Origin of the sequence: Paenibacillus sp. Pae15 (assembly GCF_024519685.1) — a bacterium.
In the GTDB taxonomy this organism is placed as follows: Bacteria; Bacillota; Bacilli; order Paenibacillales; family NBRC-103111; genus Paenibacillus_G; species Paenibacillus_G naphthalenovorans.
In genome coordinates, this window is record NZ_JALJRM010000034.1 from 1 (window position 1) to 54,641 (window position 54,641).

A 54,641-nucleotide genomic window follows, 5' to 3' on the forward strand; every position below is an offset into this window, starting at 1 on the left:
GTGGGCGGCGATGAACCAAAAAGTTCGAGTAAGAGAGTACGTATAGCCCCCTACTCGACCTTTTTTTCTGTATGGAAACGAGAAGTTAAGAAAACAGGGCCGTCCCTGCGTAGCTAAAAGCTACTTATGGGACGGCCCCTTTTATGCCATACCTTCTATTTATTTGCCTATCTTCTTTCTCATCAGATCCAGCGGTTGAACCGGCCGGTCCACCTTCATTCGAATAAGCTGCAGCGGGTGGCGTGCCGCATCAATCGGTTGACCGTCCTCCGTACGCAGCTCGGGAACGATCTGCTTAAAGAACGTTCCCTTGGGTCCGAAAAACTCCACCTCTTGACCCGGTTTAAAATGGTTGCGCTGCTGTATGAGCGCCGTTTGCGTATTGGCATCGTAATCCGTAACTACGCCAACAAAATCGTACGGCGCAGCCTTGTCCTCCGGCTCAAAGATATGGTCTTCGTGGTCCGGCTCGCCATAGAAGAAGCCTGTGTTCAGCGGCCGGTTAGCCGCTTTTTGAATCTCGTAAAGCCATTCCGGTTTCATCTCGTAATGCTCCGGATCGGCAAAATACGCATCAATCGCCTGTCGATAAGCGTTCACTACCGTTGCCACATAGTGTACGCTCTTCATCCGTCCTTCGATCTTGAAGCTGTCGACGCCCGCACGAATCAGTTCCGGCACATGCTCGATCATACACAAATCCTTGGAGCTCATGGAGAACGGGTTGTCTCCTTCCTGGAACAGCGGGATCTCCTTCATGCCGATCTCCTGCTCCACATCCTCTTGAGACGTGAACAAATCGTACTTCCAGCGGCACGACTGACAGCACCCGCCGCGGTTGGAATCGCGGTCGGTAAAATGGTTCGAGAGCACACAGCGGCCCGAGTAGGAGCTGCACATCGCGCCATGCACGAATACCTCGATTTCGATATCCACATGTTTTTTGATCTCCAGGATCTCTTCCATCGTAGCTTCCCTGGCCAATACGACACGGTCCACTCCGTCTTCCTTCCAGAACTGTACGGCCTGACGGTTCATCGTGGACTGCTGCGTGCTTAGATGAATCTCAAGCCGCGGCGCCACGCGTTTGCACGTTTCGATAATGACCGGATCCGCAACGATGATGGCATGAACCCCGGCATCCTGAATTCCCTTTAAATATTCTTCGAGACCAGGCAAATCCTCGTTATGAGCAAAAATGTTGGTAGCCACAAATACTTTGGCCCCGTACTTTTCGGCAAACTTGACGCCTTCCCGCATCTCTTCGAACGTAAAGTTGTCCGCATTCGAACGAAGACCGTACTGCTGGCCGCCGATATATACCGCATCCGCACCGTAATGGACGGCAAATTTTAACTTCTCCAAGCTGCCCGCCGGCGCCAGCAGCTCCGGCTTCTCGAGCCGGATGCGCTTGCCCAGCAGATCCTGCTGCAATAATGTCATCATTTCCACCTCGCTTTGATTTCTTTTGATCGATTTAATACACTTGCTCTTTAAAGAAAAACCCGTAAGAAAGCTCACGCCGAGGATCCTGCAGCGCGCGGATCGCGTCCAGCCACTCTTCATTGAATTCGTAGCGTTCCGGATCCGCGACATAAGCGTCGATCGCTTGCCGGTAGCTTCGGATCACCGTTTCATTGTACTCGGCGGATTTGAGCAGCCCCTCCACCTTGAAGCTGTCGATTTCGCCCTCCATCAGCTCGTGAAGACTATCCAGCATGCAGATATCATCCGAGCTCATAATGTGCGTACCGTTCTCATCCTCATAAACCGGATAACGTTCGTCCTGGCGTTCCTGTTCGATCAGGAACAGCCCTTCTTCCATTCCCAGCGACAACTTTTGCAGTTCCTCGGGCCTTCCCCGATGCTCTTTATAAATCGTGAGCAGGCTCCGCTTGGAATGATAAATATTCGTCATGCCGTGCACCTGTACCTGCACTTCCATTTCATCGGCCAGCTGCCGCTTGATATCGATCGTCTCCTCCAGGTTCAGTTCGCGGGCCAGCACCATCCGTACGGCGCCCTTACGTCTCCAGTACCGGGCGGTGGCATAATTCGTAGATGTCATCTCCGCGTTCCAATGCAGCGGCATCCCGGGTGCGGCGCTGCGGACAGCCATTAACACAGCCGGATCGCCGAAGACAAGCGCATCGGGCCCGATCTCTTGCAGCTTGCTCAAATAAGCCTCCAAATCGGGAAGCACACCATTATCCATAATATTATTTACCGCGACATACACTTTAGCCCCATGCCCGTGAGCCCAGGGAACAAGCCTGCGAAGCTCCTCCGTTGTCACTTCTCCCGGGAGCCGTATGCCAAACTTGTGCTCGCCGACAACCACGGCGTCCGCTCCGGCTTTAATGTAGCGCTGAGCCTCCTCGGCGGAGCCTGAGGAGATCAAAAGCTCGGGTTTCTTCATCTTCAGCCTCACCTGCTTTATCTAGAATCACGGATTGCCCGTCTTGTTGCTCTCGGCAATATTTTTATTATGCTGCTCGAACGTTTCGGCGAACAAATGCCTCCTGGTCCCGTCCTTCTTGGTCACATAAAACAAATAGTTGGTCTCTGCCGGATAAATGGCCGCCTGAATGGAAGCAAGACTCGGGCTTGCAATCGGGCCTGGCGGAAGCCCCTTATTCAAATACGTGTTGTATGGGCTTTCGATAAGCAAATCCTGGAAAAGCAGCCGTTCCCTTTGTTTATCGAATAAATATTGAACCGTGGCGTCAATTTGCAGCGGCATGCCTTGCTTTAGACGGTTATGAATAATTCCGCTGACAATAGGCCGCTCTTCGTCCACCACCACTTCCCTTTCAATCAGCGATGCGATGGTCAGCATCTGATGGAACGTCAAATTTCGCTGCGCCATGACTTCTTTCCAGTCCTTCGGCAGCTGGGCGAGCCGTTTGTCGAGCTCCTGCATCATCGAGGCGATCATCTCATTCGCATCGGCGTCCTTCTTCCATTCATACGTCTCGGGAAACAGATATCCCTCAAGCCGATAACGGATGGATGCATCCTCCGGAATAGACGCTCCAACCGTTCCTTCCGCAGCTTTATAGCTTTGCGCCGCCTGGAGGAAGGCCGTGCTGTCCATTCCGTGTTCCGCCTCCAGCTTCTCGGCGATCTGCCGCAGCGTAAAACCCTCAGGAACGGTAAGCCGCAGTCCCGCTTCCTTGACCGTCTCTCCCCGATTCAGCTGACCGATAATCTCATCCGGCGAGATCCCCGGCGTCATGTCGTATTCTCCCGCCTGGAAGCGTGCGCCCTCCCGCTTATACTTCAGGTACCATGTAAAAATGCGGGCATTGCGCACGATCCCCTTTTGTTCGAGCTCCAGAGCCAGCTGCGCCACTCCGGTTCCCGGAGGGAAAGAAATCCGCTGCGCTTCCGCCGATGGCGGCATGGGCTCCAACGCTTTCACCACATATAAAGCAAGACCGGCTCCGGCCCCGGCCATCAGGAATATAATAATAATCAGTCCCGATAAGACGATACGTTTCATCGACCTTCTTCTCTCCACAATGATGCTATCCCGCCCCTTCTTCAAGCCCGGCAAAACAAACGAAAAAGAGCGGATTATCTCCGCTCCAGGCAACGCATTAGGTAAAAAGTTGTATGCTTACAACTGTTCGTCAGCCGGAAAAGTCCATTCGTCGAAGAGCTCGGAGATATTCTCCCATTCATCGTCGTCTTCGATCGTTTCGAGCTCCAGTTCTCCATCGTCCTTGCGTGATACGCGGTACACTTCCGGCTCGTCATCCTTGCCTGGCTTCGCTTTTTCCAGCATAGCATAGGCCTGACCGTTTACGATCAGCTCGGAGACGATGCGGTAAACAACGGATTCCTGATGCTCGTCATACAAAATAATATCATTTCCGTAGACTTCCCGCAACTGACGTGTAGGTTCGGCTTCCGACATGCGGTTCAAATGAAGGCCTCCTTTCGCAGATTACTTGGACTCTTCCTCATCTTCGTCGAATTCGTCCATCAGCGTATTGAAGGTTTCCTCCACGATATTCCATTCGTCTTCATCTTCAATCGTATACAGCTGCAGGTCGTCGCCGTCTTCTTCATAACGGAACGCATACACTTCGTCGGATTCCTCATCGGCATCGACAGGAACAACCATCATGTACTTATTGTCCGAGCCGTCCACTTCAAATTTCATGATCACTTCAAATTCTTCTTCATTGCCTTCATCATCGGGAATATAAATAATTTCCGGCTCTTCAAGCACTTGTTCCTGATTGGAACCTTGATCCTTCTGGGACACAGTCCATCACCTCTTCGAGTAAGATTGGGAATCCATGAATCCTTGCAAAATGAGTGCAGCAGCCATCTTGTCAACGACCTGTTTCCGTTTCTTGCGGCTGACGTCCGCCTCCAGCAGCGTTCGCTGCGCCGCAGCCGTCGTCAGCCGTTCGTCCCACAAATGCACCGGCATTTGTAGGGTTTCATGCAGTTCTTTAGAAAATGCGATGCAAATTTCCCCACGGGGTCCGATCGTGTTGTTCATATTTTTCGGAAGCCCGACCACAACTTCCGTTACCCCGTACTGCTGAACCAACGCTTTGATACGGTCCATATCCCGCTGTGCCGTCGTTCGGCGGATCACCTCAAGCCCTTGTGCCGTCCAGCCGAGCTCATCACTGACAGCGACACCGATCGTCTTGTCACCGTAATCTAATCCCATGTAACGCATAGCTGCTCCAATCGGCCTGTCTGCACCTTAAGATTTATACTGTTGGAGATAAGAACGAACGAGCTCCTCGATCAGTTCATCTCTCTCCCGCTTGCGGATGATGCTCCTTGCATTGTTGTGACGTGGGATATAGGCCGGATCGCCGGAAAGCAGATAACCGACGATTTGGTTGATCGGGTTGTAGCCTTTTTCCTGAAGCGCGTCAAACACCGTTAAAATGACCTCTTTGGGTGATGTCTCGATCTCTTCCGCCTTGACGTTATATTTCATCGTTTTATCCATTGAACTCATCTGGAAAAGCACCCCCCTGTATTCATCATAACCCACATATTCCACATATTCGCCATTTGCCTAAATATTCCTCTTGACAAGCAAAATTATTTTAATTCTAAGAGCTTCTCAACGCTTTGGATCGCTTCCTTCAGCTTCGACGGATCTTTACCGCCGGCTTGAGCCATATCCGGTCTCCCGCCTCCGCTGCCTCCGCAGCGTGCAGCCACTTCTTTAATCAGCTTGCCGGCATGATAGCCTTTGGATACCAAATCCGGCGTAACCGCGGCTGCAAGATTCACCTTGCCGTCTGCCGCAGCTCCAAGCACGATGATGGCTGAGCCCAATTTGCTTTTCATCTGATCCACGATGTTCCGAAGCGTCTCCATATCGCCTGCCGATACTTCCGCAGCAAGAACAGCCACGCCGTTTACCTGCTTCACCCGTTCTGTCAGTGATCCCGCTTCAATACCGCTCAGCTTCGCTTTCAGCGATTCGTTCTCACGGGATATCTCTTTCAGCTGTGCAAGCAATGCGTTGATCCGTTTAGGCACGTCTGCAATGTTGGACTTCAGCAGCCCCGCGGCGTCTCTGAGGAACTGCAGTTGGCCGTCCAAATATTCATAAGCGGTGCGACCCGTCACCGCTTCAATTCGGCGCACGCCCGAACCGATACCGGATTCGCCGACAATCTTGAACAGCCCGATTTGGCTTGTATTTTGAACATGGCAGCCTCCGCACAGCTCAAGGCTGTAACCGCCTACGCGCACCACACGGACGATATCGCCGTATTTTTCACCGAACAAGGCCATGGCTCCCATGGCTTTGGCTTCCGCTATCGGCTTTAAGGAAATGTCGACATCCATGCTTCTCCAGATTTGCGCATTGACGCGCCGCTCAATATCCTGAAGCTCCTCTGCCGAAATGCTGCCAAAATGAGAGAAATCAAAGCGCAGACGTTCTGGCGCCACGAGAGAACCCGCCTGGTTGACGTGATCGCCGAGCACTTCTTTCAGGGCCTTATGCAGCAGATGCGTCGCCGTGTGATTTTTGATAATATCTTCGCGCACTTCCTGGGTTACGGTCGCCTGCACCTGATCGCCTTTGCGCAGCACGCCCGATTCCACTACGACCGTATGCACATGCTGACCATGCGGAGCCTTGCCGACATCCTCTACTTTGAGCACTGTATCTCCGGCGGTGATATAACCGTGGTCGCTGACCTGCCCCCCGCTTTCGGCATAGAACGGCGTCTTATCAAGGATCACCTGACACGTCTCTCCGGTCCCTACCAAATCGACAAACCGATTCTCATGAACGATCGCCAGCACTTTAGCCGCAGTTACCAGATCAGTATAACCAACAAACTCGCTTTTAACCGTGTAGTCGGCCAAAGGACCTCCCTGTACCTTCATGCTGTCCGCATCTTGACGGGCCGCACGGGCACGGTCGCGCTGCTCCTGCATCGCTTGATCAAAGCCGTCGCGATCGACAGTCATCCCTTGCTCGGAAGCGAAATCCTCGGTCAGGTCAAACGGGAAGCCGTAGGTATCGTACAGTTTGAACGCATCGGGTCCGCTGATTTCGGAACTTCCTGCTTTACGCGCTTTGTCTACCATTTCCGCGAGGATGGCCAATCCGTCGGACAATGTCTCATGGAAGCGCTCCTCTTCGGTACGGATCACTTTTTCAATGAACTCGCGTTTTTCTACAACTTCCGGGTAATAAACGCCCATGATCTCGCCGACTACCGGCGTGAGCGTGTACAGGAACGGTTTGTCCAGACCAAGCACCTTGCCGTAGCGAACCGCGCGGCGAAGCAAGCGGCGGATGACATAACCGCGGCCCTCGTTGGACGGCAGCACGCCGTCTCCTACGGAGAACACCACCGTACGAATATGATCGGCAATGACCTTCAGCGCAACGTCGGTTTCTTCATTCTGCTTGTAAGTTACGCCCGCCAGCTTGCACGTTTGCTGAATGATCGGCTGGAACAGGTCGGTATCAAAATTGGAATCGACGTCCTGCAAAATGGATGCAAAGCGCTCCAGACCTGCTCCCGTATCAATGTTCTTGCTCGGAAGCGGTGTATAGCTGCCGTCTTTATTGTGGTTAAACTGGGAGAACACCAGATTCCACACTTCAAGGAAGCGTTCGTTCTCACCGCCAGGCCAGCATTCCGGATCATTCAAATCGCCGTAGGCATCGCCGCGGTCATAGAAGATCTCCGTACAAGGACCGCAAGGGCCTTCGCCGATATCCCAGAAGTTATCCTGCAGCTTGTAGATGCGCTCCTCCGGAAGACCGATTTTTTTGTTCCAAAGCTCGAACGCTTCCGTATCCTCGGGATAGACGGTGACGGACAGCCGGTCCGGGTCGAAGCCGATCCACTGGGGACTGGTGAGAAACTCCCATGCCCAAGTGATAGCTTCCTCTTTGAAATAATCTCCGATCGAGAAATTCCCGAGCATCTCGAAGAACGTATGGTGACGGCGCGTTTTGCCTACGTTCTCAATATCGTTGGTGCGAATGCATTTTTGCGAGTTGGCGATCCGCGGATTGTCCGGCACGACGCGGCCGTCGAAATAAGGCTTCAACGGAGCCATTCCGGCGTTAATCCACAGCAGCGACGGGTCGTTATGCGGTACAAGCGGCGCACTAGGCTCGATTTTATGTCCTTTGCTTTCAAAAAACTCCAACCACTTGGAGCGGATTTCACTTGCTTTCATGAGATGTTGTTCCTCCATCAACCTTGATTTTAAAACAAAAAAACGCCCCTGATAAACAGGGACGATTTGCTCGCGGTACCACCCTGGTTATTGTGCGGCTTGCAGCTAGGCGGCGTCTGCACAATCTCCTCTGAACGGACGTTAACGGGTCCAACCGGCGGAGTTTATCCGCACTCTGAAATGAGCGTTCGGTCATCCTTCATCAGAAAGGCTTTCACAGCTGGAACGATCGCTCAACGCCTTGCGCAAGAACGGGCCGCTCCAAAGCCTTCTCTCTGGCTAATGGGCCTATGACCTACTGAATTTCTTCGACGCTTTCTTGTATAATCAAATTGACCTATTCAAACCAAAATTATACTGATCCCAAGCAGCGCTGTCAACATCCGCTGCAGCCCAACAAAGCTTCGTTACTTTACTCTGCCCAGGCGACCCAGGTTACCAGCCGATGCTTAAACATATGGATAACAAAATCCACATAGAAATCCTTTCTGACAATCCATTGGTACTCTTCATTATGATGTGCATAAAACAGGACGTCGGTGTAGATATCATTATCATCGAAAAAGGCCCGTATTTGTTTGACGGCTATCTCCACCCCGACGTCGGGCCGGTGCAGCTTCATCCGGAATTCCACATCCGGCCCGTTGATGTGCTCTTCTATCGTCAGCAGCTCTTTATCGTATTCATACTGCAGCATATCTCACCCAGCCTTCCAGGAACGGTTTACATTAAATATCTCACATAGATATATATATTGGCAATCACGACGGTCACCAGCATGAGCGGGAAGGCCACTTTCAGGTAGCCCATGAACGTCATCGGATGTCCTTCCCTCGCTGAAATCCCGGCTACAATCAGGTTGGCGCTGGCCCCGATTATCGTGCCGTTGCCCCCGAGGCAGGCGCCAAGCGCAAGGCTCCACCACAGAGGTTCGACGTTGCCCACTCCCATGGCTCCCATCTCCTGGATCAAGGGAATCATCGTGGCCACAAACGGAATGTTATCCATAAACGACGAAGCCAGTGCACTAAGCCACAGGATCAGAATCGCCGAGCGTGCAGGATCACCGTCTGTAATCCCGACGGCATATTCCGCCAGAGAAGCGATGATTTGCGTTTCGACCAATGCCCCTACGAGTACGAAGAGCCCGATAAAGAAAAAGATGGTTGTCCACTCCACATGATGGAACGCCTCCTCCAGGTAACGTTCACCTGTCAGCAGCAGAAGCAGAAAGGCACCGGCCAGCGCTACAGTGGCGGACTCGATATGAACGATCTGATGAAGAAAGAAACCCAAAATCGTCAGCGCGAGAACCGTCAGGCATTTTTTCAGAAGCACAGGATCCTGGATCTCCGCCTTTTCATCAAGCTCCATGATACTCAAACGAAGTTCTTCGGTCGTTTGGATCGATTTCCTGTACAGCAGTGCGAATATAGGCAGAATGACTGCCATGATGACGATGACGATCGGCGTCAAATGGACAATAAATGCATTGAAGGTCAGTTCCTTCACAGCGCTGCCGATCATAATATTCGGGGGATCTCCGATCAAGGTAGCCGTACCGCCGATGTTGCTGGCCATAATTTGCGAGATGAAAAAAGGAATCGGGTCCACCTGCAGCCGCCGTGTAATGCTGAGCGTGACGGGAACGATCAGGAGGACCGTAGTGACATTATCCAAAAATGCCGAACAGAACGCCGTAACGGCACCGAGGACAACCAAAATGCGGACCGGATAGCCGCCTGCTTTTTTGGCCGCCCATACCGCCACGTATTTGAACACTCCCGTCTTCGCCGTAATTGCTACAATAATCATCATCCCGATCAAAAGGCCGATCGTATTCAAATCGATATGTTGAAATGCCGTCTCCTGATCCAGAATGCCAAGTCCCACTACGAAAATGGCACCGATCATGGCAACGATGGTACGGTGAATTTTCTCGGAAATGATAAAAGCATAAGAAATTAGAAATAATCCGAGTGCAGTGATCGCTTGCTGACTCATGAAATGTAACCCCTTCCAGAGCTTTGTTTGTAAGACGTATATTACTTAAAAACGAAAAAAAGCCCCACGCTATGAGCTCCTTCTCTGTACGCCAGCTATGTATCGACGTTGAGCCGTTATCATGGAACATTATACGCCTAACCTCACTTTCTGACAAGAATGAAACCGCCTAAAAAGGGTTAGACGGTTTTGCGATGAATGAAGTACAGAAATACGTGCTGAAGAATCACCTTCATCACCGCGAAGAACGGAACAGCCAGGATCAACCCTGCAATCCCTGCAACTTCTCCGCCCACCAGCAGTGCGAAAATAATGAACAGCGGATGCATGTTGAGAGAGCGGCCAACGACTTGCGGCGAAATGACATTGCCCTCAAGGATTTGACAGATCGTATTTACCAGGATGACCAGCAGCAGCATTTTCCATGATATCGTGGATGCCACGATTAGCGCCGGGGCTGCGCCCAGAAACGGCCCCAAATAAGGGATAATATTAAACACCGCAACCACGCATGCCAGCAGCAATGCATAAGGGAGTCCAATCAACCAGTAACCGATATACGCCAGAAGTCCGACGATCATGCATACGGTAAATTGTCCGCGGATGTAATTCCCCAACGCCGTATCAATGTCCACCAGCATCGAAACAATTTCTTTGCGATGGGCTTTAGGGACGATCGCCAGTGTCGTTTTCTCAATGAGCTGCAGATCTTTTAAAATATAGAAGGCCACAAACGGAATGATTAAAACAAGAAACATCGTATTGATGGTGCTCCCGATCCCGCCCAAATAACCGGCGATCGCAAGCGAAATGCTGTTTTCCAGCTTGGCCAGCGACTGATTGATGCCCTCCCGCACACTGTCCGGCAAAAATTTAAGACCGTTGAAATTGTCCACGACACTTTGTGCTTTAAACGCCACATCCGGCATATGCTGGTTCAGCTCGGCAAGCTGTTTGACCAGCATAGGAATGACATTCATCAGCACTACCGTAGCGGAAATGATAAACACCGCATAGATCGTAAGCACAGCGACCGTACGCGGTACCTTGCGGGCCCCAAGCAGCGAAACCACAGGATTGAGCACATACGAAATAATCAATGCAATGATAAACGGCGTCAGGATTTCGCGCAAAAATAAATAAATGCCCACGATGATCGGACGAAGCTGAAGCAGCATGAACAATATGGCAAGCCCGAGCAGCGTATAGATCATCCCGATGAACACCCGATGCTTCGGAAACTGTTCCATAGACTCCTCCACCACCTTGTAAGCTTAACAGGGTAAAACCACCCTTTACAGTATATGTACAAGCTGACGGTCTTAACCCTGTTCTGCCATTTCCCGCGAAAATTAGCATAGTTGAGCTTCCGGCGAATACAATACATAAAAAAGCAGCCTACGGACAAGACAAAAACACCGTTCCCCCAAGAAACCTAAGGCTTCCCGGCAACGGTGTTCATCGGATGGGTCCGGCGACCCCAAAGACTTTGTTAATTGGCATGTACTTGCGCTATTTCTTCCTCAAAGAACAAATCGTCCAAGGAGCTCAAAGTCCCGTCCTCTTCCACTTGAAAGACAGACATTTTCTCTCCGTTCACGGTTAATTCGATAAAGCAGCCCCAGCAGTAAAACTGGTGCGAACCGATTTTTCCAATATCCTTGGAATTGCAATTTGGACAACGTAGCATACAATCACCCTATTCTTCTTTTGGTACGAAGATTTCCTCCAACGTATCGCTTGCTTGTACGGGAACAATTAAAGCATCCTTACCGATCTTTACCGAATCCGGCATAGGCAGCCATCTGCGCCCTTCCTTTAAATCAGAAATGAAACCTTCGGTCAATTCATAACCTATTACCTTTATACCCACAACCGGTTCCAAATAAACATCTTCTACCATTCCAAGCTGCTGTCCGTTTACGGTAATGACCGGAAGGCCCTTGAGTTTGGAATCGCCGAATAGTAAGGTCCGAAAAACTTTGTCGGCCTCAATGGAACGAACCGCTTCTTCCGACCTGATGGTGACGGCATCGTCGCCAAGCGCAACGACGTCTGCCGAAGCAATACAAGTCATGTCGGAAAACCAATGCCTGGCCTCCAAAAGTAGCGCCTCCACCTGCCATCCCTCATCCATAAGGAGATCCTTCGTATGGCCTACCTGCTTACCAGTTTCAACGCAAATGATCGGCAAACCGATGACATCCCGCGCTTTCTTCACAAGGTTTGCCTCCTTGAGATTTTTAAACATTTGCTTAACGAATAGTACGCAAACGGCTGACAATGGTTTCAAGGATACCCGCAACTTCTGCAATTTGCTGCTCAGTGTTGTCGGCACCGAAGCTGAAACGAATGGCCGATGCCGTTACTGCCTCCGGAAGCTTCATCGCTTTCAGCACGTGGGAGACTTCCAATGAACCCGAGGTGCAGGCCGACCCGCTTGCCGCAGCTACGCCCGCCAAATCGAGATTCATCAGCATCGTTTCCGTTGAAATCCCCGGGAAGCTGACATTCAAAATATGCGGGAGCACCTCCGTCGGATGGCCATTGATAACAAAAGCATCGGCATCCAGACGCCTTTCTAACTCCTTCACCATTCCTTGACGTAGTTTTTCCATCTTTTGTTTCAATTCATACCTGTTTTTTTGCATGATTTCTACAGCCTTCGCGAAGCCGACGATGCCTGCCGTATTCTCCGTTCCCGCCCGGCGCTTGCGTTCTTGCGAACCGCCATACAAAAGCGGCGAAATCTTAGTTGTTTTTGATATATATAAAGCACCAATCCCTTTGGGACCGTTCAGCTTGTGCGCGGAAAAACTCATGAGATCGACCGGCAGTCGGCTCAGATCCATCGGAATATGCGCCAATGCTTGAACGGCATCGACATGAAAGCATATCCCCTGTTCTCTTGCCAGGCGCCCGATCGCTTCAACAGGCTGCAGTGTCCCGGTTTCGTTGTTGCCATACATGACGCTGATCAAGATGGTATCCGGACGGATGGCTTCTTCTACATCCGCTAAGGAAACCTGACCGAAACGGTCAACCGGGAGGTAGGTGACCTCATAGCCAAGCTGCTCCAGCCGCTCACAAGCATGAAGAACCGCGTGATGCTCTATGCTTGTCGTAATGATATGCTTGCCGCGGGACCGGTACGCTTCTGCCGCACCGAACAATGCCATGTTGTCGCTCTCCGTCCCGCTTCCGGTGAACACCAGTTCGGAAGGAGAGCAGCCAACGAATGCGGCAATGCGATCCCTTGCCGCATTCAGCGCCGTACGCGCCTGCCGTCCTGCCGCGTGCGTGCTGGAGGCATTGCCGTACATTTCAGATAGATAGGGAATCATAGCCTCCACGACTTCCGGATGTACGGGTGTCGTAGCGGCGTGATCCAAATAAATGAACTTCAAAGCGTTTCACCACATCTGTCTAGTAGGATTTAGGAATGAACCTGATCGGAGGAAAAATCTGCTGAGGCTAAATATAAAACATGTAGCTGTCGTTCTGGCTGCCTTCTTCCTTGTAGGAGATCAGATCGGCGAGCGTGGTGGAATCAAGCACATGTGCAATACCGTCGCGGATTCTAATCCATAAGTTTCGCTTTGCAGGATCGTCCTCTTCTGTGAAATCAACCGGACTGATCGGTCCTTCCAGCACCCGGATGATATCTCCGGAAGAGATTTCCTCCGGCGATTTGGATAATATATATCCTCCATAAGCCCCGCGAATGCTCTTGACCAGCCCCGCATTCCTAAGCGGTGCGATCAATTGCTCCAAATAATGCTCGGAAAGCTGGTGCTTCTCCGCGATGCTTTTTAAAGAGGTAGGGCCTTCTCCGAACTTCGTGGCCAACTCCATCATGATTGTAAGCCCGTAGCGGCCTTTAGTGGATATCTTCAAATCGAGCACCTCGTTTATGACATCAGAAAGTATAGATTTGATCTGGTTGATCAGCTTTCTGTCGTTGTGTACCAATCCAAACTGCCTCTATTAACAGTCTGGCATCTTTGAAATAAATGCAATAAAACAATTTTCAGTTAAATAAGCATTTTGCATCGATTCTATCGTAACATAAAACCATGTATTATGGGAGAAAAACCGTGACATATTAATGAAAAATTTTATTCTTTTTGCAATTCGATGTATAATACAAGAATGCCAGTCAAGGAAAGTGGGGTATGAGACATATGACGAAAAAAGCACGCGTCGTCCTCGGCATGTCCGGCGGCGTCGATTCTTCGGTTTCGGCGCTCCTTCTTAAGGAACAAGGCTATGAGGTTATCGGCGTTTTCATGAAAAATTGGGACGATACGGACGAATTCGGCCACTGTACCGCAGAGGAAGATGCGGAAGATGTAAGGCGCGTTTGCGACCAAATCGGTATTCCCTATTATACGGTAAATTTTGAAAAACAATACATGGATAAGGTATTCACATACTTTTTGGACGAATATCGTAAAGGCCGGACCCCGAATCCGGACGTCATGTGCAACCGGGAAATCAAATTCGGGGAATTTTTGAACAAAGCGCTGGAACTCGGCGCAGATTATATCGCGACCGGGCATTATGCCCGTGTGGAGCACCGGGACGGAGCGTACAGGCTGCTTCGCGGGTTGGATTCGAACAAGGATCAAACCTATTTTCTCCATGCTTTGGATCAATACCAGCTTTCCAAGGCAATGTTTCCGATCGGCCATCTGCCGAAGCCTGAAGTACGCGCGATCGCGGAGAAGGCCGGATTGGCTACGGCCAAGAAAAAGGACAGCACCGGGGTATGCTTCATCGGCGAACGCAACTTCAAGGCGTTTCTCAGCAGCTATCTTCCGGCCAAGCCCGGCGAGATGAGAACGCTCGAAGGCGAGATCAAAGGCCGTCATGACGGCCTCATGTACTACACGATGGGCCAGCGTCAAGGACTCGGCATCGGAGGCTCGGGCAGCGGAGAACCATGGTTTGTCGCCGGCAAAGACCTTGAGAACAACATTTTATATGTCGTTCAAGGAGAAAAACACCCTGCCCTCTATTCAACGGGTCTCCAGGCTACCGATTTGACCTGGATCAAGGGAGAGGCGCCGAAGGAACCGCTTCGCTGTACAGCGAAATTCCGCTATCGGCAGCCGGATCAGGACGTCACCGTTCATTTCGGTGAAGGCGGTGCCTGCGAGGTCGTGTTCGACCAGCCGCAAAAGGCCATCACACCGGGCCAGGCGGTCGTCTTCTACGACGGAGACGAGTGTCTGGGCGGCGCAACCATCGATAAAATCATACAATAATCTGTAAAAGAAAATTCCTTTTAACGCTCTCTTGAACACTTAAAAATGCTGTAACGTCAACAAAGAAGTTATGTTCGCCTTCATGAACATAACTTCTTTGTTTATCCGCCTAGGGCTCATCCTTCATGTGCGGACGGATCGGGGCCGACATCCGATGCCTTTCGTTTCACCAATATTCTCGAAATCCGCAAATGGTCGATTTCATCTATAATAAAATCGTATTCATCATTCCAAGTCAGCTGCTGATGCTTCTGCGGGGGCATCTCCACCTGAGAGTAAATCCATCCGCCGATCGTATCATAGTCATCCGTTTCGATCCGGATTCCAAAGTAGCTGTTCACCTCCTCGAGAAGCATACGCCCGTCGATGGAATAGGTTGCTGCATCCCTCCACTCCATCTTTGGCCGCTCCTCGTCAAATTCATCCTGGACCTCCCCGACGATTTCTTCGATAATATCCTCAAAGGTGACAAGACCGGATGTTCCTCCATATTCATCGATCAACAGGACCATCTGCGTCTTTTTCTTCTGCATTAATTTAAGCAATGCGCTGATTTGCATCGATTCGGGCACTTTGATTATTTCTCTTATGATCACCTGCATATCTTCTGCGGTCTCCGGCAATTTCAACAAGTCTTTAATATGTACGAAACCGATAATATTATCTTTATCCGGGTCGCATACCGGATAGCGCGTATGCATTTCGTTGATAGCGATCATTTTATTTTCTTCATAAGTTCGATTTGCATATAGACATATCATTTCCGTCCGGGGAATCATGATTTCCCTTGCATTCGTCTCCGAGAAATCGAAAATATTGTCCACCAGCGTCAATTCCGTGCTATCAATAAATCCGCTCCGGTTGCTCTCCTTCATCATAACGCGAATCTCCTCTTCCGTATGAGCCGACGGGCGCTCCGCATGAGGTTCGATTCCGGCCAGACGAAGCAGCGCATGGGAGAACCCATTGATAAACCAGATGAACGGGTACATCAGCTTGTAAAAGCCTGCCAAGGGAATCGAAGCATAGAGCGTCACCTGCTCGGACCTGCGGATAGCATACGATTTGGGCAACTGCTCTCCAAGGGCGATATGCAGTACGGTGATGAGTGTGAACGCGGCGACGAAGGCTATCGTCTGTACAACGGCATCCGGCAGCTGCAGCGGCCCCAAAGCCAGTACCAGCCATTTTGCGACAACAAATCCCCCTACCCATCCGAGCCCGAGTGAGGTCAACGTAATGCCCAGCTGGCAAGCGGTTAAATAGGCGTCGAGGTTTCCCATGACGGACTTCGACCATCGGGCCCTCTCCGGGCCTTTCTCCGCCAACGTTTCGATCCGGCTCCGGGACGTCTTTACCATCGCAAATTCGGCAGCAACGAAAAAACCGTTCAGACACAACAGCAACAGAACAAAACTAACGTTCAAAATCAACGTCAATGGATCGCTACTCAATGGCTTTTACCTACCCACCCGCTTCAGGCGAACAGGCGCACCTCCCTTGGATTTACAATTGCTTCAAACCGCTCGACGGCTTTCGCCAGAATCATATTTCACAAATACATTAATACACTATACAATCCACCGTCAGACTAGAACGAAAAATCGCCATAGCTTATTCCATCGGACGAGCTGGTGCCGGAACAAAAAAAACGTCCGGCAGTGGAGTTTATTAAATGACAACCGGCCGACAGTAAATCCTCTTACTGGATCTTCATAGATGTGACACATCTTTTTATGGGACAGTACTACTTATGTACCTGTGTACAATAGCAATCGAAAAGAAAACTAGCTGCCACTTACATGCTAATATAAGTGTAGTAAATTGTTCATAAGGAGGTTAAACTATGGGAACAGGTAATCCAGTAACGATAACAGTAGAAACGATCGTTCATTGTCCCGTCGAAAGCGTATGGAAATATTGGACGGAACCGAAGCATATCATGCAATGGAATAAGGCTTCCGATGACTGGCACACCCCTTACGCCGAGAATGATCTAAAGGTCGGCGGTAAATTCGTCTCAAGAATGGAAGCCAAAGACGGCAGCTTTGGATTTGATTTCGGCGGAGTATACGACGAGGTGAGCATTAACGAGAGCATCTCCTATACGATCGCCGACGGCAGGAAAGTGAAGGTCGCATTTATTCGCCAAGACAACGACACGCAAATCATCGAATTGTTCGAGGCGGAAGAGACCAACGCCATCGAGATGCAACAAGCCGGATGGCAGGCGATTTTAGACAATTTCAAAAAATATGTGGAAACTGCAAAAAAAGAAGATTAAAAAACTTTTGCGAGTTTGGTTGTTTAAATTATTCCAAAGGGGCTGTTAAACAATGTCAATCAGTTTGAACCCGTATTTGATTTTTGACGGCAACACGAAAGAAGCGGTCCATTTTTACGAGAAAGCGCTGGGTGGGAAAGTGATAGGCATCATGACGTTCGGAGATATGCCGGCAGACCCGAATCAGCCGTTGACGGATGACATGAAGGATCGCGTTATGCATGCGCACTTGAAAGTCGGCGACTCGGATCTCATGTTCTCCGATACGTTCCCAGGCATGCCTTATCAGCCAGGCGATACGGTTCAGATTGCCATCCATCCCAGAGAAGAGGCAAGAGCGAGAGAAATCTTCGCCGCTTTGGAAGACGGTGGACAAGTCGTCATGTCCCTTCAGAAGACGGATTGGAGCCCTTTGTACGGAATCATAAAGGACAAATTCGGGGTTACTTTCCAAGTGAATGTCCCAATGGAGCAGCCGCATTAATAGCACATAGACTTCCGCTCCGCTAGCAAACAAAGCCTCCTGTTCGCGAATGGACAGGAGGCTTGATTCATTTTGGCACTGCAATTTTTTACTGCAACTAGACCCGCTTACAGCTAGTTAAGTTCACATGTTAGCCGGACGATTCATACTCTATGCGGTTATATCGGCATCGGCGTCGGGGTCGGTTTCGCAAAGCCTTTCATGTAAGCCTGATCGATGGCTTTACGGATTTCCGGCAGAGACTTGCCCTCCTGAGTCATCTTGATGGACTGAACGGCGATCTGCAGGCAGACACCGCATCTCGTGCCGTGATCATCCCACACGACGGAGCCGTCTTCATTTTCTTTTTGAATGAAGCAATTCAGGTTGCTGACGTGTCCCGCACTCTCACCGCAGCCGCAGTAGCAGGGCATCCATTGGAGAATGTCCGTCGCTTTCCCCGCCGCTTGATACACGAGACGTATCTCTTCTTGCTGGTTGTCCAAAAAAGAGGGCAGAATATCGGCCGAAGCCGTTTTTTCTTGAATATCGCCAACTGCCGTATGCTCATGCCCCTGGTGTCCGCTTGGTGTCTGGACTTGCTCCGGCTTGCTCCCGCATGCCGAAACAACCACGGTAACAGCGGATAAAATCAAGATCATTGCGATAAGCCGTTTTCGTTTCATGTTATTCACTCATTTCGTTTGGAGTTGGAGGACCGGCGCTTTTCTTGGTTTTGCCGGATTTTATCTTCCGTTCCCTGACCTGTGGCTATATAAAAACGCTCGTGTTTTATCGGACCCGGCAAATACTGCTGCTCCACATAATGCCCCGGATAATCATGCGGGTACAGGTAGCCTTTGTGTCCGAGCTGCTCCGCCCCTTGATAATGCGTGTCCCGCAAATGCAGCGGTACTTCAGCGGACCTCAACCTTTCCATAGCCTCCGTTACCTTGGACAGCGCTAAGGGAATGGCATTGGATTTCGGACTTTCTACCGCAAACAGGATGGCTTGGGCAATCACATATTTCGACTCCGGCCACCCGATTTTATGGTAGGCGTCCATCGCCGTCACCGCCTGGACCATGGCCTGGGGGTTTGCAAGGCCGATATCCTCGCTGCACATGACGATGAGACGCCGCAAAAACGTCATCGGGTCCATCCCGAGCTTCTCCACTGCATACATAAACCAGAACAGCGCTGCGTCGCTGGATCCCCGCAAGCTTTTGTGAAACGCCGACAGCACATCATACTGCGTAGACTCGTCCGCTTTAATGGTAGGCCGGCGAATCGACTCCTCCGCCACCGCCAGCGTAATTCGAACCTTACCCTCCTGATCAGGCGGCGTCGTCAGCGCAGCAAGCTCCAAGGCATTCAGCCCCCGCCGAATGTCACCGCCCGCCATCTTCGACAGGTGCTCCAGCGCCCCTTCCTCTGCTTCGATGGACATATATCCGAGTCCGCGCTCCTTGTCGGACAGCGCCCTCCTCATCGCAATAAGGGAATGCTCATGCGTGAGCGGCTGCAATTGAAACAGCGTCGAACGGGACAGCAGCGCACCGTTCACATGATGAAACGGGTTTTCCGTCGTTGCTCCGATGAAAATGATGATCCCTTGTTCTACCGCAGGCAGCAGAGCATCCTGGCGGGAGGTATTAAAGCGGTGCACCTCGTCCAAAAACAGAATCGTTTTTTTGCCGTACAATGACCGATTACGCTTGGCCTGATCGATCACTTCACGGACATCTTTGACACTGGCATCCACTGCGTTCAGCTTGACGAAGATGCCGGAGGTACGGCGGGAAATAATATGGGCAAGTGTCGTTTTTCCCGTCCCGGGCGGACCGTAGAGCAGAATGGAAGTCACTTGATCGGCCTCGATCGCTCGGCGGAGCAGTTTGCCCGGTCCTACGATATGCTCCTGTCCGATATATTCCTCTAACGTCACCGGACGCATCCGGTCGGCAAGCAGCTTGCCGGACGAATTTTGTTCGGCCGCCATCGTAAACAAATCCATATCCATTCACAACACAACCTCTTAGCTTCATTTGCCTTATCGCATCGATAAATTCAAACTTTACCGTTTGCTGTTTATTATATCAAAAATCCCTCTCATGAGCACACCCGCCAGACCGTCACGCCCGCGACGAGCGGCGCAAACCGATGCCGCCTTGTTTATCGAATTCCAAATATTGCAAAAAAAGCAGCCCTGAGTTTATTAGGCTCAAGGTTGCTTTTTCAGTCGAGCGATGTTTTACTTGATGCCGGCTTTCTCCAGCAGTTCCTTCACCACGACACTCACCATGATCAGTCCGACAACGGGCGGCACAAAGGAATTGCTGGCCGGAGGCTGCTTGGCTTTGCGGATATCCGGCGCATTCTCCGGAACGATTTTTTGAGTCACGTCCACTCTCGGCTTCACCGGCTCCTCCGTAGAGAAAACCACCTTTACACCTTTCTTGATGCCTTCCTTGCGCAGCTTGTGCCGGATGACACGGGCAAGCGGATCGACGGAGGTCTTGGAGATGTCGGCCACCTGAAAGCGGGTCGGGTCCATCTTGTTGGCTGCGCCCATACTGGAAATGATCGGAATCTTGCGCTGCAAGCACTGTTTGATCAAATGAATCTTATAGCTGATCGTATCCGATGCGTCAATCACATAATCAAGCGGGTACTCAAATAACTTCTCATATGTTTCTTCTGTGTAAAACATGCGCAGAGCGACAGCATCGCATTCCGGATTGATCTGAAGAATACGGTCTCTCATCAGCTCCGCCTTCGGCTGGCCAACGGTCGACATCAGCGCGTGAATTTGGCGGTTGATGTTTGTAATATCGACGACATCCTTGTCGATCATCACGACCCGGCCAATGCCGGTGCGGGCCAACGCTTCGGCGGCGATCGAACCGACGCCTCCGATACCCAGTACCGCTACCGTACTGTTCTTCATGACCTCAAGCCCTTCCGGACCGATAGCGAGCTCCGTTCGGGAAAATTGGTGCAGCATGAGGGAAGCTCACACTCCTTTTCCAATTCGTTTATTTGTTTGTCGGCGGCTTTAACGCCAATCGTATCGAAAGCTGCTCCAATTGCTTGTCGTCCACCGCTCCCGGCGCATCGGTCAGCAGATCCGTCGCGCTGGCTGTTTTCGGGAATGCGATGGTCTCACGCAGGTTGCTGCGTCCGGCAATCAGCATAACCAGGCGGTCGAAACCGAAGGCGATCCCCCCGTGCGGCGGTGTGCCGTACTCGAAAGCCTCCAGCAGGAAGCCGAATTTTTCTTGAGCGTCTTCTTTGGAAAAGCCCAGAGCCGCGAACATTTTCTCCTGCACTTCCCTTTGATAGATCCGCATGGAGCCGCCGCCCACTTCGTAGCCGTTCAGCACGAGGTCATAGGCTTGAGCGCGAATTTGGCCCGGGTCCGTATCGAAATAGTGCAGATCCTCTTCCTTCGGACGTGTAAACGGATGGTGCTCGGCCACATAGCGCTTCTCTTCTTCGTCATAGCTGAGCAGAGGGAAATCAACGACCCAAGCGAATTTGAACTGGCTGTCGTCGATCAGCCCAAGCTGGCGTCCGATTTTGAGACGCAGGTTGCCCAGCACATCCGCGACTACTTTCTTCGTATCGGCGGAGAACAGCAGCAGGTCTCCTTCTTCGGCTTCCAGACGTTCCTTCAGGGCTTCAAGCTCCTGCTCGCTGAAAAACTTAACGATCGGCCCTTTCAGCTCGCCTTCCTTGTACGTCATCCAGGCAAGGCCCTTGGCACCGTAGCGGGCCGCAAACACACCCAGATCGTCGATCTCCTTGCGGCTCCATGTTGCGCATCCCTTAGCGTTCAGCGCCTTCACCTGGCCGCCCTTCTTGATGACGCTCGCGAAGACCTGAACGCCCGAATCGGCAACAATGTCAGACACGTCCTTCAACTCAAGTCCGAAACGGAGATCGGGCTTGTCGGAGCCGTACTTGCCGATCGCGTCCGCATAGCTGATGCGCTGGAACGGAGCGGGAATTTCCACGCCGGCCGTTTCGCGGAACAGCCTTACAATCAGCTGCTCCATCAGTTCAAGCAGTTGATCCTGCGACAAGAAGGACGTCTCGATGTCCACCTGCGTAAATTCCGGCTGGCGGTCGGCGCGCAGGTCTTCGTCGCGGAAGCAGCGTGCGATCTGATAATAACGTTCCAAGCCGCCGACCATCAGCAGCTGCTTGAAAATTTGCGGCGACTGCGGCAGCGCGAAAAATTCTCCCGGATGAACGCGGCTTGGCACAAGATAGTCACGCGCTCCTTCCGGCGTGCTCTTCGTCAATATCGGCGTTTCGACGTCAATAAACCCATTCTCGTCAAGGAAGTCGCGGAATACCTTGGCCGCCTTGGAACGGAGCATTAAGGTGCGCTGCATTTCCGGACGGCGCAGATCCAGATAACGGTATTTGAGACGCAGCGATTCATCGATTTCGATGCCGTCTTCGATGAAGAACGGAGGATTTTTGGCCGCATTCATAATCTCGATCTCCGTAATCTGCACTTCGATCTCGCCTGTCGGAATATTCGGATTCACCGTCTCTGCATCCCGCTCGACGACTTTCCCGCGAACCGCCAAAACATATTCGTTGCGCACACGGTCGGCCACAGCCAAGGCATCTCCTGAAAAAGCAGGATTGAACACGATTTGCACGATACCGCTGCGGTCGCGCAGGTCGATGAAGAGCACGCCGCCCAAATCGCGGCGGCGCTGCACCCAACCGTTCAGAATGACCGTCTCTCCGACGTTTGCCTTGCTCAATGTTCCGCAATGATGCGTTTTTAACATCTGGGTCATGTTGATTTCTACCTCCAAGTTTAATAAAAAATAAGCTGATGCAACTATGATCGAATCCGGCTCTGCAGCGTTTGAACAAAGCTGGAAAGCGGCAGCGTTTCCTGTTCTCCGGTAGCCATCGTCTTCACGGTGATTTCACCGCGTGCAAGCTCGTCGTCTCCCAGAATGGCTACATAGGTCGCATGATACCGGTCGGCCGATTTCATCTTCGCCTTGATCTTGCGGCCGAGGTAATCCTTCTCCGCCGCCAGACCGGCAAGGCGCAAGCTTTGCAGAAGCTTGACACACTCCTTCTCCGCCGCATCGCCCAGACCGATGACATACACATCCAGCGGTTTCGCCGCCGGAATGTCAATCCCCTGCGCCTGCAGCACAAGCAGGATGCGCTCTATCCCGAGACCCAACCCCACGCCAGGCTGGTCGCTTCCCCCGATCTGTCCCACGAGACCGTTGTAACGTCCTCCTCCTCCGATCGTATCGATCGCGCCGATCCCCGCCGCTTTGTATTCAAAGGCAGTATGCGTATAGTAATCCAATCCTCTGACAAGCCGCGGATTAATGCGGAACGGGATATCCATCGCCTGGAGATGGTCCTGCACCGCCTGAAAATGCGCCGAACATTCTTCATCCAGATGCTCCAGAATGGTCGGAGCGCCTTCACAGTACTTTTGATCGATTTTGCAATCGAGAATGCGCATAGGGTTGCGGTCGTAACGGGATTGGCAATCTTTGCAGAGCTGATCCTTCACCGGAGCGAAAAATCTCTGCACGTGCTCGCGGTAGACCTCCCTCACCGCAGGATTGCCGACGGAGTTGATCTCCACGGTCACGTCTTTGAGCCCCAGTTCCTTGTAAAAGGTGAACCCAAGCGCGATGACCTCCGCATCCAGCCCGGGATCCACAGAGCCGAATGCCTCGATGCCGAACTGGTGGAACTGGCGGTAGCGCCCCGCCTGCGGCTGTTCATACCGGAACATCGGCCCGATATAATACAGCTTGCTGATATCCGGTTCGCCGTAAAGCTTATTTTCGACGTAAGAGCGAACGACACCGGCCGTTCCTTCAGGACGAAGCGAGATGCTGCGGTCGCCCTTGTCCAAAAACGTATACATTTCTTTTTCGACAATATCCGTCGTTTCCCCTACCCCGCGCTTGAACAGCTCGGTATGCTCAAAAATCGGCGTACGGATTTCACGGTAATTGAAACGCAGACACAGCTCTCTGGCCTTGGACTCGATATACTGCCATTTCTCGATCTCGCCGGGGAGTAGATCTTGCGTACCTTTCGGTTTTTGAATACTCATCTATCGACCGCTCCTTTCTTTATCGACCACAAGAAAACGCCTTTCTATAATAAAAAACTCCCGCCCCTGAATTTGATTCAGGGACGAGAGATTCACCAACCGTTTGATCTCCCGCGGTGCCACCCACGATTTGAACGAATCCTGCGGCGCATGGCCTTACGGCAGCCTGGCCCACAAGCTCCATTCACACTTCAGCAGCGGATAACGCCCGCCTGCGCAAGAACGGCTACTGTCCGAATAAGATTCCTGCAGCCAAGGTACGTTTTTCCGCTGCTCTTATTCCGGTGTTCCCCGCTTGTCCTCCGGGAGGTCTGTTCGTCCGATTCGCATAAGGAAGCTTGCAGCCGCGGCTTCCCTCTCTGACTATGCAAGATTCGAAGTACTTTGTCCCTTCAACGGATCATGGAATATGACTCAATCGACTACGTTATATTCTAATCATGAAGATTTCCAAAGTCAAGCCAAAACTAACTCTTTATCGAACGAATTCGACAAGTTATTTCAAATCCTTTACGGCATTGTACACATCCCTGATCATCAAGTAAGTGTCACCGTTCGTAAGCTCCTGTTTATTCGCAATGGCCTCGACCGTTTCCGGCTTCAGGAAGCCTCTGCTTTGCAGAACTTCAACCGCGTTTTCCCGGGTGGCATCCACCTTGAGCATCAGAGCAACCATATATGCCGCTTGCTCGATGGAAACCGGCAGATTTTTCGGATCCGTGTCTTTTCCTAAAGCAGCCGAAGGGCTGCCGGACAGCGTCTCCGGCTTGAATTTGCGCATACCCTCCAGCATATTCGCCACCCTCTGCTGGTTGCTTTTGTCGTCCAGGGCAAAATTGTTATCATACCCGCCGGTAGCAAGCCCCAGCGAAACCGCAACCTTCAGTCCGTCATACGCTTTGTGCTCCATGAACGGCTGCGGCTTGATGCTGAAAGGCTGAAGCACCATGCCTTGGTTGTTCAACGTTTCCTGCAGCAGCGTGATCGCATCTTTATTCGCAGCCATTTGCCGGAACGTGAGTCCCTTTTCTTTGGCAATCTTCACTGCGGCTCCCGCTGCTTCACCGGTAGCCATCCCGACAGGAATCACGCGGGCCGTACCGTGCGGAAGCGTATCGAAGCTTGCCGAGCGTCCGACGACCAGCAATCCGTCCACCTTGAGCGGAACGATGCTGCGGAAAGGAACGGCATACTGCTGCGGTACGGTTACCACAGCTCCGGTATCCGCAGGCGACATGCGCTGAATATCAACCGGATAGGAGCCGAAGGCGATCCGGTCCCATTGATCGCGGTTCTCCAGCACGTCAATGATGCTCAGCCTGTATTCTCCCTGAATATGCCTCGTCTCACGAACATACAGCTCAGGGGCAGTCGCGTCCAGCTCGATGCCGGCAAACTCGGGATACTTCTTTTTCATATAATCAACGATATGCGGAAGCTCTTCCTTGCCAAGTTGAAACGCTTCTTCCTTCGATTTCGGATCCGTGCCGTCGATTCCAAAAATTTGCAATGCGTTGATCAGCATCGTACCGTCGTTCTGCCTGCCGATATTGAGCCCGCGCATCGCGACCCGTTCCTTGTTCATCGGCGGGTAATCCTTCATATCCTTGTAACCCCAAGCGCTCATTTCGTTGATGCCCGTTCCGGGATCATTGTCGTTTTGCAGCCGCTGCGCCATCTTCTGCCAAACCTCGGGCGTGATATTTTTCAAACGGAACACAAGCGTAACGGCCATGCGCGACTTTTGATCGCCCAAATCCTCCCGGCCCGTGGTGTAAGGTACGCCGGCTGCCGCGGCCATATCCGCATCCTGGGTCGCATCGATCAGAGCCTTGGTCTGAACCGTTTTGACGGTGCCGTCAGCCAAGGTGATCTTCAATCCTGTGACGGTAGACGTCGATCCCGACTCGCTGACTACCGGCTCCATCTCTTTCACCTTGAGCAGCACATCCACGTTCTTCTCATTGGCCACAAGCTCATTGAAGGCGTTTGCCGCCGTAATCACATCAAAAGAATCGCCTTCGATTTTGGCATACCACTCTGCGAAAATACCTTTATTCAAAATCTCTCTTTTATGAAGCACCCCTTTATCGGGCTCATAATTCATATCAAGGCTGTTCAGCCAACCCAGGGACATCAAACCACCGAGAATTTCCCGGTTGTGCCCATCGACAAGCAGTGTTTTCAACCCGTTGCGGGATGCGGAAACCGCTGCTGCAACACCTTCAGGATCCGTGCCGGCCACAATGACGTCATAACTGTCTTTAGGAACCTCCACCGTTTTCACATCAGTAAGCTTTTGGGGTACGCCTGTACGGCCTTCGTACGCCTTTGTGCTTTCCGATTTCCACCAATACAAACCGCTGGCTCCTGCCGCAATCAACACCATCAGCGCCAGTAACAAAACATATCCTTTTGCGCTGCCGCCATTGGAAATTCTCGCTTTTACCGCCATACAACACCTCTTAATCATGTAATAAAGAAAATGTAAGTTCCAAATTATGCCTCGGAAGTCAGCCATAGGGGGACAGACAGTGCGTTTATACGTAAACGGGCGCAAATGGTTTCAAAAAATTACATCTTTTTCACCGCAACATCGTAAGCTTCATTCAAAAGTCGAATTTTTTTGCCGATATATTCCTTATAGGCCTGATTATAGACAGACGGCTCTTTCGGATTTGGGAAACGCTCGATACGCTGCTCGAAGCCGTCCTCGTGTGCTACCTTGGGAAACAACACCTTGCTTACCGCTCCGCAGCCAAGCCCGATAATGGTCTGCCGCTCTTCCATCATCAAAATATTGTACAAGCTTTCAAAGCCCTCCAAAGAATAACCTACATTCTCTTGGTTGCCGAGAATATTTTTTTGCCGATACATGTAATACGGCTTATAACCGTTACGCTCCGTCCACTCCGAAGCAGCCCGGATCATTTCAGTAATCTCGTCTCGCTTGGCCACCTCATAATCGTCCTTGTTCTTGGTCATCCGGGAAGCGCGCTTGAACGACAGCGTGTGCACCGTAAGCGACTCCGGCATCAGCTTCGCCGTTTCATCCAACGTCCGCTGCAGCTCATTCATTCCTTCATTGGGCAGCCCGATAATCAGATCCATATTGATGTTGTTCATGCCGAGCTTACGGGCCAGCTTGAAGGTGTCAATCGTTTCTGTCACGGTGTGATGACGCCCGATCGTGTCCAGTGTCGCCTGGGTGAAGCTCTGCGGGTTGATACTGATCCGGTTTACCTTCCAGCGCTTCATCACCTCGATCTTGTCCTCGGTAATCGTATCGGGACGTCCCGCCTCGACGGTCAGTTCACGCACTTTATCAATCGCGGGAAACGCTTCATGCATCGCAACGAACAACGCGTCCATCTGCTCGGCGGTAATGCTCGTCGGAGTGCCCCCGCCCCAATATATCGTAGTGATCGCAACACCGGCTTCGCGCATCCAGCGTCCCATTTCGCGAATTTCATAGTGCAGCCCCTCCAGAAAAGCTTCGACAGATCCGTTGCTGCCCCGGATGTCATAAGCCGGAAAAGTGCAGTAAGCGCATTTGGTCGGGCAAAAAGGGATGCCGATATAAATGCTCACCTCGCGTTCCAGACGGAACAAATCCGGAATCACCCTAAGCTGACGTTCGGCAATGCCTGCAAGCAGTTCCACCTTAGCCTCCGAAACCAAATATTCGTCACGCAGGATCTGCTTGCAGCTCTCGATGCTTTTGGTCATCATCATGTTGTGCATCAGCTTGGTAGGTCTAACGCCGGTAAGCGTCCCCCAGGCCTGTTCCATCCCCGTATAATCGCCAAGCACTTTCAGGAGGCCATAGCCGACGGCCCGCTTCACGGAACGTTTAACCCCTTCGTCACCGGACTTTATTGCCCGGCTGTGCCGGTTTTCATAGGTTTGTCCGCCGATTCTGTCGACCATCCGCACGTAGGCCGTCATCATCCCGTCCGACGTATCCGCTTGCACCTGGATGAGCATGTGCAGCCGCGCATCGGACGCAGGCTCGTATACCGCCTCGACTTCATCAAAGAACAGCTTACAGATATGGAATATCTCCGTCGTCTGCCCTTCAAAGCCAATCCGTTCAAATTCGATCTTCATCCATCATCCCCCTGCCATGATGAAATATTGACAAAACAAAAGCCCCATCCGGAGCCCTTTTTCGTTTGCTTTAGTTCTGGAACACGCCCGCGGTTTCGAAGGGTTAGCGGGAAGTTTTGCGCATGGTCCGCTTAAGCTGCTCGCTTACGGAAGAAAAGGCTGAGCCCGCTTCGCCATCAGCAAGCCCGGAAGGCAGCAGCGCAGCCGCTTCTTCCGTACGTCCAGAACCCAAACTCAATTGGAGCTCGGGCAATAACATCCGTTGTTCTTTTGGAGATCGGTACATGGTATGGAGTCAGCTCCTTATTTAGATACGAATCGGCAACAACTACGCCATGTCCCCATTTTCCCCAAAACCTTACGGACTTATCCTTCCTGCCCGGCAAAGCGCGGTTAGGCTTGCCTGCTTTCCACAATCAAAGTCACCGGCCCGTCATTCACGAGCGATACGTCCATCCTCGCTCCAAAGCGTCCCGTTTCCACCTGAAGCCCCCGCTCCCGCAGCAAATCGTTAAACCGGTCGTACAGCGGCTCGGCGTGTTCGGGACGCGCAGCTCCCATAAAATTCGGGCGGCGTCCTTTGCGGCAGTCCCCGTAAAGGGTAAATTGCGAAATCGAAAGCACCTGCCCTCCCGTCTCCAGCACGGAAAGATTCATCCTGCCGGCCTGATCGTCAAAAATACGCAATCCGGCCACTTTCTCCGCGATATAGGCGGCATCCTGTTCGGTATCGCCGTCGGCAATTCCGACGAGCAGCACCAGCCCGTGAGAAATCTTGCCCACGGTTTGGCCGTCCACGGTTACCGCGGCGTTCTTGCTGCGCTGCAATACGACTCTCATGTATCAACAATCTCCGTTTCCTATCGTAGTAGATCGCGGGTCAAGCCTGCATAATGCGCTGAACCGAGTATACATCCTTGATCCGCTTGATTTTCTCGACAACCGAATGCAAATGATCAATGTTCTTGATCAGGATCGTCATGTGGATCATCACCATCTTGTTCTTGTCCGAGCGCCCGGATACGGCGGATATCGTCGTTTTGCTCTCGGACACGACCTGCAGCACTTCGTTGAGCAAGCCGCGCCGGTCATGGCCGGTAATTTCAATCTCCACGTTATAGTTGGCTTCGACATCCTCCACCCACTCGACCTCAATCACGCGGTTTCCTTCATCGCTGAACTCGGGCGAAGGAATATTCGTACAGTCATCCCTATGGACGGAGACCCCGCGGCCGCGGGTAATATATCCGATAATCCTGTCGCCCGGAACCGGATTACAGCAGCGGGCAAAACGGACAAGCAGGTTGTCCACGCCCTTGACCCGAACTCCGTTCGTCGGACGGCCTTTGCGCTCCTTCTCCGCAGGAGCTTTCATCTCCTTGACTTCGGAGGTGAGCAGCGCTTGCTGCTGCGCTTCCTGGGCCTCTTTGCGGATCTTCTCCGTCAAGCGCGTAACGATTTGCGCCGCCGTAATCCCGCCGAAGCCGACAGCAGACAGCATATCCTCTACTTCCTGGAAGTTGAATTTGTGGGCAACCTCCAGCATCTCATCGTCTTTCATCAGCGCGGATGGCTCCAAACCAAGCCGCTTCAGCTCGCGTTCGATCATCTCCCGGCCCTTTAAGACATTTTCCTCACGCCGCTCCTTCTTAAACCATTGGCGGATTTTCGAGCGCGCATGAGACGATTGGGCCAGCTTTACCCAATCCTGACTCGGGCCGTACGAATGCTTGGAGGTGAGAATTTCCACAATGTCGCCTGTTTTAAGCTTATGATCCAGAGGCACAATTCTTCCGTTCACCTTGGCACCGATCGTCCGGTTGCCGACCTCCGTATGGATCCGGTAAGCAAAATCCAGCGGTACGGATCCCGCGGGCAGCTCGATGACTTCCCCTTTCGGCGTGAAAACGAAAACCAAATCGGAGAAAAAGTCCATTTTGAGCGATTCTACAAACTCCTGGGCATCCTGCGTCTCGTTTTGCAGCTCAATAATCTCACGAATAAAATGCATCTTATCTTCATAGCTGCCCGACGGTACGTTTGTACCCTCCTTATACGCCCAGTGAGCCGCAACCCCGTATTCGGACGTACGGTGCATTTCGAATGTACGGATCTGCACCTCCAACGGTTCGCCTTTGGGGCCAATGACCGTCGTGTGCAGCGACTGGTACATGTTCGGCTTCGGCATCGCGATATAGTCTTTAAACCGGCCCGGCATCGGCTTCCAGAGCGTATGAATAATGCCTAGCGTCGCATAACAGTCCTTAATATTGTCCACGATGATCCGCAGAGCAAGCAAATCGTATATCTCGTTGAACTGCTTGTTTTTTACGGTCATTTTTTTATAAATACTGTAGATGTGCTTCGGCCGGCCGGAAATATCTCCATCGATCCCCATCTCATGCAGTTTGTCGCGTACCGTGGAAATCACGTCATTGATATATTGTTCCCGTTCGGCCCTCTTCTTCTGCATCAGGTTGACGATCCGATAGTACTGCTGCGGATTCAAGTAGCGCAGTGCGATGTCTTCCATCTCCCACTTGATCGCCGATATGCCGAGCCGGTGCGCGATCGGGCAAAAAATCTCCAGCGTTTCGTCGGCAATGCGCCGCTGCGCTTCCTCCGACTGATGCTTCAGCGTACGCATGTTATGCAGCCTGTCCGCCAGCTTGATCAAGATGACGCGAATATCCTGAGCCATGGCGACGAACATCTTGCGATAATTTTCATTCTGATGCTCTTCCTTGCTTTTGAACTTGATCTTCTCCAGCTTGGTCAGCCCGTCAACGATCATCGCACATGTCGCGCCGAACTTCTCATGTACAACTTCCAAAGAAACGGTCGTATCCTCCACCACGTCATGAAGCAGTGCGGCAATCACCGAAGTCGTATCCATCTGCATATTGACGAGAATGTCAGCCACCGCGAGCGGATGCAAAATATAGGGCTCCCCGGATTTGCGCACCTGCCCGTAATGGGCCTGATCGGCAAACTCGTAAGCCTCGCGTATCCGGTTCAAATCATACTCTTTTAAATATGTGGATGCCTTCTCAAGAAGCTGCTCTATCCCCATCCGTCCATCCATTCCCTTAAATTGATTTTAATCCATTATGCCCTTGGAATAGGCTCTCCGTCAAGAAAATACGGGACAAACCGACATTTTGCGCGCCAAATAGAACCAGCTTAGCCGTTTTCTCTTAAACGCAAGCGATTTCAATGGCAATGAAGGCCATGCATCCTGCTTTTTTTCGGGCACAAAAAAACAGCTCACTGTCTTCTGACGGTGCGCTGTCTGCCGTTTGGGTCAAAGCTCTTTTATCGCCTCGGTCACCAGGGTACGACGCTCTTCGATATATTTGCGAATGAACTGCATTTCCCCGTCAAACACATGAATAGGCCATTTCCTTACCGGCTCCCATTTCATATAAGGCTTGATTTGGTTATGCATGGATTCGGCAGCCGGAAGAATCCGGGATACGGTAAACTCGGTTTGCAGCAGCTTGACCAACAGCCGTTTGTATTTCCTGCGTACTTCAGCATATTGCAGCAGCTTGCGTGTCAGCCGATTATAGCCCGTAATTCGTACCAAATCACTGCCGCAAGGCTTTCCGTAACAGTTGCGGCCCCATGTTCCCTCATAATCCCATGGAATCATCCTGTATTTTTGCGCAGCCCTATGACGATATATCGCATAGTTTTGTTCGAATCCGTCGTAATTCCCCGTCAGCACAGCTCCGGCAAGCCATCGCAGATAATTATCGATATCGATTCTGCGATACAGATAAGCCTTCAGTTCATGGGCGCCTTTCGTTGTATTCAGCCGATGGATGAACCTTTTCAGCTTCCGCCTGTCCGCAGGGTTGCCCATGATTTGCTGATAGCCCGAGAACAGCTCCGCCTTCCTCCGTTTCGATCCGGGCTTTAGCAGATCGAAATTCGCATGATCGTTCACCGCATAAAAGAGCGATTGAACAGAGATTCCCCGCTTGCGAAAGAACGACCGGTCCACCCCCTCGATTTCGAGGTAAACGCCTAAGCACACCCCGTTAACAAAAAGCAAGCAGTGCTTCGTCGCCGGGCCCGGAACACCAATCCAATTGAAAAACCGGAAAGAAAGCGCATTGCGAATCAGGGAGGGATCGTCATATTCCGCGTTGTAATGATACGTTTTGCCTCCGCGTATTACCTCGTACGAACGCTTCGGGTACTCCCGCGTATGTCCGCCCCGATAACGGATTTGTATGTTCGCCTTGTTCCCGCCCGCCGTCATGACCGCTTGAACATACCGGTCGCTCCATACATTCTTTTGCAGCTGCTTCAGCTGCTGACTTCCGATCACAATATGCTTTGCCGGCAATTCCCCAGCCATCCTTTAGTTCCGCCTTTCCTTGGGAAAGACAAAAAACCTATTCGTAAGGAATAGGCTTTTTGTGCTGCTTTAGGATATTCGCCCTGAAGAACTTCTGCCACGGCATCTGTCACGCCCGGCGCGATTTCAAGGATGGCGAATGGATGGACACGCTGTTTATATCAATATTGCACCAGCGAGAGCACTTCGATGCCCTCCAGCTTCTCTCTTCCCTTCAACTCCAGCAGTTCAATCAGAAAAGCCGCGCCGACAACTTCGCCGCCAAGCTGCTTGACCAGATTTATCGAAGTCGCGATTGTGCCGCCCGTAGCGAGAAGATCGTCTGCAATCAGCACTTTTTGTCCCGGCGCAATGGCATCTTTATGCATGGACAATTTGTCTTTGCCATATTCAAGAGCATAATCCGCCTCGATCGTTTCACCCGGCAGCTTTCCGCTTTTGCGGATCGGGATAAAGCCTACGCCCAGCGCCACGGCCAAAGGAGCTCCAATGACAAATCCGCGCGCTTCCGGGCCGGCAATACAATCGATCTGAATGCCTTCCAGACGTCTTGTCATTTCGGCGATCACTTCCCTGTATACCTTTCCGTCCTTTAGCAAAGTGGTAATATCCTTAAAGCTGATCCCCGGCTGAGGAAAGTCCTCAATCACTCGAATATGTTCCTTGAAATTCATATGATTCCCTCCAACATGGTTTGGGTTTGCTTATGCCGGGCAAAGAGCCTTGACAGCAGTTCCTTTGCTGACGAGTACATCAGTTCCTGCTCCACATCCTGCCGCTTCATCCGGCTTTGATAAAGTAAAGAAGCGGTCAAATCCTTCTTCTCCGTTGACTCAATGATCCTATAGCCGTCACCCAGAGATTCCATCAAGTCCAATTCTGTAAATACATCCAATATGAAACGGGTCAGCGGAAGCGGCACTCCGGAACGCCTGGCTGTCCATTCTGCGCTCGCGGGTTTCGGCTTCAATGCCATGACCGCGCCGTAAACCGATTTAAACATATCCCGGCCGGGTAAGATCCCGGATTGCTTATCTTCTTCCGTGCCGCCGAAAGCGGCGTAATACCGCTGAACCGATGCGGCCTCCGCCGCCAGAGCGTCAAGCTGCTCCATTCGATCCGGCAGCGAATACAGCATCACATCGTGCGCCTCGGATAATGCGTTGTCCTTGGCGGCCTCATTGCACGGACGGAACCGGCCGTGCAATGAGGCACACCAGAGAGCAAAGCCGGCTCCGGACAGTTTCAGGTTAGGGGGCGGCTCCGGACCGAACACCACCACGGCCGGCGGCCGTCCAGGTCCCTGAGGGTGCCGTTTAAGCCGTCCGCACAGCTCCGACAGCTTCCGGTCGGGCCTTGGCGTCCCGCGCCAATCAAACAATTGGACGCGATGAACCCCCAAGTCTTGAATCATGATCTGAGGCCGCTGCACCCCGTTCCATTCGTTGACGGACAGCTCGCCAAGAACGTCGATGGAGGCGGTTGGGGAAATCCATTCAGCCAGCCGCCCTTTGCCGAAGCCGACGGCATCTACAGCAGCGGCCGTCTCGTTTCTTGCGCACTGCAAGGACAGCTTCAAGTGCTGCTGTTCTTTCCCTATCGTACGCATATCTTTTAGCGCCAGTTCCTTGAATACGAACCGGGGTGAAGGATTGCCCATGCCAAACGGACCGAGCAGCTCCAATTGGCGGATGCTTTCCAGATCGACTTCGCTAAATTCACAAAGCATGTCCGCATGCATCACGGGAATAAAATCCTCCGGAGCGAGCCACTCCATCGCCAATGCCGACATTCGCCGCGCAAGCTCAGGCAGATGCTCCCGCGCCAGCGTCATTCCGGCAGCCATTTGGTGGCCCCCGTAATGCTCCATCAGATCCTGGCAATGGGTAAGCGCCCGGTACATATCGAACCCGGCTATCGAACGTGCAGAGCCTTTCGCCATCCCCGTTTCTTTGTCGATCCCCAGTATGATTGTCGGAAGGTAATATTTGTCGACGATTTTCGAAGCAACAATACCGATGACGCCGACATTCCAATCCTCCTGGGCAAGCACAATCGCCTTGGGGAGTTCTCCGTCCACGCTGCGCTGCTCTTCGACCATCGCAACGGCCTGTTTTGCCATCTCGTCCACGATGCGCTGCCGTTCTTTGTTCAACTGGTCCAATTCAACCGCAAGTTCTTCCGCTTCCTGCTCGCTGGTCGCCGTAAGCAGTCTTACGGACGTATCCGCACTGAGCAGACGCCCGCTTGCATTAATGCGCGGAGCAAGAGCAAAACCGATATGAGTGGAATTTACGTCCTTCAGCGGGATTCCCGCCACACGAAAAAGCGCCCGGATACCAAAATTCGCAGTCTGCCGCATCCGCTCCAGTCCTTGCTTGACAATGATGCGGTTTTCTTCCGTCAGCGGCATCAAATCAGCTACTGTCCCAATCGCCGCAAATTCCAGCAGCTCTTCCGGCCAACGTCCCAAGACCGCTTGCGCCAGCTTCAGCGCCACGCCCACGCCTGCAAGCTGCTTGAACGGATAAGGACACCCGGGCTTCTTGGGATTGATGATAGCATACGCCGGCGGCAGCACATCCGGCGGTTCGTGATGGTCGGTGACCACCACATCAAGACCAATCGAATTGGCATATGCAATTTGCTCCACAGCGCTGATCCCGGTATCCACGGTTACGATCAGCTTGACTCCCTGCTCTTTAGCCGCGTCCAACGCGGCGATATTCAGTCCATATCCTTCATAGATCCGATGGGGTATGTAATAGTCAAAGCGGCAGTTCATTTGTCGCAGCAGATGAACCATCAGTGTCGTGCTGCTTACTCCGTCCGCGTCGTAATCACCGTACACACGGATCTTCTCGCCGGACTCCATGGCCCGGCGAATACGTTTTACAGCATCGGCCATACCATCTAAAAGGAACGGATCATGGGTCTGATCCGTTCCTCCATGTAAAAATCGGGCGGCATGTCCGATATCCGTCAAGCCTCGTACCGCAAGCAGACGGGCAATGAGCGGCGAAACATTCAATGCTTGGGAAAGCGCATCTGCCGCTTTTGGATCTACGCTGCCGATACTCCATCTGGCTTTTGTTGGTAGCATGCCTTCCCTCCCATCATTTAGTGAAGCAGTGTAGGCATTTCGTCGGCCTGCAAGTCATGATTTTTGTATGGATATCCGGGATCGTACGGGCTCACATGAACAAAAACGTCAGATACATGAATAAAACGCTTCATCAGTGTAAATTTGATAATCTTCGCGATATCGTGGCCTTCCTGAATGCTGATTCGGGGGTTTACGCTGATTTTGATCTCGACGATGACGTAATGGCCGTGTTCCCTTGCGCGCAAATCATCGATCGTGATGACTCCCTTCACGCGCTGAACCGTATCAAGCATCTCCGCCGAATCCTCTTGATGCAGCTCATGGCCGTGCTTGTCATGTAACGATTCTATCAGAAGTTGATATCCCGTGCGAACGATAAGCCCCCCAATGACCAGCCCGGCCAGCGGATCAAGATAATAAAGCGCAGTATTTCCCAGGTAATAGCCAAGCAGCGCACCCGAGACACCGATAAACGCGGCAATGGAGGCATACAAATCAGAGCGGTGCTTGCTTGCGCCGGAGGTTCGTTCATGTCCGGAAAGCTTTTTGTCCCTCCGGTATTTAAATTGAAACAGTGCTTCCTTAACCGCAATAGAGATAACGATAATGATCAGAGCGAAGGCCTCAGGCGCCTTGTCGACACCGTAATAAACCGATTTTATGGAAGAAATACCCGTTTCCAGGCCCAAAATAAGCAGCAGTACCGCGATCAGGATTGACCCTTTCGATATGGCTTTGATCTGCCCGTAATCAAGGTCTCCATCCGAAAACCTTTTGGCGGCGGGGCGTAAACCCGCGATGGAGCTGAATGCATCCGATGCGGAATGGAGCGCGTCCGCAATCAACGCTTTACTTTGTGACAAATATCCTGCCGTGCCCTTCAAGACCGCCAAGGCGAGATGGCCTGCTATACCGATCCGCACGTGGGCGGCCGCTTGTTTGCTTCGTTCTTCCGTCATGGGGCCACTCCTCCATGATATTGTAGAAAGGCCGCCGAAACTCGCCGTTTCGCGCGGCCGCGCTTGCTAAACCGCTTAAGCTGCGGCTTTCTTGTTAGCACCTAACGTCTTGGATTTCAATACCAGCCAGATCGGGCTTGCGATAATGATGGAAGAATACATACCGCTTATAAGCCCGATAATCATGGCAAGCGAGAAAAGGCGAATGGATTCGCTTCCCATAACGAACAGCAGCACCGCCGCAATCAGGACGGTCAGCACCGTATTGATAGAACGAGTCATCGTTTGCCAAATACTGCGGTTAACGATCTGGGACAAATCGTCAAAGGTCTTCACCTTGGCAAACCGCATGTTTTCACGAATTCGATCGAAAATAACGATCGTATCGTTAATAGAGTAACCGATAACGGTCAGTACGGCCGCGACAAACGGCAAATTGACCTCTAACTGGAAAATGGAGAATATAGCTATGACCATAAACGCATCATGAAGCAGTGCGGCGATCGCTCCAACAGCAAAACGCCATTCAAAACGAATGCTTACATAAAGCATAATCCCCAAGCTGGCAATCAATACCGCATAAATAGCTTTCAGCGCCAGTTCTTTGGCTAATTCCGTATCCACCGTGTTTTCTTCCTTGGAAATTTGATCCCCGAATGCCGTTTTGAAGCTGGCCTCGATCTGATCGATTTCCTGGGTAGTGAGCACCTTATCGAAACGCAGCGTGACCCGGTCCCCGGCCGCTCCTCCAACAACGGGGGGTGTCGCTGTCTCCAGACCGGCGCTTCTGACGAGTTCAACAGCTTGCGACTGCTGAATCGCCTTGCCTCCCGTTGAGATATCAAGCGTCGTACCCGCTTTGAAATCGACCCCGAGGTTCAAACCGAATATCAGCATCATAACGATTCCGATGACGGTGATGGCTATTGAGATGCCAAAAAATTTCCTGCGGTGCTTCATTAAATCATATTTGGCGTTATAGAGCATTGATTTCGGACTCCTTTACCCCAAAATAAGCTGGTTTTTTTACAATGTTGCTGCGTACGAGAAGGGTTAACAGCCATCTTGAGAAGAAGACGTTCGTCAATACGCTCACCAAAATGGTAAAAATCAGTGTCAGTGCAAACCCTTGAATCGCGCCCGTTCCAAGGAAATAAAGTACAGCTCCGGCAAGAATTGTCGTAAGATTGGCATCCAGTATGGTACGGAACGAGTGACGGGAGCCCGCTTTCAGCGAGGACATAATGCTCTTGCCGCTGCGCAGTTCTTCCCTGATCCGCTCATAGGTAATAATGTTGGCGTCCACCGCCATTCCGACCCCCAGAACAAATGCGGCGATGCCCGGAAGCGTCAATGTGGCCTTCATCAGGTAGGTGACAAGCAGCATTAACCAGATAAAAGTCACGATGGTGATGGATGCAACCAATCCGGGCACCCGGTAATACACGATCATGAACAAAACGATCAATATGGATGCGATGATGCTCGCTTTAACGGTTTGCTGCAGCGACAGCTGGCCAAGCGATGCCCCGACGGATTGCGTATACTTTTCCGTAAGCTTTAGCGGAAGCGCGCCGAGGTTGATCGTGTCGGCAATTTTCTTTGCTTCTTCGTACGTGTAGTTGCCGCTGATCGTGGCCGTGCCGTCCGTCAGTACCTGGCGTACGATCGGAGCCGATAGCTCCACCTCGTCCAAATAGATCGCAAGCGGCTTCCCAAGCAGCTTCTGCGTCACCTGACGAAATTTCTCGGGATCTTTTACTTTAATATTAACGAGCGGTCTGTTCGCCTCGTCGAAGCCGAGTTTGGCGGCACCGACTTCAAAGTCGCTTCCAACCATTTCCTTGGTGCCATCCGGACCGCGGAAAGACAGCTCCGCAGGCTTCTTCAATATCTCCCGGACCTCGGCTTCATTCTCAATACCGGCGAGCCGCACACGAATCCGGTCTTTTCCCTCCGTAGTCACTTCTGGCTCGCTTACCTTCTGAGCGTTTGCCCTCTGTTCGATGCTCCGGGCGGTTTCAAGCAGCGACTCCTTGGTCACCTGCTGTCCCGGTTCAACCGGTTCGGCAACGTACAGGATTTCAAAACCGCCTTTTAAGTCAAGACCCAACTTTATATTGCTTACAAGATGAGGACTCGTCCAAATGGCTGCAGCGAAGACGATCGCTACACTCACGAAAAACGCCACGATTCTTTTGATGTCCATAGCTATCTCCTTCCAAACTCAATATTCCTATTATACCTACCTGCGAAAATCGAGTCAATTTAAGGAGAGCTGTAGCAGATAGGGGGAGCAGTGCAAAAAAAGAAGCCCATTTATCATCGAAAATGGGCGTTGTCCTTATATATGCTCATCGTCATCCAATTCATAAATTGCGTCACTTTGAGAGACAGGATATCGTTCACGATCCGGTGCAGCGGCGGGATGCCGGTCTTGTTGTATTTGTCGCTTACGCATTCCCAAATTTCCTGGCCGGTCACATGCTCGTAACCGAGCATACGGAATTCCTGAGCTTTACTGCGGCATAGATCTTCAATCACCCGGTTCAATTCCTCGTCTTCCCCGGTTCCTTCTTCTCCGGTACCGGAGCTGCTCGCATCTGATTCTTCCTTTTCTGCTTCCGCGTCTTCGGCCGACGGCCGTTTTGTATCGTGCTCCGCCATTTCTTGCTCCCCGGCTTCCGCTGCGGCCGCCATGTAATGAAGCTCCATATAAGGCACCATGCTTTCGGCCTTCCTTTCGGAAGCCGAATCCGCCGCTTCCTCCGGACCTTGTTCATCCGGTTCCGGGTCTATGCCGCTATGACCCGGCTTCCATTCGTCTTTATCCATCCAGCATCCCTCCCGCATGCGAAGCCTTGTCTTAACTACCTATTCGCTGCCGCCGTTCGTTTTCCTGCCGCCGCCGGTATTTCCGCACTCAGAAAAATTGTTGCATGCGCAAGGACAGGTTATGCATATCCATTTAGTAACACCAGGGTCCAAGCCCATGGGAAAGAAAGAAGGTCATTCCCTTGACAAAACAATCGTTTATCAAAGGTACGCTCATATTGCTTGCAGCCGGTATCATTAACCGTATCCTGGGGTTTATTCCGCGGATAGCCCTTCCCAGGGTCATAGGTCCCGAAGGCATCGGTCTCTATCAAATGGGCTGGCCATTCCTCGTGGTTATACTTACCGTCGTAACGGGCGGGATCCCGATTGCGGTGGCCAAGCTGGTCGCCGCCGCCGAAGCGGAAGGAAACGAGGCGCGTGCCAAAAGCATATTTCGCTTGGCCCTTGCCGTGGCTCTCTTACTCGGCATCCTGTTTACGGCAGTGATCTTCTTTGGCGCGCGCTGGATCACCGACCACCTGTTTACCGACCCGCGCGTATACTTTACGTTCCTGTGCATGACGCCAATCGTTCTCTTTGTCGCTGTATCCTCTGTCTTTCGCGGATATTTTCAAGGACGCCAAGATATGATTCCGACAGCGCTCTCTCAAGTCATGGAAACCATCGTTCGGATCATAACCGTTCTGGCCTTCGCTTATTGGATGCTTCCTTACGGGATCGAATACGCCGCTGCCGGAGCGATGGTCGGGGTGGTGGCGGGAGAAATTTGCGCCCTGCTCGTCCTGATCCTGTATTACCGCCAGAGCCGCAAGCAGCGCACGCCCCGCGGACAAATCGGTTCCCACCGCTCGCTTTCACGTATCGCCAATCTGAAGCAGATCTTTAAGCTGGCTGTCCCCATCACCGGGAGCAAGCTGGTGGGCTCGGGTTCATACTTTCTGGAATCGGTTCTGATCGTCCAAAGCCTGGCCATGGCCGGTATCGCCACAGGGCTCGCGACAGCGCAATACGGAGCGCTGCAAGGGATGGTCATTCCCGTACTCATGCTGCCGAGCGCCCTTACTTTCTCGCTTGCCGTATCGCTGGTGCCGTCGTTATCGGAAGCCGCCGCCAAGAACGATATGCTCACCATTCATATGCGGCTGCACCAATCGCTAAAGCTCGCTTTGGTAACGGGCGCCCCCTTCGCGGTATTAATGTACGTTCTGGCCGAACCGATATGCTTATATATGTATGGTCAGCCCGGAGTCGGTTCCATGCTGAAGATGATGGCCCCGGCTGCCCTGTTCATTTACTTCCAGGCCCCGCTTCAGGCCGCCTTGCAGGCGCTCGAAAGACCCGGAAGCGCTCTAATGAATACGCTCATCGGGTCAGCAGTCAAGCTGTCGCTGATCTATTTTCTGGCCAGCCGTCCTGAATACGGAATCTTGGGTGCCGTCATTGCCATTACGGTCAATATTATGCTCGTTACAACCCTGCACTGGCACAGCATCGTACGGCTTCTGCATTTCCGGATGCAGCTTTCCGATTTCATAAAAGCAGCCTTCTGCATGGCGGGCACGGCATTCGCAAGTCACACCGTCATGCAATCGAATTGGATCTCAGATGGTTTTGCTCGCTTTTTTGCCGCATGTATCATCGGTATGATCATCTATCTGCTTTTGGCCATCCTGGTGAGGCTCATCGACCGAAATGATTTGTTCCGTGTCATCTGGCTCGGCAAAAGGTTCGTAAAGTAAAGCTGTACGCCGCATTTTATTTTTTTTTATCGATAAACCATTTGCCCCGATGATCGATCGAGCAAAAAAATACTTCTTTAAAATCCTTTACCCCTAAAGACTGCAGCTCATGCTTCAGCCAAAACCTTGTTTTTCCCAGCTTCTGAAGACTCTCGTCCTGCACTTTTCCATCCATGATCAGCGGAAGCGGCAGGCCTTCATAACGAATGGACGCCTGTCCTGTCGAGGAGCGATCCAGATGATCTTTCTTTTCCGAGATCGTCAGCTTGCCCGAAGGCTCCAGAACGGCAAATTCCACATCGGCCACGTTCATCACCTTATTCTCACGAAGCTGAAGCAGCAGATCGTCAAGATTGTAGCGCTGCTTGCGCATCTCTTCACGGTTCAGCTTGCCGCCGTCAATGATGGCCGACGGCTTGCCTTCAAACCACCGGCGTAATTTCTCGCTTTTCAATGAAATATACGCAATGAGAAGCTGGACAGCCACGAGCGTCACCATGGGAAGAATCCCTTCCAGCATCGGCTTGTTCAAGTCCTCCAGCACGAACACGGCAATCTCCGCGATCATAATGGAAATGACAAGGTCGAAAACAGACAGCTTGCCTATTTCCCTTTTCCCCATAATCCGCATCATCAAGAACACGATCAGATAGACCAAGACTGTTCGAACAAATAATGTCCATATCTCCATTGGCTCTTCCTCCCGGTTACTCTTCAGGGAATATTTTGACCTTGGCCGCTGCTTGTCATGCGGGAGAATTGTTGGTAATTGCCTGAGGAACCTGTACTATTTTCTGGTACATGCCCATACAATGGGAGTGAAGCAGCGAGCTTGCGGTGCAGCGCCTCTTGTCCCGGCGAGCAGGAGCGAGCTTGCAGCCCTGAACCATACTTCAGGGGATCACGGATCGGATTAGGAGGAATGAGGTGACTATGAAAAAATCACCCTTGTTATCCGGATTAACGTATGCTGTCGGTGTTATGCTGATCGGCACGCTGATCGCCTCGCTCATCTTGCTCGCAACCGATATTCCGGAAGACTCTTGGCGCAAAACAACCTGGATGATTCATAGTTTGGCCATGCTGATCGGAGGGATGGTATCCGGAAAGCGAAGCGGCAGCAGAGGCTGGTATCAAGGCATACTGCTCGGAGCCTTGTACGTCGCCGTGGTTTGGCTGGTCGGCTTTTTGGCTTATGACTCGGGGCTTACAAAGGACACGTTGATTTTGGCGGGATTGGCGGTGCCGTCCGGAGCCATCGGCGGTATGATCGGGGTGAATTTGAAACGGTGATTTAAATTAAATAAAAGCCCGTGCCTCGCGTCAATCGCGATAGAACGGGCTTTTATTTGCGGCGGGATATCCCGCTGCCAAGTTGTTTTATTCCGCCGAACCTGACGAGCTCTGTACGGTGTTCACCGCAGAACGTTCGAATGTCAGCTTTGTCACGTCATTGACGCGCAGGATGACCGTATCGTCCGTCAGTTCGATAATCGTACCATGCAAACCTCCAATGGTAACGACCTTGTCCCCTTTTTTCAAATTGCTCAGCATCATATTGCGTGCCTTCTGGCGTTTTTGCTGAGGACGAATAAGTAAAAAGTACAGGACGACAAACATCAAAACAAGCGGACCGTAAGTAACCAAGTATCCCTCGATTCCCGGTGCCGCTGCAGCATCACTTGCCGCTAACCACATTAACTTTTCCCCTTTCTTGTAATATCTATGTAATATTGGTTAAAACCCTTTGCTGTTTTCGTCGATTCCGTATCGGGCGAAGAACTCGTCGCGAAAATCAAGCAGCCGGTCCTCGCGAATCGCCTGGCGCACCCCACGCATCAACTCTAATAAAAAATGGAGGTTATGATACGTCGTAAGCCGGATACCGAACGTTTCATCGGCCTTAATCAAGTGACGGACGTAGGCGCGGGAATAGTTGCGGCAGGTGTAACAGGAACATTCCGGATCAAGCGGGCCGAAATCTTCCGCAAATTTGGCATTTCGGATCACAAGCCTTCCAGAGCTGGTCATCACGGTCCCGTTACGGGCAATGCGCGTCGGAAGAACGCAATCGAACATATCGATGCCGCGAATGGCGCCTTCTATCAGCGCATCCGGGGAACCTACACCCATCAAATAACGGGGCTTGCCGAAAGGCAGCAGAGGAACAGTATAATCCAGCACCTCAAACATCAGATGCTTCGGTTCGCCCACACTCAGCCCTCCAATAGCATACCCCGGGAAATCCATGGAAGTCAACTCGGCGGCGCTTTGTTTGCGCAAATCTTCGTACATGCCCCCTTGAACGATAGCAAAAAGCCCTTGCTCCTCCGGCCGGCTGTGCGCTTTCAAGCAGCGTTCCGCCCAACGGGTCGTCCGTTCCAGCGATTGTTTGGCATAGCTGTGATCCGCCGGATACGGAGGGCATTCATCGAAAGCCATAATAATATCGGCGCCGAGCGCATTCTGGATTTCAATCGATTTTTCCGGAGAAATAAACAGCTTGTCCCCGTTCAGATGCGAGCGGAACTGCACGCCTTCTTCGCTGATTTTGCGCATTTCGCTAAGACTGAACACTTGAAATCCGCCGCTGTCGGTCAGTATCGGCCTGTCCCAGTTCATAAACCGGTGCAGCCCTCCCGCCGCTTTCACGATGTCGTGTCCGGGACGGAGAAACAAGTGATACGTATTGCTGAGAACGATGTGCGCATCCATCTCCTTGAGTTCTTCGGGACTCATCGTTTTTACGGTGGCCTGTGTGCCTACCGGCATGAAGGCCGGAGTCTCCACGATCCCGTGCGGGGTATGAACCCGGCCGAGTCTGGCTCCGGATTGTTTGCACGTTTTGATATGTTCATAGGTGATAGCCATTAAAAATCACTTCTTTCCGGGCATTGCCTCGATCTAATAAATGAACATGGCGTCGCCGAAGCTGAAAAAGCGGTATTCCCGCTCCACGGCTTCTTTGTAAGCGGCCAGTACACGTTCTCTTCCTGCAAGGGCGCTGATCAGCATCAACAATGTCGATTTGGGCAAATGAAAGTTGGTAAGCAGCGCATCGACAATACGAAATGGGTAGCCGGGGTATATAAAAATACCTGTCCACCCCTTTCCGGACACCAAAGTACCGTCTTCTCGCGCGGCCGATTCCAGCGTTCTGGCCGAGGTCGTGCCTACAGCGACAACCCGTCCTCCCTTTTGCCTGGCCGCATTGACTACTTCGGCCGTCTTTTCGGAAACCTCATAATACTCTTTATGCATTTCATGCTCTTCCACGTTTTCGACGGAGACCGGCCGAAAGGTGCCCAGCCCGACATGCAGCGTAACATAGGCTAATTGTATACCTTTTTGTTCCAGCCTATGCAAATATTCCTCTGTAAAATGAAGCCCTGCCGTCGGCGCTGCAGCTGACCCCCGGTGTTTGGCGTACACCGTCTGGTAGCGCTCCTTTTCGGGAAGCTGTTCTTTAATGTAAGGCGGCAGCGGCATATGACCGAGCCTGTCCAAAATTTCATTAAAAATGCCTTTGTAGCTAAATTGAAGCACCCGGCTGCCCATATCGCCTTCGGATTCAACCGTGGCCGTCAGCAGCGGCGCAGAGTCTTGTTCGCCGGTTTCGCCGCCAAAATGAAGGCGTGCGCCCACTTTCAGCCGTTTGGCGGGACGGACCAGCGCTTCCCAGCGGTCCCCTTCCAACGGCTTTAGCAGCAGTACCTCCGCCTTTGCGCCCGTATCCGCCTTCACGCCAAAAAGCCGGGCTGGAATGACCCTTGTGTCGTTTAACACCAGCACATCCCCGGCTTGCAAATATTGCTCCAATTGTTCAAACCTGTGGTGGCCGATCCGTCCGGTGCGCTTATCGAGCGTCAGAAGCCGCGATGCCGTGCGATCGGCAAGCGGCGTCTGCGCAATCAGCGACTCGGGGAGATCGTAATCGAACAAATCTACCTGCATCGTTATCGTTTCATCCCTTGGAAATCGAGACCCCTATATAGTAAGTCTGGAGTATTTTGTGGTAATCGTAGCCGAGCTCCGCATACCCTTTGGCCCCCCATTGGGACATGCCCAAACCATGGCCAAAGCCGGTTCCCCGAAAAACAAACTGCGGGCTCCGGGTTGCAACCCGAACCGTTCCGTCCGCGTTCAGCAAGAACAGCTCCTCATCGCGGTGCTCCTGCACCGTCTGACCCCCTCCTGAAGTATAAACCGGCTGTGCGGAGGAGGATTGGGTACGAACGGTTCCGTCCGCTCCCAATATAGTATACCGTCCTGTTTCTTCAATTTCAAACTTCGTGCTGGGCAATCCTCCCAGAAGCGTCCGAAGCGCATCGGGATATGCGGCAGCCAGCGGCTGCCCGTTCGCCGCAACCTCAAGCGCCCTTCCGGAAACGCCGCGCTTCGTTACTTCCAGCCGTTGCAGCTCCCCGCCCGCGGTCATTGCGGAACCTAACCGCTTTTTCATCTCCGATGCCTCATAAGGCCCGCGAATCCAGGCATAGGCGTTGGATTCCGTTTCCTCGCCGATCACAACGAAACGGTCACGGACATCGACCTTAAACACCGCCGCATTGCCTGCATTATCCACATAAGGAGCCGGGCGGACATTCACCCCGTCCTGCACGGATTCGTAATAAGGCAGGCCTGCCGGGTTTTTCAGTCCCGTATCCCGTGCATAATCGGAATGAATATACCCGGACATGCCATTGGGAAGCACGATACGGTACCACTTCTTTTTGCCCTCTTCGGCTCCCTTATCCTGAGAAGAAACGCTTTTCAGGTAAGCTACTTCATTGCCCCATACCTCGGTGGAGTCTGCCGTTTGCCCGCCTGCATTGGAATAGTAAAGCGGATCGATCAGAGCATTGTTATAAGTCAGCACCTCTCCGGCCGTTGAATCGACCGCCTGGAGCGCAGCCGGAAATTCCACAGCCATGCCTTTGTAGGATTGATCCAGTGTCGTATCCGAAACATGGGCGATCTGATACTTCACGCCTTGCTTCAGCGCATAGGTGCGAGCGGCGACCGCCTGAGCCTTCAGCGCTTCTATAGGCCAAGCCGGGTTGAGCTCGGAGCCGAGAACCGCATACAAATACTGCTGGAAAGGCAGCTCATTGATCACGGCCAGCCTATGGTTGTGAAGAGACAGTTCGAGGCCGCCGCGGTACATCCGCCCAAAGCGCTCTTTGACATAGACTGCACCCTGAGGATCGTTGGAAGCCGCCCACAGCTTTGCGTTTCCGCCAAAGACCATTGCGGTCAGCGGCTGCGCTGCACTATCGGCATCGGCGGCAAGCTCCGTGCGCAGAAGCACATAGCCCTGAGCGGCATCCATCGGCGTCAATACTACCGCAGGCAGCGCCGCAGCGATTTGGGCCCTTAGTGCTTCAAGCCCCGCGCTGTCTGCGGCGCCGCCGACCAGCACGGCATAGCTTCCTGCGCTCAGCTGCGCTACGTTGGCGTCGAACCCGGCCTGCGCGATAGCTGCCGCCTGCGCCTGTGCTTCCGCGGCTGCGGCATACGTGCCCGCATTCCAGCGCAGCGGGCCCGCGAGTACCGCGCCCGGCCTCGCTGCCGCGGCTGCGGCCGCCTCTTCCTTGGTCGCGAAAGGACCAAGATATACGCGATAGGCCTGCTTGCCCCGCGCTGTGTTCTGCACGATGCCGGCATCGGCTCCGCCAGCCGCGGCCTGCTGCGCTTGTGTCCGGGCTTCAGCGGCGCTGGCCGTTTCCGGTAGCAGCGCATAATAGCCGTCCGCGGACACACGGACCTGTTCCTTCGCCGCCGCCTGATAGGCAGGCGTGACGCCCGCGGCTCCCCGCAGGCTCAGCGTCAGTCCGGCATCGGCGGACAGCGTCACGGCTGACGCACGGCTGACGTATTTGCCCGTATCAATAAACAGCGCGACACGGATCGTATCCAGCTTCGGTACGGCCGCTTGTGCTGCCGGAATGGCCGGCGCCGCAGCCAGAGCGGCTTCCGGCGCACCGATGCTTCCGGATAGCAGCAGCGCCGCCGCAGCCGTCATTTTCAATACGATGCCGCAAAGCGGTCGTACGGCCTGATTGGAAGCTCCCGAAGACGCTTCCTCCGACAAGAACGGCCGTTTGATACCTTTCATCATGAATATTCCCCTTTCCAACCGTACGGTTACTCGTCCCTCTCCGTCAGGTCAGGAACGGCTGGGCATAGGCAGCCCCAGATGCTTGCATGCGCTGGCCGTTACCATGCGGCCGCGCGGGGTGCGTTGAAGAAAGCCGATTTGCAGCAAATACGGCTCGTATACATCTTCGATCGTTTGGCTTTCTTCACCGATCGAAGCGGCTATCGTATCCAGTCCGACCGGGCCGCCCTGAAAGCCGAGAATAATGGCGCGGAGCATTTTATGGTCGATTTCGTCCAAACCGAGCGCGTCGACTTGAATGCTGGCAAGGGCCGCCCGGGTGATCTCCAGCGTGATGATGCCGTCCCCCTTGACTTGTGCGAAATCGCGGACGCGCTTCAGCAGCCGGTTGGCGATCCGTGGCGTACCGCGGGAACGCATCCCGATCTCGCGGGAGGCTTCGCCGATGATCTCAACCTGCAAAATGTCAGCGGTCCGGCTGACGATGTAAGAAAGTTCATCCACCGTATAGTACTCCAAGCGGCTTACGACGCCGAAGCGGTCCCTCAGAGGCGCCGACAGCAGCCCCACGCGGGTCGTGGCGCCCACAAGCGTAAACGGCGGCAGATCCAGCCTCACCGAACGGGCGCTGGGCCCTTTGCCGATGATAATATCGAGCGCATAATCCTCCATTGCAGGATAGAGCACCTCTTCCACCGTCCGGTGAAGCCGGTGAATCTCATCGATGAACAGCACGTCGCCTTCCTGTAAATTCGTCAGAATGGCGGCCAAATCGCCAGGACGCTCAATCGCAGGTCCCGATGTCGTGCGCAGATTGACGCCCAGCTCATTGGCGATAATGTTGGACAGCGTCGTCTTGCCCAGGCCGGGAGGGCCGTACAGCAGCACATGGTCAAGCGCCTCTTTGCGCATTTTGGCCGCCTCTATGTATACCTTCAAATTTTCCTTCGCCTGCGATTGGCCGATATATTCCGCCAAGTACCTTGGCCGTAGACTGAACTCCATCCCCTGGTCTTCCATCATCAGATTTGCCGAAATGATGCGGTCTTCCATCTTGCAGCTCCTTTCTCCGGGTTCAAGCCTGCCTGGCGGGCAAGCCCTTATCCGGGTGTTCTCATTTCATCAGGGATTGCTGATACAGCGCCTGCAGGGCCAGCTTCGTTACGGCATCCGCCGTTTCATCACCCTTGAGCTTCGGCTTGACGATTTGGCCAGCCCGGTCCGCTTCCGCTTCGGTGTATCCGAGCGCCAGCAGCGCCGCTTTGGCCTCGGCCCAAGCCCCGCCGCCTGCCAGGGCAGCCGCCGCAACCTCTATGCCGTGAACGGCAGAGCTTTCATCGGCAGAGGATAATGCCCCAAGCTTGTCCTTGAGATCAAGCACCATCCGCTGCGCCGTTTTCTTCCCGATTCCCGGAAGCTTCGTGAGAAACGCAAGGTTTTCCTGCCGTATGGCCGAAGCAATCACTTCCGGACGTCCGCCGGCAAGCACGCCGATGGCCACCTTCGGACCGATGCCGTTGACATCCAGCAGGAGGCGAAAGAGCGACTGCTCCTCCCGGGACGTAAACCCGAAAAGCAGGTGCGCGTCCTCCCGCACATGATAATGGATGTACATCGTGACTTCGCCGCCGTCCTTTCCAGAGGCTACGGCATAAGGATTGGCGCAAAAAACACGGTACCCCACGCCTTGCACGTCCAGCACGACGTAATCTGCTTCCCGGTGGGCTACCGTTCCTCTCAAAAAGTCAATCATCGTTTATAGGCTCCGTTCAATTTTTGTTGTAAAGCTGAGGAATGAGCGTGGCAGATCGCGACGGCCAGGGCATCGGCCACGTCATCGGGCTTGGGCACTGCGGTTAGATGCAGAAACATCCGCACCATCTCCTGCACCTGCTTCTTTTCCGCCTTTCCATAACCGACAATCGCCTGCTTCACTTGAAGCGGAGTATATTCTCCAATCGGCAGGCCCTTCTGCTCCGCAGCCAGCATCAGCACGCCGCGCGCCTGACCAACGGTTAAAGCCGTCGTAACATTGCGGTTGAAAAACAACTTCTCTATCGCCACCGCATCAGGCTTGTATTTATCTATCAGTTGAACTGCCGCTTCATAGATTTGCTTCAGGCGCTGGGCGTCAGCCGTATGGGCTTCCGTTTGGATCGAGCCGTATTGGACCGGCACCAGCCTATGTCCTTGTTTATCTATAAATCCGAAACCGACAATGGCGATCCCGGGATCAATGCCTAAAATCCGCACCTTTGCGCAACTCCCCTGCTCTGCTCTTTTCGCCGCTTTTCCAATAAGCGAACATATGTATTCCATTGCCATTATATCAGATAATGAGAGGGATGAATACGCCGTGCGGCAAAACGTTCAGTAAGCCGAAAAAGTTCTGGAGGCTTGAATGAAACCGGCGGATTAGCAACAAATAAACGAAGATTATTCTCTTCTTCCTTCCGAAACGCGCCCTCCGATAAAGCGGTCCGCGTCTTGGTCGGCTTTGCTCTGATTACAGTCGTAGCAGGAACAAACGCAGTTGACAGGCGTGGTATGGCCGCCCTTGGATTTCGGCACGATGTGATCGATCGTATCGCCGATTTTACCGCAGTAGTAGCAGGTGTATCTATCCCGCTGCAGGATCATTTTGCGGAAATCGTCGTTGCTGTACAGTCTCCGGATCATGTAGGGATTCAAGACAACTGCAGCCCGCTGCTCCACGAGCAGCACCGCCAAGCTCCAATCGATGTCCTGAATCCACCGCTTGCCGTTATTGCTTTTTCCTCTCATCCGGATGATGCCCTGCCGGTCCCGCCGAAGCAGCTTTGCCGCGCCTTCTTTGCTTGAAGGAGGCGGAGCAGGAGGGGCTAACCGTCTCGCCGGCGTCTCCATCGTTTCCGCAGCACCGGCATGCGTCGGCTCCTTCACGCCAAGCGCTTCGATATCCGAAAGCTTCGGCTTTGCTTTCTTTCTCGCACACTTGCGGCAAATATTTTTTCTTGCCCCGTTCCGAGATCTTCTGGAGCCTTTGGTGGGAAACTGAAGATAATATTTCGTTTGTCCGCACCGGCTGCAAGGCTTGTGCAGCAGGCAATGCGCGCCCGGTTGCATAGCCGCCCTCCTCTCCTTTGGATCGCCTTCTTCCCTAATCCTGACATTTTTCAATTATATCAGATTTGCTTCCGGAGCAACCACAGCTTTCATAAAGATCTCCGCACAGCAAAAAAAGGGCGGCCACAGCCATCCCTCCGGTTATATAGTCCACTGGTCGTGAATGATCCCGACCAATTGCCAAATGTTATTGTTTTTTTCAAAAACGAGCCGCAGACTCCTCCAGTCAAGGCCCTCAAACTGCGCCTCGAAGCCCTCAAAATGGAACTCGACAAACGAGTACCGGTCCGGGGGATACACTTCCGTGAGATTGGAACGCGTCGTGCCTTGCCCGATCTGCCGATTGACAGCGGTTTGGTGCGCTTTTGCAAAATCCGCGTCATAAATAAATTTGGCATAGTAATCAGCAAAAGTCAGTCGGATCGGTTCGCCCGATCCGTCGTAAACGCCCCACTCATAAATGGTTTTGACGGTAAATAGCTCCTTGAGCTGCTCCGGCTTGAACACAAGATCATTCCGGGTGTCGACAAACCCGTAAGGCGAAAACCGGATTCCCTTGTCCGGGAGCGCCAAACCGGACAAGAGCTTCAGATTCTTTTCCTTCAGCGCTTGAACGGCTTTGCGGGCTTGTTCCGCCACATCCGATGCTTGCCCCTCTTTATTTGGAGCATCGGCATCAGTCGGCTGCGCTGCCGGGTTTTCCGGGGAAGGCGGGACATGGCCAGGCGCTTTCGGAGTGCAGGCCGAAAGAACAAGCAGACCGGCCGCAAGCAGACCAAGTAATACGGCTCGTTTCATCACGCCATCCCCTTCCAATCCAAGTGTCGGATGAAGCGTCTCATCCTTACCTAAATAAACGCAACTTCCCGTGGAAAGGTTGCAGCACGGCATTGATTTGCAGTCCTGCCCGACCGGCTAACGATTGGATGATTTTTGCAGCACATTCTCCGTCTCTTCCATCGCGTAATCGCTCAAAGTCGAGAGCACGCTGTTGTAATCATCCAGATCTCTTACCCGGATTCCGCGATACAGCTGCTTCACCGTTTCCCGCGGAAGACTGCTTTCCAAGTGCTCAATGTTTAGCTGGAAAAACGTCCGGATTATACTTTCCCCGCCGGATCCAGGCACGCCCTCGAACAGAGAAAGATTCCCTTTTGTATCCAGTCCGAAGTAGGCGTTTTCTTTACACTGTGGAGACAAGTCGTCCACCGTTTCCGTAAAATAGACTTTGTTTCCTTCATCCAAGCTGACCTTATAGGACGGATGTGTCCGGTGATAGGCCAATATATCCGTCGAACTCATCATACCGAGCCGTTGAAACTCCTCGCCGCATACATAAGCTTTTTTCATGTAGGCCTCCCTTTGGCCGTCCATTCCCGCCACCATCTTAAGGACCTCATCCTCCGGCTGCCTAAATTCCTTCATGTTCCGGCCGAATACTGCTTGTTCCTGCTCTTTCCAAGCCGCAGGTCCCGCCAACCGGTCACTGAACAGCCAGAAGCCGGCGGCAAGTGTGCCTGCCACAAACAGAAAACCCGCCAAATTCATCCAACGGCGCCTGACACGCAGCTTTTTTTTCAATTGTTTTTTAAACTGGTTCCAGAAGCTGAGCAAATTCATTCGATCCCCTTCTGTCTTTAAATGCTGGATTGTTTTTACTATTTTTCCCGTAAGGATCGACTCTTATACTATTTGGATGTATACTTAGGACGAAACCAGCAACTAACACACTGAAAGGAAGGATCCGTTCCCGATGCAACCGGTCATGAAAGAAATTTGGGCCTGGGTTCGCTCTCTTGCCGCCGCATTCGTGCTGACGATTTTGATCGGTTTGTTTGTATTCCAACCGACGAAAGTACTGGGCCATTCCATGGATCCCACTCTGCATAACGAACAGCGTATTTATGTATCCAAGCTGTCGCATACGTTTGGTTACCAGCCCGATTACGGCGACATTGTTATCATAGACAGCAGGGTCGACCGTGTGCGTTCCTTCAAGGACGATGTGCTCGAGCATCCGCTGCTTCGTTGGATTCGCGGGGATAACGGTCCGAACATGTATGTGAAGCGTGTCATCGGTAAGCCCGGAGACGTGCTCGAGCTCAAAAACAGCAAGCTGTACCGAAACGGCGAGTTGCTGGAAGAGCCGTATTTGAAAGAAGCCATGCAGCCTGAGCCCAATCGGAAGTGGACTGTGCCGGAAGGAAATATTTTCGTGATGGGAGACAATCGCAATCACAGTAAGGACAGCCGCGAGATCGGCTTCATTCCGTTCAGTCATATTTTGGGCATAAAAATCTGAATCTGGCCCCCCAGCGGATGACGGCTGTTCAGATCATTGAACAGGGATTCAAAACAAGGGGCCGTCCCATAAGTAGTTTTTAACTGCGCAGGGACGGCCCTGTTTTCTTAACTTCTCGTTTCCATACAGAAAAAAAGGTCGAGTAGGGGGCTATACGTACTCTCTTACTCGACCTTTTTGGTTCATCGCCGCCCACTTTAATAAATTATGGGCAAGGGAAAGCCACCCGACCTCCAGGCTCACTTTGGGCAAGCCGCGAAGCAGGAAACGCCGGAAGTTCCGGTTGTTTTTCATTTGTCCAAACACACTCTCCGGTTCGATCATACGTCGAACCGACATCGCGTAGCCTTCCTCACTTCGCAGCTTTTCCCGCGTGCTCTCATAACGAAAGTCCAGCGTTTGTCCGCCTGGACATTGTCCACGTATCGGTTTCGTCGTCGTAGTGCCAGTTGTCGATTTTGCTTATGTCCGTTTGCCATTTCTTCGATTTCTCTTTGTGGTAGGTGCTGTATTTGACAATGGCCTGAACTTCTTCTTGTTCCAAATAGGCGTAGTTTTCTTCTCCGCCATATCCTGCATCGGCATCCATGTTATATTGAATGTACAAAAGAAGCCCTCCTTTGAATGGTTGCTCGTCACTTCTATTTTACCAAGGTTTGGCTTCTTTTTGTTTTGGCTCTGTTATATTTCAATGTTGATAATTATATCAAAATAAAGGAAACCCCTAGGCATTAGGTTTCCTACAACATTCCCCAGAATAAATTTGTTTGAGCAGTTACAAAGTAAAGAAGCAATCCTATGGTAGTCACTTTGCTTATCTGTTTTGGAGACTGATATAAAACAAAAATCGTGGCTATCCAGAGCAACAATTCCAAAGTGTTTAAAATATCAAAATACCAAAACCCAAATGCAAAAGTCTGTCTTGAAATAAACATAATTATTATAGATGAAATAGAAATAGCAATTATACCTTTCCCTTTTGCATACCAACATACAAAAGCCAAAAATGGCGAGATAATAGTCATGATAATCCAAATCATCATATATGATTTAGGAAAAAAACCAGCTATCAAAATAGTATAAAGATAATAGCTACCTACCATGCCTACAAAAAACAAAAAAACATTTATAGCAGACCTAATAGGTGATTTGCAATACACAGATATTAGCACCGCAAGGAAAATCCAAACCCCCATACGAGAAAAGAAGTTCCTTAAATCCAACGTTTCAAGAAAATATGGTAATAAATTACTGGCGGTTTCATCAAGTAACTTTGAAATTATGCCTAAAATAATCCCTGCGATAAATATTAAAGTCGAATATAAAAATTTTCTTGATAGCGATATATTTATTGGTCTTCGAATTTCATTCAAGAAGTCTTTCATTTATACCCTCCCAAATATAAATAATCATTATTCACATTTATCTGCTAATGGATATTCATCCTCTGATTTTTGTTTTATTTTCTGGAACATTAATACGTCTAATTATATTTTACAGCAGGAGAACATTCCTATTGTGACTTCTTGTTGAGCAAATCCGCTTCGTTAATTGAATAAGGATTACACATTGAATTTTGATAGCCTCAAACTGTCGTAAGTGTCAGTCATTTCATATACAAATGATGTTAATAGAAATTCTTTAATATGCTGATTAGTGCTTTCGTTACTACGACTATCTACAAACAAGAACCACGCAAGGTAGTTGTCAAGATACTTTGTAGCCACACCTTTAAAGCGGTCTATCCATTGTTTCATACGAGAATGGAGACCATTTACATTCTGGATGTGATACAAACCTTTAATAACGTGCTTACCGTCATTTGATTTAATTCGGTAATGCTCTAAACCTTTTTCTTTTGCATAGGTTTTGTAAGCTCTCCAAGCATCAGTAACGAGTACATTATCAGAAGTTAGTTTAGAACCAATCATATTATCAACCTTAGTTTTCACTGTTTTTCGCAAGAGAAAAATGCTAATTTCGGCAGCGAAAAATGCCGACAGACACTTGCCAGTAGAATCATCAACCCGGAATTCGTTCCATCGCCTGTTTCAGACGGAAACTATCTCCGGTAAACGAGAGAATGTGAGCGTGGTGTACAAGCCGGTCCACCAGCGCTGACGTCAATTTCGTGTCCCCA

General features: G+C 51.9%; 52 protein-coding genes and 2 pseudogenes. 6 read left to right on the forward strand and 48 right to left on the reverse strand.

Annotated features, from left to right (window positions below; translation table 11 throughout):
- Window positions 1–159: 159 nt before the first annotated feature.
- From NR121_RS21635 to cymR, 15 genes are all read right to left on the reverse strand, one after another.
- Complete coding sequence (locus tag NR121_RS21635) at window positions 160–1,443, reverse strand: peptidase U32 family protein (RefSeq protein WP_062409193.1); 1,284 nt, start codon at window positions 1,441–1,443, stop codon at window positions 160–162.
- Between the two features lie 34 nt (window positions 1,444–1,477).
- A complete protein-coding gene (locus tag NR121_RS21640; RefSeq protein ID WP_054818998.1) occupies window positions 1,478–2,419 on the reverse strand; it encodes a peptidase U32 family protein in 942 nt (313 codons plus the stop codon).
- A 27-nt stretch (window positions 2,420–2,446) separates the two neighbouring features.
- The gene (gene mltG / locus NR121_RS21645) at window positions 2,447–3,505 is read right to left on the reverse strand and encodes an endolytic transglycosylase MltG (RefSeq protein ID WP_256831919.1); all 1,059 of its coding nucleotides are present in this window, start codon (window positions 3,503–3,505) and stop codon (window positions 2,447–2,449) included.
- A gap of 117 nt (window positions 3,506–3,622) precedes the next feature.
- Window positions 3,623–3,922, reverse strand: coding sequence for a DUF1292 domain-containing protein (locus NR121_RS21650; RefSeq protein ID WP_373864973.1), 300 nt, complete (start codon window positions 3,920–3,922; stop codon window positions 3,623–3,625).
- 30 nt (window positions 3,923–3,952) lie between these two features.
- Complete coding sequence (locus NR121_RS21655) at window positions 3,953–4,276, reverse strand: DUF1292 domain-containing protein (protein WP_054819000.1); 324 nt, start codon at window positions 4,274–4,276, stop codon at window positions 3,953–3,955.
- 6 nt (window positions 4,277–4,282) lie between these two features.
- Window positions 4,283–4,705: a Holliday junction resolvase RuvX gene (gene ruvX, locus NR121_RS21660; RefSeq protein WP_054819001.1), complete on the reverse strand. Its 423-nt coding sequence runs from the start codon at window positions 4,703–4,705 to the stop codon at window positions 4,283–4,285.
- Between the two features lie 27 nt (window positions 4,706–4,732).
- The gene (locus tag NR121_RS21665; RefSeq protein ID WP_054819016.1) at window positions 4,733–4,996 is read right to left on the reverse strand and encodes an IreB family regulatory phosphoprotein; all 264 of its coding nucleotides are present in this window, start codon (window positions 4,994–4,996) and stop codon (window positions 4,733–4,735) included.
- A gap of 86 nt (window positions 4,997–5,082) precedes the next feature.
- Window positions 5,083–7,704, reverse strand: coding sequence for an alanine--tRNA ligase (gene alaS / locus NR121_RS21670; protein WP_062409194.1), 2,622 nt, complete (start codon window positions 7,702–7,704; stop codon window positions 5,083–5,085).
- Between the two features lie 412 nt (window positions 7,705–8,116).
- Window positions 8,117–8,401, reverse strand: coding sequence for a hypothetical protein (locus tag NR121_RS21675; protein WP_054819002.1), 285 nt, complete (start codon window positions 8,399–8,401; stop codon window positions 8,117–8,119).
- Between the two features lie 26 nt (window positions 8,402–8,427).
- Entirely contained in the window at window positions 8,428–9,708 is a 1,281-nt protein-coding gene (locus tag NR121_RS21680) for an ArsB/NhaD family transporter (protein ID WP_256831920.1), read from the reverse strand.
- A 179-nt stretch (window positions 9,709–9,887) separates the two neighbouring features.
- Window positions 9,888–10,958 carry an AI-2E family transporter gene (locus NR121_RS21685; protein WP_062409196.1) on the reverse strand — a complete coding sequence of 357 codons (1,071 nt, stop codon included), beginning with the start codon at window positions 10,956–10,958 and terminating at the stop codon, window positions 9,888–9,890.
- Between the two features lie 242 nt (window positions 10,959–11,200).
- Entirely contained in the window at window positions 11,201–11,398 is a 198-nt protein-coding gene (locus NR121_RS21690; RefSeq protein WP_054819003.1) for a hypothetical protein, read from the reverse strand.
- A 9-nt stretch (window positions 11,399–11,407) separates the two neighbouring features.
- Entirely contained in the window at window positions 11,408–11,929 is a 522-nt protein-coding gene (locus tag NR121_RS21695) for a PRC-barrel domain-containing protein (protein ID WP_054819004.1), read from the reverse strand.
- A 34-nt stretch (window positions 11,930–11,963) separates the two neighbouring features.
- Window positions 11,964–13,115, reverse strand: coding sequence for a cysteine desulfurase family protein (locus NR121_RS21700; protein WP_137670133.1), 1,152 nt, complete (start codon window positions 13,113–13,115; stop codon window positions 11,964–11,966).
- Between the two features lie 67 nt (window positions 13,116–13,182).
- Entirely contained in the window at window positions 13,183–13,605 is a 423-nt protein-coding gene (cymR, locus tag NR121_RS21705; RefSeq protein ID WP_054819017.1) for a cysteine metabolism transcriptional regulator CymR, read from the reverse strand.
- Window positions 13,606–13,892: 287 nt separating this feature from the next.
- On the opposite strand from cymR, the gene mnmA reads away from it, so the two are divergent.
- Window positions 13,893–14,978 carry a tRNA 2-thiouridine(34) synthase MnmA gene (mnmA, locus tag NR121_RS21710; protein ID WP_256831921.1) on the forward strand — a complete coding sequence of 362 codons (1,086 nt, stop codon included), beginning with the start codon at window positions 13,893–13,895 and terminating at the stop codon, window positions 14,976–14,978.
- Between the two features lie 116 nt (window positions 14,979–15,094).
- Here the strand turns inward: mnmA and NR121_RS21715 are convergent, their stop codons facing one another.
- Window positions 15,095–16,432: a hemolysin family protein gene (locus NR121_RS21715; protein ID WP_235594127.1), complete on the reverse strand. Its 1,338-nt coding sequence runs from the start codon at window positions 16,430–16,432 to the stop codon at window positions 15,095–15,097.
- Window positions 16,433–16,824: 392 nt separating this feature from the next.
- Between NR121_RS21715 and NR121_RS21720 the strand changes: the two genes are divergently transcribed.
- Complete coding sequence (locus NR121_RS21720; protein WP_054819006.1) at window positions 16,825–17,262, forward strand: SRPBCC family protein; 438 nt, start codon at window positions 16,825–16,827, stop codon at window positions 17,260–17,262.
- A 52-nt stretch (window positions 17,263–17,314) separates the two neighbouring features.
- The gene (locus NR121_RS21725) at window positions 17,315–17,746 is read left to right on the forward strand and encodes a VOC family protein (protein ID WP_256831922.1); all 432 of its coding nucleotides are present in this window, start codon (window positions 17,315–17,317) and stop codon (window positions 17,744–17,746) included.
- A 158-nt stretch (window positions 17,747–17,904) separates the two neighbouring features.
- On the opposite strand, the gene NR121_RS21730 is transcribed toward NR121_RS21725, so the two are convergent.
- The 17 genes from NR121_RS21730 to NR121_RS25215 all read right to left on the reverse strand — a co-directional run bounded on the left by NR121_RS21730 (window position 17,905) and on the right by NR121_RS25215 (window position 39,231).
- Complete coding sequence (locus tag NR121_RS21730) at window positions 17,905–18,411, reverse strand: PCYCGC motif-containing (lipo)protein (RefSeq protein ID WP_074727180.1); 507 nt, start codon at window positions 18,409–18,411, stop codon at window positions 17,905–17,907.
- A 5-nt stretch (window positions 18,412–18,416) separates the two neighbouring features.
- Entirely contained in the window at window positions 18,417–19,742 is a 1,326-nt protein-coding gene (locus NR121_RS21735; protein ID WP_256831929.1) for a replication-associated recombination protein A, read from the reverse strand.
- Between the two features lie 237 nt (window positions 19,743–19,979).
- On the reverse strand, window positions 19,980–20,732 hold the full coding sequence (locus NR121_RS21740; protein ID WP_062409217.1) for a tRNA threonylcarbamoyladenosine dehydratase: 753 nt from the start codon (window positions 20,730–20,732) through the stop codon (window positions 19,980–19,982).
- 31 nt (window positions 20,733–20,763) lie between these two features.
- Window positions 20,764–22,548: an aspartate--tRNA ligase gene (aspS, locus tag NR121_RS21745; protein ID WP_062409218.1), complete on the reverse strand. Its 1,785-nt coding sequence runs from the start codon at window positions 22,546–22,548 to the stop codon at window positions 20,764–20,766.
- Window positions 22,549–22,592: 44 nt separating this feature from the next.
- The gene (gene hisS / locus NR121_RS21750; RefSeq protein WP_062409219.1) at window positions 22,593–23,852 is read right to left on the reverse strand and encodes a histidine--tRNA ligase; all 1,260 of its coding nucleotides are present in this window, start codon (window positions 23,850–23,852) and stop codon (window positions 22,593–22,595) included.
- Between the two features lie 496 nt (window positions 23,853–24,348).
- Entirely contained in the window at window positions 24,349–26,307 is a 1,959-nt protein-coding gene (locus tag NR121_RS21755) for an FAD-dependent oxidoreductase (protein WP_062409220.1), read from the reverse strand.
- 119 nt (window positions 26,308–26,426) lie between these two features.
- Window positions 26,427–27,962, reverse strand: coding sequence for a coproporphyrinogen III oxidase (locus NR121_RS21760; protein WP_256831924.1), 1,536 nt, complete (start codon window positions 27,960–27,962; stop codon window positions 26,427–26,429).
- Window positions 27,963–28,065: 103 nt separating this feature from the next.
- Complete coding sequence (locus NR121_RS21765) at window positions 28,066–28,248, reverse strand: hypothetical protein (protein WP_054819007.1); 183 nt, start codon at window positions 28,246–28,248, stop codon at window positions 28,066–28,068.
- 107 nt (window positions 28,249–28,355) lie between these two features.
- A complete protein-coding gene (dtd, locus tag NR121_RS21770; protein ID WP_062409222.1) occupies window positions 28,356–28,802 on the reverse strand; it encodes a D-aminoacyl-tRNA deacylase in 447 nt (148 codons plus the stop codon).
- A 40-nt stretch (window positions 28,803–28,842) separates the two neighbouring features.
- Entirely contained in the window at window positions 28,843–31,035 is a 2,193-nt protein-coding gene (locus NR121_RS21775; protein ID WP_062409223.1) for a RelA/SpoT family protein, read from the reverse strand.
- 231 nt (window positions 31,036–31,266) lie between these two features.
- Complete coding sequence (locus NR121_RS21780; protein ID WP_054819008.1) at window positions 31,267–32,331, reverse strand: CotH kinase family protein; 1,065 nt, start codon at window positions 32,329–32,331, stop codon at window positions 31,267–31,269.
- 161 nt (window positions 32,332–32,492) lie between these two features.
- Window positions 32,493–33,005 carry an adenine phosphoribosyltransferase gene (locus NR121_RS21785; protein ID WP_054819009.1) on the reverse strand — a complete coding sequence of 171 codons (513 nt, stop codon included), beginning with the start codon at window positions 33,003–33,005 and terminating at the stop codon, window positions 32,493–32,495.
- The gene (gene recJ, locus NR121_RS21790) at window positions 33,002–35,434 is read right to left on the reverse strand and encodes a single-stranded-DNA-specific exonuclease RecJ (protein WP_137670126.1); all 2,433 of its coding nucleotides are present in this window, start codon (window positions 35,432–35,434) and stop codon (window positions 33,002–33,004) included. The genes NR121_RS21785 and recJ overlap by 4 nt, the downstream gene beginning before the upstream one ends.
- A 17-nt stretch (window positions 35,435–35,451) precedes the next feature.
- On the reverse strand, window positions 35,452–36,396 hold the full coding sequence (locus NR121_RS21795; RefSeq protein WP_054819010.1) for a cation diffusion facilitator family transporter: 945 nt from the start codon (window positions 36,394–36,396) through the stop codon (window positions 35,452–35,454).
- 75 nt (window positions 36,397–36,471) lie between these two features.
- Window positions 36,472–37,383, reverse strand: coding sequence for a protein translocase subunit SecF (gene secF / locus NR121_RS21800; RefSeq protein ID WP_082660809.1), 912 nt, complete (start codon window positions 37,381–37,383; stop codon window positions 36,472–36,474).
- Window positions 37,373–38,605 carry a protein translocase subunit SecD gene (gene secD, locus NR121_RS21805; RefSeq protein WP_082660810.1) on the reverse strand — a complete coding sequence of 411 codons (1,233 nt, stop codon included), beginning with the start codon at window positions 38,603–38,605 and terminating at the stop codon, window positions 37,373–37,375. The genes secF and secD overlap by 11 nt, the downstream gene beginning before the upstream one ends.
- 113 nt (window positions 38,606–38,718) lie before the next feature.
- The gene (locus NR121_RS25215) at window positions 38,719–39,231 is read right to left on the reverse strand and encodes a post-transcriptional regulator (protein WP_306274604.1); all 513 of its coding nucleotides are present in this window, start codon (window positions 39,229–39,231) and stop codon (window positions 38,719–38,721) included.
- Window positions 39,232–39,413: 182 nt separating this feature from the next.
- Here NR121_RS25215 and spoVB point away from each other — a divergent pair, with 182 nt between their 5' ends.
- On the forward strand, window positions 39,414–40,973 hold the full coding sequence (spoVB, locus tag NR121_RS21815) for a stage V sporulation protein B (protein ID WP_062409226.1): 1,560 nt from the start codon (window positions 39,414–39,416) through the stop codon (window positions 40,971–40,973).
- 16 nt (window positions 40,974–40,989) lie between these two features.
- On the opposite strand, the gene NR121_RS21820 is transcribed toward spoVB, so the two are convergent.
- On the reverse strand, window positions 40,990–41,664 hold the full coding sequence (locus NR121_RS21820) for a DUF421 domain-containing protein (protein WP_062409227.1): 675 nt from the start codon (window positions 41,662–41,664) through the stop codon (window positions 40,990–40,992).
- A gap of 242 nt (window positions 41,665–41,906) precedes the next feature.
- Between NR121_RS21820 and NR121_RS21825 the strand changes: the two genes are divergently transcribed.
- Window positions 41,907–42,266, forward strand: coding sequence for a TIGR04086 family membrane protein (locus NR121_RS21825; protein WP_062409228.1), 360 nt, complete (start codon window positions 41,907–41,909; stop codon window positions 42,264–42,266).
- An 87-nt stretch (window positions 42,267–42,353) separates the two neighbouring features.
- Here the strand turns inward: NR121_RS21825 and yajC are convergent, their stop codons facing one another.
- The 10 genes from yajC to NR121_RS21875 form a co-directional block, all read right to left on the reverse strand.
- Window positions 42,354–42,671, reverse strand: a complete 318-nt coding sequence (gene yajC / locus NR121_RS21830) for a preprotein translocase subunit YajC (RefSeq protein ID WP_062409229.1) — start codon at window positions 42,669–42,671, stop codon at window positions 42,354–42,356.
- Window positions 42,672–42,710: 39 nt separating this feature from the next.
- Window positions 42,711–43,844, reverse strand: coding sequence for a tRNA guanosine(34) transglycosylase Tgt (gene tgt / locus NR121_RS21835; RefSeq protein WP_074727168.1), 1,134 nt, complete (start codon window positions 43,842–43,844; stop codon window positions 42,711–42,713).
- 33 nt (window positions 43,845–43,877) lie between these two features.
- On the reverse strand, window positions 43,878–44,927 hold the full coding sequence (gene queA, locus NR121_RS21840; RefSeq protein ID WP_054819013.1) for a tRNA preQ1(34) S-adenosylmethionine ribosyltransferase-isomerase QueA: 1,050 nt from the start codon (window positions 44,925–44,927) through the stop codon (window positions 43,878–43,880).
- Between the two features lie 10 nt (window positions 44,928–44,937).
- Window positions 44,938–47,094: a SpoIID/LytB domain-containing protein gene (locus NR121_RS21845; protein ID WP_235594130.1), complete on the reverse strand. Its 2,157-nt coding sequence runs from the start codon at window positions 47,092–47,094 to the stop codon at window positions 44,938–44,940.
- A 48-nt stretch (window positions 47,095–47,142) separates the two neighbouring features.
- Window positions 47,143–48,147: a Holliday junction branch migration DNA helicase RuvB gene (gene ruvB / locus NR121_RS21850; RefSeq protein WP_062409231.1), complete on the reverse strand. Its 1,005-nt coding sequence runs from the start codon at window positions 48,145–48,147 to the stop codon at window positions 47,143–47,145.
- Window positions 48,148–48,208: 61 nt separating this feature from the next.
- Window positions 48,209–48,847, reverse strand: a complete 639-nt coding sequence (gene ruvA, locus NR121_RS21855) for a Holliday junction branch migration protein RuvA (protein WP_062409232.1) — start codon at window positions 48,845–48,847, stop codon at window positions 48,209–48,211.
- Window positions 48,844–49,347, reverse strand: a complete 504-nt coding sequence (ruvC, locus tag NR121_RS21860; RefSeq protein ID WP_054820295.1) for a crossover junction endodeoxyribonuclease RuvC — start codon at window positions 49,345–49,347, stop codon at window positions 48,844–48,846. The genes ruvA and ruvC overlap by 4 nt, the downstream gene beginning before the upstream one ends.
- Window positions 49,348–49,530: 183 nt before the next feature.
- Window positions 49,531–50,199 (reverse strand): HNH endonuclease, encoded by a 669-nt coding sequence (locus NR121_RS21865; protein WP_256831926.1) that lies wholly within the window; start codon window positions 50,197–50,199, stop codon window positions 49,531–49,533.
- 141 nt (window positions 50,200–50,340) lie between these two features.
- Complete coding sequence (locus NR121_RS21870) at window positions 50,341–50,997, reverse strand: hypothetical protein (RefSeq protein WP_256831927.1); 657 nt, start codon at window positions 50,995–50,997, stop codon at window positions 50,341–50,343.
- A gap of 117 nt (window positions 50,998–51,114) precedes the next feature.
- The gene (locus NR121_RS21875; protein WP_054820292.1) at window positions 51,115–51,819 is read right to left on the reverse strand and encodes a BofC C-terminal domain-containing protein; all 705 of its coding nucleotides are present in this window, start codon (window positions 51,817–51,819) and stop codon (window positions 51,115–51,117) included.
- Between the two features lie 133 nt (window positions 51,820–51,952).
- On the opposite strand from NR121_RS21875, the gene lepB reads away from it, so the two are divergent.
- Window positions 51,953–52,501, forward strand: coding sequence for a signal peptidase I (lepB, locus tag NR121_RS21880; RefSeq protein ID WP_054820291.1), 549 nt, complete (start codon window positions 51,953–51,955; stop codon window positions 52,499–52,501).
- A gap of 150 nt (window positions 52,502–52,651) precedes the next feature.
- Here the strand turns inward: lepB and NR121_RS25500 are convergent.
- The 4 genes and pseudogenes from NR121_RS25500 to NR121_RS21905 all read right to left on the reverse strand — a co-directional run.
- Window positions 52,652–53,084: pseudogene (locus tag NR121_RS25500) on the reverse strand (transposase); the annotation flags it as partial.
- Between the two features lie 157 nt (window positions 53,085–53,241).
- On the reverse strand, window positions 53,242–53,886 hold the full coding sequence (locus NR121_RS21895) for a DUF6518 family protein (protein ID WP_062409239.1): 645 nt from the start codon (window positions 53,884–53,886) through the stop codon (window positions 53,242–53,244).
- Between the two features lie 177 nt (window positions 53,887–54,063).
- Window positions 54,064–54,459: pseudogene (locus NR121_RS21900) on the reverse strand (IS1595 family transposase); the annotation flags it as partial.
- A 64-nt stretch (window positions 54,460–54,523) separates the two neighbouring features.
- On the reverse strand, window positions 54,524–54,641 hold a 118-nt coding region (locus NR121_RS21905), incomplete at its 5' end, for an ATP-binding protein (RefSeq protein WP_256831618.1).

What these genes read in the sequence shown, in the direction of transcription:
- NR121_RS21685 (WP_062409196.1), bottom strand. Translation starts at nt 10,958, where the DNA reads ATGGAACAGTTTCCGAAGCATCGGGTGTTCATCGGGATGATCTATACG.
- NR121_RS21665 (WP_054819016.1), bottom strand. Translation starts at nt 4,996, where the DNA reads ATGAGTTCAATGGATAAAACGATGAAATATAACGTCAAGGCGGAAGAG.
- mltG (WP_256831919.1), bottom strand. Translation starts at nt 3,505, where the DNA reads ATGAAACGTATCGTCTTATCGGGACTGATTATTATTATATTCCTGATG.
- NR121_RS21730 (WP_074727180.1), bottom strand. Translation starts at nt 18,411, where the DNA reads ATGAAACGAAAACGGCTTATCGCAATGATCTTGATTTTATCCGCTGTT.
- NR121_RS21720 (WP_054819006.1), top strand. Translation starts at nt 16,825, where the DNA reads ATGGGAACAGGTAATCCAGTAACGATAACAGTAGAAACGATCGTTCAT.
- queA (WP_054819013.1), bottom strand. Translation starts at nt 44,927, where the DNA reads ATGCAGGTAGATTTGTTCGATTACGATCTCCCCGAGTCGCTGATTGCG.
- NR121_RS21785 (WP_054819009.1), bottom strand. Translation starts at nt 33,005, where the DNA reads ATGAATTTCAAGGAACATATTCGAGTGATTGAGGACTTTCCTCAGCCG.
- ruvX (WP_054819001.1), bottom strand. Translation starts at nt 4,705, where the DNA reads ATGCGTTACATGGGATTAGATTACGGTGACAAGACGATCGGTGTCGCT.
- NR121_RS21875 (WP_054820292.1), bottom strand. Translation starts at nt 51,819, where the DNA reads ATGAATTTGCTCAGCTTCTGGAACCAGTTTAAAAAACAATTGAAAAAA.
- hisS (WP_062409219.1), bottom strand. Translation starts at nt 23,852, where the DNA reads ATGAGTATTCAAAAACCGAAAGGTACGCAAGATCTACTCCCCGGCGAG.
- NR121_RS21780 (WP_054819008.1), bottom strand. Translation starts at nt 32,331, where the DNA reads ATGGCTGGGGAATTGCCGGCAAAGCATATTGTGATCGGAAGTCAGCAG.
- NR121_RS21755 (WP_062409220.1), bottom strand. Translation starts at nt 26,307, where the DNA reads ATGGCGGTAAAAGCGAGAATTTCCAATGGCGGCAGCGCAAAAGGATAT.
- NR121_RS21735 (WP_256831929.1), bottom strand. Translation starts at nt 19,742, where the DNA reads ATGGATTTGTTTACGATGGCGGCCGAACAAAATTCGTCCGGCAAGCTG.
- recJ (WP_137670126.1), bottom strand. Translation starts at nt 35,434, where the DNA reads ATGCTACCAACAAAAGCCAGATGGAGTATCGGCAGCGTAGATCCAAAA.
- NR121_RS21760 (WP_256831924.1), bottom strand. Translation starts at nt 27,962, where the DNA reads ATGAAGATCGAATTTGAACGGATTGGCTTTGAAGGGCAGACGACGGAG.
- NR121_RS21635 (WP_062409193.1), bottom strand. Translation starts at nt 1,443, where the DNA reads ATGACATTATTGCAGCAGGATCTGCTGGGCAAGCGCATCCGGCTCGAG.
- NR121_RS21675 (WP_054819002.1), bottom strand. Translation starts at nt 8,401, where the DNA reads ATGCTGCAGTATGAATACGATAAAGAGCTGCTGACGATAGAAGAGCAC.
- NR121_RS21680 (WP_256831920.1), bottom strand. Translation starts at nt 9,708, where the DNA reads ATGAGTCAGCAAGCGATCACTGCACTCGGATTATTTCTAATTTCTTAT.
- NR121_RS21765 (WP_054819007.1), bottom strand. Translation starts at nt 28,248, where the DNA reads ATGTACCGATCTCCAAAAGAACAACGGATGTTATTGCCCGAGCTCCAA.
- NR121_RS21640 (WP_054818998.1), bottom strand. Translation starts at nt 2,419, where the DNA reads ATGAAGAAACCCGAGCTTTTGATCTCCTCAGGCTCCGCCGAGGAGGCT.
- NR121_RS21865 (WP_256831926.1), bottom strand. Translation starts at nt 50,199, where the DNA reads ATGCAACCGGGCGCGCATTGCCTGCTGCACAAGCCTTGCAGCCGGTGC.
- NR121_RS21740 (WP_062409217.1), bottom strand. Translation starts at nt 20,732, where the DNA reads ATGCTGCACCAATTTTCCCGAACGGAGCTCGCTATCGGTCCGGAAGGG.
- NR121_RS21650 (WP_373864973.1), bottom strand. Translation starts at nt 3,922, where the DNA reads ATGTCGGAAGCCGAACCTACACGTCAGTTGCGGGAAGTCTACGGAAAT.
- NR121_RS21820 (WP_062409227.1), bottom strand. Translation starts at nt 41,664, where the DNA reads ATGGAGATATGGACATTATTTGTTCGAACAGTCTTGGTCTATCTGATC.
- mnmA (WP_256831921.1), top strand. Translation starts at nt 13,893, where the DNA reads ATGACGAAAAAAGCACGCGTCGTCCTCGGCATGTCCGGCGGCGTCGAT.
- NR121_RS21825 (WP_062409228.1), top strand. Translation starts at nt 41,907, where the DNA reads ATGAAAAAATCACCCTTGTTATCCGGATTAACGTATGCTGTCGGTGTT.
- NR121_RS21895 (WP_062409239.1), bottom strand. Translation starts at nt 53,886, where the DNA reads ATGAAAGACTTCTTGAATGAAATTCGAAGACCAATAAATATATCGCTA.
- dtd (WP_062409222.1), bottom strand. Translation starts at nt 28,802, where the DNA reads ATGAGAGTCGTATTGCAGCGCAGCAAGAACGCCGCGGTAACCGTGGAC.
- NR121_RS21725 (WP_256831922.1), top strand. Translation starts at nt 17,315, where the DNA reads ATGTCAATCAGTTTGAACCCGTATTTGATTTTTGACGGCAACACGAAA.
- aspS (WP_062409218.1), bottom strand. Translation starts at nt 22,548, where the DNA reads ATGACCCAGATGTTAAAAACGCATCATTGCGGAACATTGAGCAAGGCA.
- NR121_RS25215 (WP_306274604.1), bottom strand. Translation starts at nt 39,231, where the DNA reads ATGGATAAAGACGAATGGAAGCCGGGTCATAGCGGCATAGACCCGGAA.
- NR121_RS21690 (WP_054819003.1), bottom strand. Translation starts at nt 11,398, where the DNA reads ATGCTACGTTGTCCAAATTGCAATTCCAAGGATATTGGAAAAATCGGT.
- ruvB (WP_062409231.1), bottom strand. Translation starts at nt 48,147, where the DNA reads ATGGAAGACCGCATCATTTCGGCAAATCTGATGATGGAAGACCAGGGG.
- NR121_RS21795 (WP_054819010.1), bottom strand. Translation starts at nt 36,396, where the DNA reads ATGACGGAAGAACGAAGCAAACAAGCGGCCGCCCACGTGCGGATCGGT.
- NR121_RS21870 (WP_256831927.1), bottom strand. Translation starts at nt 50,997, where the DNA reads ATGAAACGAGCCGTATTACTTGGTCTGCTTGCGGCCGGTCTGCTTGTT.
- NR121_RS21775 (WP_062409223.1), bottom strand. Translation starts at nt 31,035, where the DNA reads ATGGGGATAGAGCAGCTTCTTGAGAAGGCATCCACATATTTAAAAGAG.
- alaS (WP_062409194.1), bottom strand. Translation starts at nt 7,704, where the DNA reads ATGAAAGCAAGTGAAATCCGCTCCAAGTGGTTGGAGTTTTTTGAAAGC.
- tgt (WP_074727168.1), bottom strand. Translation starts at nt 43,844, where the DNA reads ATGGCTATCACCTATGAACATATCAAAACGTGCAAACAATCCGGAGCC.
- NR121_RS21845 (WP_235594130.1), bottom strand. Translation starts at nt 47,094, where the DNA reads ATGATGAAAGGTATCAAACGGCCGTTCTTGTCGGAGGAAGCGTCTTCG.
- ruvA (WP_062409232.1), bottom strand. Translation starts at nt 48,847, where the DNA reads ATGATTGACTTTTTGAGAGGAACGGTAGCCCACCGGGAAGCAGATTAC.
- yajC (WP_062409229.1), bottom strand. Translation starts at nt 42,671, where the DNA reads ATGTGGTTAGCGGCAAGTGATGCTGCAGCGGCACCGGGAATCGAGGGA.
- secF (WP_082660809.1), bottom strand. Translation starts at nt 37,383, where the DNA reads ATGCTCTATAACGCCAAATATGATTTAATGAAGCACCGCAGGAAATTT.
- lepB (WP_054820291.1), top strand. Translation starts at nt 51,953, where the DNA reads ATGCAACCGGTCATGAAAGAAATTTGGGCCTGGGTTCGCTCTCTTGCC.
- secD (WP_082660810.1), bottom strand. Translation starts at nt 38,605, where the DNA reads ATGGACATCAAAAGAATCGTGGCGTTTTTCGTGAGTGTAGCGATCGTC.